Consider the following 55,134-nt stretch of genomic DNA (forward strand, 5'->3'; position numbering starts at 1 on the left):
CCGACTTCGTGGCGAAGCGGCCGGAGTACACGATGGACCAGGTGAGCCAGTACCTCACCAACATGTACACCAAGAAGGCCGACTTCGTGTTCACCGTGCCGCGCGAGTTCGTGAAGGCCTGCAAGACCCCGATCCTCGTCGCGCCCGACGACAGCCCGCCGCATCCCTACAAGGTGGCGATGGAAGTGGCGATGCTCTCACCCAATTCGCAGGTCACGCTCTATCCGTGGAAGGACACGCCGGAGCGTGTTCCGCTGGCGGTGCGCCACATCCGGATGTTCCTGGAAGCGCACCGGCCATAAGCACCGCGTCCGTGGCCCATCCTTCGAGACGCACGCCTGCGGCGTGCTCCTCAGGATGAGGTAAAATCAATCGAGCGAACCATCAAAGCCTCACCCTGAGGAGCGCCTCACAGAGGCGCGTCTCGAAGGGTGGGCACGCGCACCGCGTTTGCTAAGCCGTCTTCTGCGCCTTGAGCCCCAGCTTCTCGATCGTCTGTTCGCGCATCACGAACTTCTGGATCTTGCCGGTGATGGTCATCGGGAATTCGGGCACGAACTCGATGTAGCGCGGGATCTTGTAGTGGGCGATCTGGCCCTGGCAGAAGGCACGGATCTCCTCGTCGGTCGCGGTCTGGCCGGCATGCAGCTTGATCCAGGCGCAGACCGCCTCGCCGTAGCGCAGGTCGGGCACGCCGATCACCTGCACGTCCTGCACCTTCGGGTGACGATAGAGGAACTCCTCGATCTCGCGCGGATAGACGTTCTCGCCGCCGCGGATGATCATGTCCTTGAGGCGGCCGACGATGTTGACATAGCCCTGCTCGTCCATGGTCGCGAGATCGCCGGTGTGCATCCAGCCCGCCTCGTCGACGGCCTCCTTCGTCTTGGCCTCGTCGTTCCAGTAGCCCTTCATCACCGAATAGCCGCGGGTGCAGAACTCGCCGGTCTCGCCGCGCGGCACGGTGCGGCCCTCGGTGTCGACGATCTTGATCTCGATGTGCGGCAGCACCTGGCCGACGGTCGAGACGCGGCGCTCCACCGGATCGTCGGTGGCGCACTGGGTCGACACCGGCGAGGTCTCGGTCATGCCGTAGGCGATGGTGACCTCGCCCATGTGCATGTGGCTCTGCACCTTCTTCATCACCTCGATGGGACAGGGCGCCCCGGCCATGATGCCGGTGCGCAGGCTCTTGAGGTCGAACTTCGCGAAATCGGGATGGTCGAGCTGGGCGATGAACATGGTGGGCACGCCGTAGAGCGCCGTGCAGCGTTCCTCGGCCACGGCCTGCAGGGTCGCCAGCGGATCGAACGCCTCGGACGGATAGACCATGGTCGAGCCGTGCGTCAGGCAGCCCAGGTTGCCCATCACCATGCCGAAGCAGTGATAGAGCGGCACGGGGATGCAGAGCCGGTCCTCGGGCGTGAGCTTCAGCCCCTCGCCCACGAAGTAGCCGTTGTTCAGGATGTTGTGGTGGCTGAGCGTGGCGCCCTTGGGGAACCCGGTCGTCCCTGAGGTGAACTGGATGTTGATCGCGTCGTCGAACTGCAGCAGCGGCGCCAGTTCGGCGATACGCGCCTTCTCGGCATTGCCGCCGGCCGTTGCGACATCGTCGAAGTTGAGCATGCCCGGCGTCTTCTCCTTGCCGAGCCGGATGACATGCTTCAGGTGCGGCAGCTTGCCGTCCTTCACCAGGTCCTCGACGATCTCGAGATAGTTCGAGGTCTTGAGGGCGGGCGCCAGGATCAGCGCGCGGCACTCGACCTTGTTCATCGCATATTCGAGCTCGGCGCGGCGGTACGCCGGGTTCACGTTCACCAGCACCAGTCCCGCTTTCGCAGTTGCGAACTGCGCGAGCGTCCATTCCGAGGTGTTGGGCGACCAGATACCGACCCTGTCGCCACGCTCGAGCCCCAGGGTCAGCAAGCCGGCGGCCAGCTCGTCGACCCGCCGCCCCAACTCGCCCCAGCTCCAGCGCACGTTCTGGTGGCGGACCACCAGCGCCTCGCGGTCGCGATGGGCCTCGACGGTCCGGTCGAAGAAAGCGCCGATCGTTTCGCCGATCAGCTTCTTCTCCGAGACGCCATGATCGTAAGAGATTTTAGGGGCAGCCTGAGCTTTGGTCATGAATGAAGATTAGCGCGCCATGCGAGATTTGGAATCATGAAACTCGATTTCGTCACCGTGGACGTGTTCACGGACCGCCAGTTCGGGGGCAACCCCCTCGCCGTCATCACCAATGCACAGGGCCTGTCGGGCGAGCGCATGCAGGCCATCGCCGCCGAATTCAACCTGGCCGAGACGACCTTCGTCCTGCCGCCGAAAGATCCGGCCCACACGGCCGAGGTCCGCATCTTCACGCCCAAGGCCGAGATGCCCTTCGCCGGCCATCCCAATGTCGGCACCGCCTTCGTGCTGGCCCGGGCCGGCACCAGCTACGGCCGGCCGGTGACCGGCGACCGGCTGGTCTTCGAGGAGAAGGCCGGCCTCGTCGCCATGGACATCGAGCGCGAGGCCGGCGCCGTCGTGGCGACGCGCCTGGCCGCGCCCGTGCCGCTCAGCTTCGGCGAGGAGATCGATCCCGCCCTCGTCGCCCAGGCCTGCTCCCTGAAGCCTGAGGACCTGAAGCTCGACGTCCATCCGCCGCGGGTCGCGTCCTGCGGTGCACCGCTCCTCTTCGTCGAACTGAAATCGCGCGAGGCCCTCAAGCGAGCGGCGCCCCGCGCCGAGATCTTCGCGCGCGACCTGCCGCGCGACCGCATCGTCGGCATCCATCTCTACGTGCAGGCGCAGGAGGGCGACATCGACGTGCAGACCCGCATGTTCGCCCCCGAGCACGGCATCCTCGAGGATCCCGCCACGGGCGCCGCCAACGTGGCGCTGATCGGCGTGCTGACGCACCACCGGCCCGAGACCGACATCACCTTGGACAAAACCATCGGCCAGGGCTTCGATATGGGCCGGCCCAGCGTGCTGCGCGCCTCTGCCGAGAAGAAGGACGGCAAGGTCGTCGCCACCTACATCGGCGGCCGCTGCAAGCCGATGATGAGCGGCGTAATCGAGCTCGATTGAACCGAACCTTAAAGGTCCCTCGCTGCGCTCGGGATGACAGCGCTTTTCGAATCGACGCACGGCGCCAATCCCGCCACCATTGTCATCCCGAGCGCAGCGAGGGGCCTTTCACTTTTGCCTGGTTAGCGGCAGCGCCGCACCCTGCTTCACCGGGCGTAGCGCAAACGAGCTGCGGATCTGAGCGATGCCCTGGATCTTGGTGAAGTCCATCACGAAGCGCTCGTACGCCTCGAGGTCGGGAACGACCACCCGCAGCAGATAGTCGCTGTCGCCGGTCATCAGGTAGCATTCCATCACCTCGGGCCGCTCGGCCGCCGCCCGCTCGAAATCCTTCAGGGCCTTCTCAGTCTGGGTCGTGAGCGACACGCTGACGAAGACGTTGACCGACAGGCCGACCGACTTGGCGTCGACCTGGGCGGCATAGCCCTTGATGACCCCCGCCTCCTCCAGCGCCTTGACCCGCCGCCAGCAGGGCGACGAGGAAAGCCCGACCTGCTCGGCGAGGTCGGCATTGCTCAGGCGGCCATCGTGCTGCAGCCGTTCGAGAATGCGCCGGTCGATCGCATCGAGGGATATCATTGCTCTATTTTCTCATTCAGGGGTAGATTCTACCCTATACAGCCCGTTCCGCGACCCGAACGCAAGGACCTTCCAGCCCGTCGGGAGTATCCGTTGGCCATGACCACCCTCGCCCCCATCCAGCGTCTTCGCCTCCTCCGTGAACTGGAACGCAAGGTGCTGTGGCTCAGCGCCTGGACGATCCATCACGCCAACCACATCCGTCCCAACCGCGACGGGCTGAAGGTCGGCGGGCACCAAGCCTCCTGCGCCTCGCTGGCGACGGTCATGTCCGCGCTCTATTTCTCGGTGCTGCGCCCGGAGGATCGCGTCGCGGTGAAACCGCACGCCTCGCCGGTGTTCCACGCCATCCAGTACCTGTTCGGCCACCAGACCCGCGAGAAGCTCGAACGCTTCCGCGCGCTGGGCGGGGCGCAGTCCTATCCGTCGCGCACCAAGGACGTGGACGACGTCGACTTCTCGACGGGCTCGGTCGGCCTCGGCGTCGCCATGACCCTGTTCTCGTCGATCGTGCAGGACTATGTGCGGCTGAAGAACCTGGGTGACGGCAAGCGCCCCACGGGACGCATGGTGGCGCTGGTCGGCGACGCCGAACTCGACGAGGGCAACATCTTCGAGGCGCTGCTCGAAGGCTGGAAGCACGACGTCCGGAATCTGTGGTGGGTGATCGACTACAACCGCCAGAGCCTCGACGGCGTGGTGAACGACCGGCTGTTCGGCCGCGTCGCCGAAATGTTCGAGCTGGTCGGCTGGCGCGTCGTCACGCTGAAGTACGGCAAGTTGCTGGAAACCGCCTTCACCCAGCCCGACGGCGCGCACCTGCGCGACTGGATCGACGCCTGCCCCAACTCGCTCTACTCGGCGCTGGTGTTCAAAGGCGGGGCCGGCTGGCGCGAGGCGCTGACGCGCGACCTCAACCAGTATCCCGGCATCCGCCGCATCCTCGAGCAGCACGACGACGCGTCGCTGCACCGGCTGATGACCAACCTGGCCGGCAATGACATGCAGGCCGTGGTCGACGCCTTCGAGAACGTCACCGACGACACGCCGACCTGCTTCATCGCCTACACGATCAAGGGCCAGGGCCTGCCCTTCGCCGGCCACAAGGACAATCATTCCGGCCTGATGACGCTCGACCAGATGGCGGGTTTCAAGAAGGGCATGGGGATCGCGGACGGCGAGGAGTGGGACAAGTTCGCGGGCCTCACCTCGGCGCCGGCCGACCTGCAGGCCTTCCTCGATGCAGCACCTTTCAACGCCGAGGGCCGCCGCCGCACCGAGGCGCCGATCATCGCGCTTCCGGCGCAGCTCACCAAGCCCAACGACAGGAAGTCGAGCACGCAGGAAGGATTCGGCAAGATCCTGAACGCGATCGCCTCGGAAGACGGCGAACTCGCCCGCCACATCGTCACGACCTCGCCGGACGTCACGGTCTCGACCAATCTCGGCGCCTGGGTGAACCGGCGCGGCCTGTTCGGCCACACCGAAGCCGAGGACGTGTTCCGCGAGCTCAAGGTCGTGTCGGCCCAGCTCTGGCGGCAGACGCCCAAGGGCCAGCACGTGGAACTGGGCATCGCCGAGAACAACCTGTTCATCCAGCTCGCCGCGCTGGGCCTCAGCCATCAGCTGTTCGGCGCGCGCCTGCTGCCGATCGGCACGCTCTACGATCCGTTCATCGCGCGCGGCCTCGATGCTTTGAACTACGCCTGCTACCAGGATTCACGCTTCATGCTGGTGGCGACGCCCTCCGGCGTGACGCTGGCGCCGGAAGGCGGTGCGCATCAGAGTATCCATACGCCGCTGATCGGCATCGGCCAGCCGGGCCTCGTCTCCTATGAGCCCGCCTATGTCGACGAGCTGGCGGTGCTGATGCGCCATGGCTTCGAATACATGCAGCAGCCCGACGGCGGCTCGGTCTATCTGCGCCTGTCGACCCGCAGCCTGGCCCAGCCCGAGCGCACGCTGACGCCGGCGCAGCAGGCCGACATCGTGTCCGGCGGCTACTGGTACGCTCCGCCCGAAGAGGGCTCGGACGTGGCCATCGTCGCCATGGGCGCGGTGACCCCGGAAGCCATCGCCGCTCACGAGAGCGTTGCGCGCGACTTCGCCGGCGCCGGCCTGCTGGTGCTGACCTCGCCCGACCGGCTGCACACCGACTGGCTGGCCGCGCAGCGCAATCGCGGCCGCACGGCGGGAATGGTCGACCGCTCGGCGAGCCCGATCGAGCGGCTGCTGGCGCCCTTGTCGCGCGATGCGCGCATCGTGACGGTGATGGACGGCCATCCGCTGGCGCTGTCGTGGCTGGGTTCGGTGCGCGGCCAGCGGGTCGTGCCGCTCGGCATCGAGAAGTTCGGCCAGTCCGGCGACATACCAGATCTCTATCGCGCCTACGGGCTCGACACGGCGGCGATAATCGACGCGGTGGCGCGCGCCGTCTAAACTGGCGCCGTGAAAGTAGACGGCACACCTTATCGAACCATCTGGCTCGGCGCCGACGGCACGACCGTCCAGGCCATCGACCAGACCCTTCTGCCCCACCGTTTCGTCGTGCGCGATCTGCGCACAATGGAAGACGCCGAGGTGGCGATCCGCACCATGATCGTGCGTGGCGCGCCCCTGATCGGCGCCGCCGCGGCCTACGGTATGGCGCTCGCCATGGCGGCCGATCCGTCCGACGCGATGCTGGAGCGTGCCTATCGCCTCCTCCTGGACTCGCGGCCCACGGCGGTGAACCTGCGCTGGGCGCTCGACGATCTGCGCGCGCTGCTGGCGCCCTTGCCGCCCGCCCGGCGGCGCGAGGCGGCCTACCGGCGCGCCGCCGAGATCTGCGACGAAGACGCGGAGATCTGCCGCCGAATCGGCGAGAACGGGCTCGGCCTGATCCGCAGGCTGACGCCGCGCGACAAGGGCGGCCGACTCAATGCGCTCACCCATTGCAACGCCGGCTGGCTCGCCACCGTCGACTGGGGCACGGCGCTGGCTCCGATCTACCAGGCGCACAATGCCGGCATTCCGATCCATGTCTGGGTCGACGAGACGCGGCCGCGCAACCAGGGCGCCAGCCTGACGGCTTGGGAATTGAGCAAGCACGGTGTGCCGCACACGGTCATCGCCGACAATGCCGGCGGCCACCTGATGCAGCACGACCAGGTCGATTTCGTCATAACCGGCACCGACCGCACGACACGCGGCGGCGACGTCTGCAACAAGATCGGCACCTACCTGAAGGCGCTGGCCGCCCACGACAATGGCGTGCCCTTCTATGTGGGCCTGCCCTACCCGACCATCGACTGGACGATCGTCGACGGCGTGCGCGAGATCCCCATCGAGGAGCGCAGTGCCCGCGAAGTGTCGCACATGACGGGGCGTACCGAGGATGGCGAACTGGCGACGGTCCACGTGCTGCCCGAGGGGAGCAACGCCGCCAATCCGGGCTTCGACGTGACGCCCGCACGCCTGGTGACGGCGCTGATCACCGAGCGCGGCGTCTGCGATGCCAGTGAGGCCGGCCTGCTGTCGCTCTATCCCGAGCAGTCGCGGGCGGCGTGAAGATCACGGCGGCGACGAAGGCCACCATCGGGCTCTGCCTCACCCAGATCGTCGGCTGGGGCACGACCTTCCTGATGCCCTCGGTCCTGGGCCGCCACTTCCAGCGCGACCTCGACCTGCCGAGCGAAGTCGTCTACGGCGGCATCACGGTGATGTTCGGGGTCGGCGCCCTGTTCGCCCCACGTGTCGGCCGGCTGCTCGACCGTACCGGCGCCCGCTCCGTGATGGCCGTCGGCTCGGTCATCTATGCCCTGTCGCTCGCCGCGCTCGCCTTCTCGCAGGGTCTGGTGACCTACCTTCTCTGCTGGGCCGCCATGGGCATCGCCTCGACGCTGGCGCTGAACACGCCCGCCAGCATCGCGCTGGCGCAGATCGCGGGCAGCCGCGCGCGCCAGGCCATCGCCATCCTTGCGATCATCGGCGGCTTCGCCTCGACGGTGTTCTGGCCGGTCTCGGAGGCGCTGGAAGTCATCATGAGCTGGCGCGGCGTGCTGCTGGTCTATGCGGCGATCCATCTGCTGGTCTGTGCGCCCGTCCATCTCCTCGTATTGCCGGGCCGGCCGAGCGTCGCGGCGCAGACGGCCGTGGGCACGAGCGCCTCGGGGCTGCCGTCGGACCGTACCGATCGTCTCTTCGTCCTGCTGGCGATCGCCTTCTCCTGCGGCGCCTTCATTTTCACGGGCTTCATCGTGCACGCGATCGGCGTACTGCGCGGCCTGGGCCACGATCCCGCGTCCGCGCTGCTGCTGGCCTCCCTGATCGGCCCCGCACAGGTCGGCGTGCGGGTGATCGAACTGCTGTTCGGGCACCGTTACGCCATCAGCAGCTCGACCCTGTTCGCCGCCGCCGTCCTGCCGCTCGGCCTCGGCCTCGCGCTGCTGGCGGGCGGCAACTTCGCAATCGCCCTGCTCTGCCTCGTCGCCTTCGGAATCGCCAACGGCCTGAAGGCGGTGCTGCGCGCCACGCTGCCGCTCGCCCTGTTCGGACGCGCCCAGTTCGGCACCTATCTCGGCCGCCTCGCGCTCCCCCAGGGTATCGTCTCGGCCGCGGCCCCGCCGGTGCTGGCCGCGGTGATGGCCAAGTACGGTGCCGAGGGCGTGCTGGCGATGACCTTCGTGATCGCCACCATCGCCTTCGTTGCGACCGTCCTGCTGGTGCGGACCAGCGGCACGATTCGCTGAGTCGGGCCGCTGAGTCGGGCCGCTGATCCGGGCGGGCGATCAGCCGCCGGCGCAAGCGCCGGGCATCCGCCGACGCCAGTCGAAGTGCCTTTCCCAGGCCGCGCAGAACTGCAGCACTTGCTCGTCCGCGAAACGCCGCCCGATCACCTGCAGTCCGACCGGCAGGCCCGACGGCGACCAGCCGCAGGGCACCGATGCCGCAGGCTGGCCGGTGATGTTGAACGGATAGGAAAAAGGCGTCCAACGCGCCCAGGGCACCGGCTTGTCCATGTCCATGTCGGGAGGCCCGTCCGCCTCGGCCGCAAAGGGTTCGATCGGCACCATCGGCATCACGAGAAGGTCGAAGGTCTCGAACGCCTCCGCGACCGCGCGATTGAAGGCCGCCCGCGCCTGCAGCGTGCGGAAATGGTCCTCCAGCCTGATCGACGCCGACCGCGCCACCATGCGTGCGAAGCCCGGGTCGATCCGCGCCATGTCTTCGGGCTTCAGGCCGCCATAGAGCGCGCCGCGCGCGACCCAGAGCGCATCGAAGATGTCGATGGGATCGGGCCAGTCGAGCTTCGCGTCGACGATCTCGACCGGCAGGCGCGCCGCGATCTCGCCGAAGGCGCCGGCGATCACCGCCGCAACGGCGGGGTCGACGGAGACGCCGAACAGGGTCGGCGCGAGTACGCAGCGCAGTTTCGGCAGATCGCCCAGGGTCTCGCGATAGGAGAGGCCGGCCGCCGGCAGCGACTGCGGATCGCGCGCATCCGGTCCCTGCACGACGTCGAGCGCGAGAGCATAGTCCTCGACGCTGTTCGTCATGGGTCCCGCATGCGACAGATGCTCGGTCGGGCTCAGCGGATAGGTCGGCACGCGCGCGAGCGTGGGTTTCAGCGAGAAGATGCCGCAGAACGAGGCCGGCACCCGCATGGAGCCGCCGCCGTCCGAACCCAGAGTCAGCGGCACCGTGCGGTCGGCGACGGCAACGGCTGAACCCGCACTCGAACCGCCCGCGGTCTTCGAGACGTCCCAGGGGTTTCGCGTCACGCCATAGAGCGGCGAGTTGGATGCGGCTTTCCACCCCAGTTCGGGCGTCGTGGTCTTGCCGACCATGATCGCACCCGCGCCCAGCAGGCGCTCGACCGACGGCGCGGTCTCCGTTGCGACCGAATCGACGTAGAGCCGGGAGCCGCGCTGCGTCCGGTAGCCGTCGACCAGGAACAGGTCCTTGATGCCGACCGGCACGCCGTGAAATGGTCCGCGGAACGACTTGGCCCGGGCCTCCGTCTCCAGTTGCGCCGCCCGCTTCCGTGCATCGTCGTGGAAGATGGCGCTGTAGGCATTCACCGCGGGCTCGGTCTGCTCGATCGCATCGAGCGAGGCCTCGACCAGCTCCACGGGCGAGACCTCGCCTGTCCGCACCAGCCTCGCCATCTCGACCGCGCTCAAGGCTGCGTAGTCACGCAGTTCCATCGTCTTCCTCCCGATCCGGTTTTCCTAGAGGCGTCGGCCCGATGCGGCGTCGAACAGGTGCAGGTCCTTCGCCCGCACCTTCACGCCATGTTCCGTGGCCTCGCCCAGTTCGGTGTCCGGCGGCGCCGCCACCACGAACCCGTCGCGCCCGTCGTCGAGATGGACCAGCTTCACGCTGCCCAGATCCTCGACCAGTTCGACACGCCCGCCGAGGCCGCCCGCCGTCGATGGCGCCAGCGCGAGCGCATCGGGCCGCACGCCCACCACGACCTCGCGATCCGGCGGACCGATCTGCGCACCCTCTCCCGCCAATGCAGCGCCGCCGTCCAGGCTGAGGGATCTGCCGTCGTCAGCCACCTTGCCCTTGAAGAAATTCATCGGCAGCGAGCCGATGAAGCCCGCCACGAACAGGGTCGCCGGCCGCGCATAGACTTCGCCCGGCGTCCCGACCTGCTCGACCCGTCCGGCGTTCATCACGATCAGGCGGTTGGCGAGCGACATCGCCTCGACCTGGTCGTGCGTCACCAGGATCGAGGTGGCGTCGAGGCGCAGATGCAGCCGCTTCAGCTCGGTTCGCATCTGGTGGCGCAGCTTGGCGTCGAGGTTCGACAGCGGTTCGTCGAACAGGAAGACCTTGGGCTCGCGGATGATGGCGCGGCCCATCGCGACCCGCTGGCGCTGGCCGCCGCTCAGCTGCGTGGGCTTGCGGGCGAGGAAGTCGCCGATGCCCAGGATGCCCGCGACGCCCGCCACCTTGTCACGGATCGTCTGCTTCGGCGCATGCGCGATCCTGAGCGAATAGGACATGTTCTCGGCCACGCTCATGTGCGGGTAGAGCGCGTAGTTCTGGAACACCATGGCGATGTCGCGCTCGCGCGGCTCGAGCCGGTTGACCACGCGCCCGTCGATCGCGATCTCACCGCCGGTGATCTCCTCCAGTCCGGCGATCATGCGCAGCAGGGTGGACTTGCCGCAGCCGCTCGGCCCCAGGATGACGGCGAACTCGCCGTGCCGGATCTCGAGATCGACGCCGTGCAGGACCTTCGCGGGCCCGTAGGACTTCTCGACTTTGCGTATGTCGACGGTGGCCAAGGGAATGCTCCGCTATTTTTCCGAGTCGACGAGGCCTTTGACGAACCAGCGCTGCAACGCCACGACCACCATCACCGGCGGCAGCGTGATCAGCAGCGCCCCGGCCATCAGCGTGTTCCACTTCGGCACCGCCTCCGGCGCGGCGGAGATCTGCTTGGAGAGCCCGATCACCGCTGTCGTCATGCTGGCCTCGGTCGTGATCAGCAGCGGCCAGAGATACTGGTTCCAGCCGAACACGAAGAGGATCACCGTGAGCGCCACGACGTTGGTCCGGGACATCGGCCACAGCACGTCGATCAGGAAACGCATGGGCGAGGCACCATCGATCTTTGCCGCCTCCAGCAGTTCCTCGGGGATCGTGAGGAAGAGCTGGCGGAACAGGAAGGTCGCGGTGGCCGAAGCCATCAGCGGCAGGATGAGGCCGGCGTAGGAATCGAGCAGGCTCCACTTCACGACCGCCTCGACGTTCCAGCCGGTCAGGCTCTCCAGCGGTCCTCGCAGGCCCGTCTGGTCGAGCAGCCAGCCCAGCCCCTGCAGCGGATGTGCCGCCACCGCGTAGGTCGGCACGATGCGCACCTCGATCGGCAGCATCAGCGTGGCGAAGATCAGCCAGAAGGCCGTCATTCGGAAGGGAAAGCGGAAATAGGTGATGGCGAAGGCCGAGAGGATCGACAACGCGATCTTGCCCACCGTCACTCCCACCGAGACGATCAGCGAATTGACCAGCTGCCGCCCGAGATCGCCGCGTGCCATCGCCGTCTTGAGGTTCGTCCAGAGTTCGTTGCCCGGCGTCAGCGGCATAGGCACCTGCAGAACGTCGGGCAGGGTATGGGTCGCGGCGATCAGCGCGTAGTAGAGCGGCAGGCAGACGGCCACCACGCCCGCGATCAGCAGGATGTGGCAAACCAGGTCCAGCCAGGGGGTCCGCTCGATCATTGGGCGTACTTCACGCGTCGCTCGAGGAAGCGGAACTGCACGGCCGTCAGCCCGATCACCAGGATCATCAGGATGACCGACTGCGCCGAGGACAGGCCGAGGTCGAGGCCGAGGAAGCCGTCGGCATAGACCTTGTACACCAGGATGTCGGTCGCCCCGCCCGGGCCGCCCTGGGTCAAGGCATGGATGATGCCAAACGTGTCGAAGAAAGCGTAGACGACATTGATGACCAGCAGGAAGAAGGTGGTCGGCGAAATCAGAGGAAAGACGATGCTGACGAAGCGCCGGACCGGTCCCGCCCCGTCGATGGCGGCGGCCTCGATCAGCGAGCGCGGAATCGCCTGCAGGGCGGCGAGAAAGAACACGAAATTGTAGCTCACCTGCTTCCAGGCGGCCGCGACGATCACCAGCAGCATGGCATCGTTGCCGTCGAGCAGCGGGTTCCAGGCGACGCCGAAGCCCTGCTTCAGCATCAGCGCGATCGCGCCGTAGATCGGATGGAACAGGAACAGCCAGAGCACGCCGGCCAGGACAGGCGCCACGGCATAGGGCCAGATGACCAGCAGCCGGTAGACCGATTTGCCGCGCACCACCCGGTCGACCAGCACCGCGAAGGCCAGCCCGGCCAGCACCGCCGAGGCGGTCGTGCCGGAACTGAAGATGGCTGTCCGGTAGATCGAGTTGAAGTATTCCGGACTGGTCAGCACGTCGCGGAAATTGTCGAACCAGACGAAGGTCGAGCGCTGACCGAAGGGATCGCTGACGGTAAAGGCCTGGTAGAGCGCCTGTGCCGCGGGCCAGAAGACGAAGATGGCCAGCACGAGCATCTGCGGTGCGAGCAGGAGGAACGCCAGCGGCTTGTGCCGCTGGAAGTTCACGCGCTTGATCACGACGTGGATCCGTTCCCCGGGCGCGGCACCTCAGTTGCCGCGCTGGCGTTCGAAACGGCGCAGGATCTCGTTGCCCCGGCGCACGGCGTCGTCCATCGCCTGCTGTGCCGTCTTCTTGTTGGACCAGACGGCCTCCATTTCCTCTTCGAGGGCGGCGACGTACTGGTTGGCGTTGCCCAGGCGCACCGTCATGGTGTTGAGCGTCGGCGTGCCGCGCTGGACCTGCGTGATGGCCACTTCCTGCTGCGGGTACTTGTCGTAATAGCCCTCGGCCTTGACCTTCTCGTACGCCGCCTTGGTGATCGGCATGTAGCCAGTGTCCTTGTGCCACTTGGCCTGCTGGTCCGGATTGGTCAGATGCGCGAGGAACGCGGCCACGCCCTTGTATTCCTCGGGCTTGTGGCCCTTCAGCACCCAGAGCGCGCCGCCGCCGATCAGGCTGTTGTGCGGCGTCGTACCGGCCTCGTAGGGCAGCGGCGCGGCCTCGAAGGCGAACTTCGCGCTGGCCTGCAGCGAGGAGAACACCGCCGACGAATGGGTCATCATCGCGCAGCGGCCGGAGGCGAAGGCCGGCGTGGCACTGCTGCCCTGCCGGCCGGAATAGACGTAGCGGCCGTCGGCCACCCAGGACTGCAGGCGCGCGATGTTCTTCACCACCGCCGTCTTGTTGTAGGTGAAGGTCGCGTCGAGCCCGTCGAGGCCGTTATGCTGCGTGGCGATCGGCAGGTCGTGGATCGTCGAATAGTTGTCGACATGAACCCACTGCTGCCAGCCCGACGTGTAGCCGCATTCGAAGCCGGCGGCGCGCAGCTTGGTCAGGTACTCGCCCATCTCGTCCCAGGTCACCGGCGGGCGGGTGAGGCCCGCCTTTGCGAAGCCGTCCTTGTTGTACCAGAGGATCGGCGTCGAGGCGCTGAACGGCAGCGACAGGAGCTTCTTGTCCTTGGTGCGGTAGTAGTTCAGCACCGGCTGGATGTAGTTGTCCCAGTCGACCTTGTAGCCTTCGGCTGCCAGCAGGTCCTGGACGGGATAGACCGCACCCGAAAGCAGCATGCTCTGCGTTCCCTGGCCGATCACGACCAGAAGCTGCGGATGCTTGTTCGCACGAAAGCCGGCGATGGCGGCGTTGAAGGTCTCGTCGTAGGTGCCGCGGCCGCTGGCCACGACCTTGTAGGCGGTCTGGGAATTGTTGAAGCTGTCGATCTGCTGCTTCAGCGCATCGTCGATTGGGCCGAGCGTGGGATGCCAGAACTGGATCTCGATCGGCGCGGCGGCGGCCACCGAGGCGCCGAAGGCGGCGATCATGCCTGCGAAGGCGCCGAGCAATCTTCTCCTCATGACGAATTCCTTCTGCTGCATCAGGGGCGGACGTGAAGACCCTTGGACGAAACGTGCATGCCGGTGAGCTCGCGGCCGCTGGAAACGATGCGCCACGACAGCATTTTCTGTGCGTAGGCGAGCATCGCCGGCGCCGCGGCCGGATCGCGAGACAGGTCGTTGAGACAGTGCGGATCAGCCGCGAGGTCGAAGAACAGCGGCGGCAGGGCCGCGAAGTGGACGTACTTGAAGCGCTCGTCGCGGATGACGGCCAGCGAGCAGGAATCCATAGGCAGGCCGAGCGCGACCTCCGAATCGGCGGCGCCCAAGCCGCGGAAGTCGAACTCCCAATGCACTTCCCGGCGCCAGTCGGCAGGCGCCATGCCGTGCAGCAGCGGCAGCAGGGACCGGCCGTCGCACTGCCGCGGAATGTCGAGGCCGAGCCAGTCGAGGACCGTCGGCATCACGTCCACCGCCTCGGTGAAACGCTCGATCTTCGTGCCGCGGGCGCCATCCGCCGCAGCGCGCGGGTCACGCACGATCAGCGGCACGTTGTAGGCTTCGTCGAAATAGCCCTGCTTGCCCAGCATCCAGTGGTCGCCGAGCAGTTCGCCATGATCGGACGTCACGACGATCAGCGTGTCGTCGTAGAGTCCCCATTCCTTCAGCCTGTCGAGCAGGCGTCCGACCTGGTCGTCGACCTCCTGCACCATGCCGTAGTAGGTGGCACGCAACTGCGCGAGATCGGCGTCGCTGAGATCGGCAACCAGCCCCTGCCCGGTAACGAAGTAGCTCGCGAGATTCTGCGACCGGAGATAGCTCGCCAGCAGCGGATGCTGCGCGCCTTCGCGCTCCGCAGTGGCGGCGCGACGCGGCGGCGCCATGTCGGCCGGATCGTACAGCGCGTTATAGGGCTCTGGGGCGATGAAGGGCGGGTGCGGGCGGATATAGGCCGCGTGCGCGAACCACGAACCGTTGCGCCGCACCGAAATGAAGTCGAGGAGACGGTCGGTGAGGAAGGCGGTGATGCTGTCCTCGGCCTTGAAGCGCGCCGGCGGGAAGGTGGGGCCGCGATCGCCCGCCGGCGCGGCCGGGCGGTAGATCTCGGTGACGTCGTCGGCGAAGGCGTAGCCCTTGGCTTTGAGATCGGCCATCCACGGATAGGGCAGTTCCGGCAGATGCAGTTCAGGAGCGAAGCCCGTCATCACCGATTCGTAGGTGCGCAGCGCGGGATCGTCCGGCGGCAGTCCGGTCGGATCGGCCGTCGTGTCCGTGTAGCCGAACAGGGCCGGGTCGTATCCGGCCTTGCGGCATTCCAGGGCGATATTCGTGAAGCGGCGTGCAAGCGGCGTGCCGTTCCGCATTACGCCGTTGTTGTGCTGATAGGTGCCGGTCAGCAGCGCCGCCCGCGACGGGCCGCAGGGAGCGGCCTGCACGAAATGGCGGCGGCACAGCACGCCGTCGGCCGCCAGCCGGTCGAGGTTCGGGGTCTTCAGCACGGGGTTGCCGGCACAGCCAAGCGCGTCGGCCCGCCACTGATCGATGACGATGAAGAGGATGTTCCTCCGCGCGACCATCCGATGCTCCCCTTCCCCTTCGGGCGATCATCGGGCGCGCGGTTTGTTAGGACAATTTAATATTTGTTCTGTAACTGAAAGATTATTTATACTGCTCTTATGCTCCACACGCAGATCCGCGCCTTCGACGCCGTCGCCCAGGAGGGCAGTTTCTCGCGAGCGGCGGAGGCGCTCGGCCTCACGCAACCAGCCGTGACCATCCAGGTCAAGGCGCTGGAGGAACGCTACGGGGTGAAGCTGTTCGAGCGGTCCCGCCGCGCGGTGAAGCTGACCGAGATGGGCGAGCGGCTGTTCCGCATGTCGCGCCGCTATTCGAGCCTCGAGGAGCAGATGCGCGAGATCCTGACCGAATCATCGGAACTGGAGAGCGGGCAACTCAGCCTCACCGCCGACGGTCCGCACATCGCGATGGGCGTGTTTGCTCGCTTCCTCGCGCGACACCCCAACATCGAACTGTCCGTCGCCATGGGCAATACACGCTTCGTGCGCGAACAGCTGCTGGAGCGGCGCACCGACCTGGCCATCCTGCCCGGCGTCGAGCGCCATCCGCAGATCCATGCCATGCCACTGTGGAAGCACACGGCGGTTCTGATCGTCGCCAACGATCATCCCTGGGCCAGCCGGGAGAGCGTGCGACTGGCCGAGCTGAACGACCAGCCGATGGTCTCGCGCGAGGAAGGCTCCAACACCCGGCGGGTCGCGGCAGCGGCGATGGCGAAGGCCGGTGTCAGGCCACGCACCGTGCTGGAGCTGGGCAGTCGCGAGGCCGTCTGCGAGGCGGTCGGCGCGGGTCTCGGCTTCAGCATCGTCTGGGAACTGGAGGCCAGCGCCTCGACGCGCTTCCGCACCCTCCATTTCCGTGACGCGAAGATCACCAGCAGCGACTATGTCGCCTGCCTGAAGAGCGAACGACTGCGGCGCAGCATCAAGGCCTTCTACGCGGTGGCCGCCAGCCTCTCGAACCAGCGTGAGGCCGCGCGACGCAGCCTGCCCTAGGCCGCGCGGGAAACCGGACGAGGCGGCCGCCTGCTTGCTAGTATGCGATCCGGCAACAGCGGGCTCCGCCCGAGAAGGTCCATGTTCGAACCCCATTCGCTCATCCTCGGCTTCGTCGTCGCCCTCGGCGTCGGCCTGCTGATCGGCATCGACCGCGAGCGCAAGAAGGGCGAAGGGCCCGGACGCGGCGCCGCGGGGCTCCGCACCTTCACCCTCGCATCGCTCGCCGGCGCGACCGCAGCGGCGGCCGGTGGCGATTTCCTTCTGGCCGCGACGGTGCTGGGCGTGGCGGCCTTCGCCGGGCTTTCCTACTGGCATGCGCGTGACAGCGACCCCGGCCTCACGACGGAGACGGCGCTGGTCGCCACCACCCTGCTGGGCGGGCTGGCCGTCCGGGAGCCGGGCTTCGCGGCCGGCGTCGGCGTGATGGTCGCCGTGCTGTTGAACGCGCGGGTCGCCCTGCATCGCTTCGTGCGCTCGATGCTGACCGACGGCGAGATGCACGACCTGCTGATCTTCGCCGCCGCGACGCTGATCGTCCTGCCGCTGCTGCCCGACCATCCGATCGGTCCCTACGGTGCGCTGAACCTGCGCACGATCTGGCTGGTCGTGATCCTGGTGATGGGCGTCGGTGCCCTGGGCTACATCGCAGTCCGCATCGTGGGGCCCCGGTTCGGCCTGCCGCTGGCCGGCCTCGCCTCAGGCTTCATCTCCAGCTCGGCCACCATCGGCGCGATGGGTGCGCGGGCCGCCCGGGAACCGCAGCTGCTGAAGCCCGCGGCCGCCGGCGCCGCACTGTCCTCCGTCGCGACCGTGGTGCAGCTCGGCCTGCTGATCGGTGCCACCGATCTCGAGGCCCTGAAAGCTCTCGCCCTGCCCCTTCTCTTTGCCGGTGCGACGGCGGTCGTCTATGGCGGCGCCTTCATCCTGTGGGCGTTGCGCCAGGACCGCGGCCGGGTCGAGGAAACGGCGGGCAGCGCCTTCAGCCTCAGGACGGCGCTGGTGTTCGCCGCGATCCTGGCCGCCGTGCTTCTGCTGGCGGCCGCGTTGCAGGACTGGATGGGCGAGGCCGGGGTCATCCTGGCAGCCGGCGCGGCCGGCTTTGCCGACACGCATGCGCCGGCGATATCAGTCGCGTCCCTCGTCGCCGAGGGCCGTCTCGCGCCGCCCGCCGCCGTGATTCCCGTTCTCGCCGCCTTCTCGACCAATACAATCACCAAGATGGTGTTCGCCTTCAGCGCGGGCGGTCCGCGTTTCGCCCTCTACGTCGTGCCGGGCCAGCTGCTGATGCTGGCCGCGGCGTGGGCCGCTCTGCTGATCGCGTGATTGCACGAGAGGAAGGAGAGATGGGAAGATCGCCGCCGATGCGTTCCCTCGTCCTGCTTCCCGGCTTCATGTGCGACGCCGATCTGTGGACCGATATGGTCCCCGATATCGAAGCGCTCGGATCCCTTCTCTTCGGCAACGTCTACGAGGACGATTCGCTGGAAGGCATGGCCCGGCGCGTGCTGGCCGAAGCGCCCGAGCGCTTCGTGCTGGTCGGCTTCTCGATGGGCGGCTTCGTAGCGCGCGTGCTCACGCTGATGGCGCCGGAGCGCGTGACGGGCGTGGCCTTCGTCGCCTCCTCCGCGCGCGGCTACTCCGACGAGGAGCGCGCGCGTCGCCAGTCGGGCTACCGGCCGGGCGACCGGCCGCCGCGCGCGGCCGGCGCCGCCTCCAACGCGCTCGGCCTGCATCCCGACCGAGACACCGATCCCGTCCTGCTCGACCGCCTGCGCGGCATGCAACGCCGGCTCGGCCCGGAGGTTCGCAAGCGCCAGGCCGCCCTCGTCCGGCGAGACGGCTATGCCGACCTCGAACGGATCGACTGTCCCTCGCTGGTCGTCGCCTGCCGCCAGGACAGGCTGCGCACCTTCGCCGAGACCGAACGCATGGCGCAGGCTCTGCCCAACTCGAGCTTCAGCATCCTCGAAGACTGCGGCCACATGGCGCCGCTCGAGAAGCCGCGGGAACTGTCGGGATTGCTCGGCGCCTGGATCGAGCGCACGGGCCTCTGATCCGCGTCGCCCGGCTCAGGAGGGCAGCCGCCTGTTCCGGCTCCGACGCGACAGGTGCACGGCGCCGCCGAACAGCAGCGACACCGCGAAGGCGACGGCCGCGGGCAGCCAGAGATCGATGAATGAGAGGATGCGGGCGCGGCCCGGCTGGCGGCGGTCGTAGACGACGTTCACGATATCGCCCGCAGCGAACGAACTGCCGCTGCCGCCGCGGCCATGGAACTCGACCTCGCGGCCCTCCGGCGTCGTGAAGCGCACCACCGGGGCGTAGGATATTCTTTCGACATCGCGACGCACCTCGCGACCGGCAGGCGTCGTCACCTCCTCCGTCACGATCGAGCGGCTTTCGCGTATTTCCAGCACCTTGCCTCGGGCGCGGCCTCCGCTGGCATAGAGATCGACCGCACTCCAAAGCGCAAAGATGCCGATCAGCAGGGCCGACACCGAGATCACGGTGAAGGCGCGCTCACCCACGGCCGCAAGATCGGCACCGTTGGACAACGCCCACGCAATCGCGCCGAACATCAGCCAGAAGCCGCCGAAGCCTGCGAGCAGCAGCGGCACGAGCCAGAGCCGGTCGAACGTCTGGAGGCGAAAGTCCGCGGGCGTCTCGGGCCGGTAGAGGACGGTGACGGCATCGCCCACGGCAAAGTCCGGTGCGCCGCTGGCGAGATCGCGCACCTCGATCGACTCGCCCAGCGGTAGCCGAAACCGAACGACCGGCGCATACATGTCTCCGTCGCGTACGATCTCGGTGACAATGCCGTCGGCGCGCTCGCCGTAGAGGACGTGGCGCAGATTGCCGACACCGATGGCCACGCCGGCGGCCGCAATGAGCCCGCCGATCCCGAGGACCAGCCAGGCGATCCAGCGCCAGTTCGCGTCGGCGGCCACTTGTCCTGCGACCGGTCAGGCGCTGCGTCGCCGCAGCCTGTCGATCAACTCCGACAGCCGGCTGCCCTGGGGCGTCGCCGGATCGAGCAGCCGTTCGTGCGGCGTGTCGCGCGCCAGCCGGCTGATCTCCATCAGCGCGCGGATGTGCTGGCGCCGGGTCAGGCGATATTCGGACGAGCGGTGATGGAAGAAGAGGCGCCGCAGCTGGCCATCGCCCACCAACGCATTCAGTTCGCTGGCGGTCACGTAGAGCAGGAAGGAAACGAAGATCCAGATCTGCACGGCCACGAAGCGATGCCAGCTGAAATCGAGGATGGCCGCCTGGGCCGCGGCATCGAAGCCGCGCGCATCGAAGGCGAAGTGCAGGATCCTCTCCAGAAATCGAACGATCGTGACGACGATGCCGTAGAACACCGTCTTGTAGAGGATGGGCTGGATGAGCGGTGCGCCCCGGAACTTGTCGATGATGCGGACCTTGTCGACGATCAGCACCACCTTTCCGACGACCAGCGCGGTGGTGCTGGCCAGCATGAAGCCGGTGAGGTTGAACCAGTAGTCGTGCGTCAGCAGGTTTGTCGTGAAGACGACGAGGTTGAAGGCGACGAAGAAGTAGAGTGTGGGCGGCAGCATGTGCCGGACCACGTGCATCCAACCATGCAGGAAGCGGCGCGGCAGCGAGGCGATGCCAGTCGCGGTCAAATGCGGCCTCCGTCGATCACGAAGTTCTGCGCCGTGACCAGCCGGCTGTCATCGGCGGCGAGCCACAGCACCATGCGCGCGATGTCGGGCGCGTGGAGAAGCTCCTTGAGGCATTGGGCGTTGAGCTGCGCCGCCCGGGCCTCGGGCGTGACCCAGAGGTCGAGCTGGCGCTGGGTCATGATCCAGCCGGGCGTTACCGCATTGAGGCGGATGTTGTCGCCGCCGAGATCGCGCGCGAGACCGCGCGTCATCCCGATCACTGCCGCCTTGGCCGCCTGGTAGACGGAAAGGTTGGGCGTCATCGTATGGTAGCTCACCGAGCTGAAGTTCACGATCGAGCCACCGCCCGCCCTCTTCATGGACGGTGCCACCGTCTGGATCGCGAAATAGGCGTGGCGCAGGTTGACCGCGATGCGCTCATCCCAGAAGTCCGGCGTCACCTGGTCGAGCGTATGGCGATCGTCGCGCGCGGCGTTATTCACCAGCACCGTGATGGTCCCGAGCTTCGCCGCCACGCCCTCGATGGCCCGCTGATAGGCCGCGACATCGCGGATGTCGCACGGCACGAACAGCGGCACGGTGAGGCGCCGCGCCTCGATCCTGTCGACCAGCGCCCGCGAGGCCGCCTCGTCGATGTCGACGAAGCCGACCCTGGCACCCTGCTCGGCGAAATGCTCGACGATCGAGGCGCCGATGCCGGAGCCGCCGCCCGATACGAAGACGGTCCGCCCCGAGAGGCTGGGATAGGAGGCGAATGAGGACATGACGTTCCTTCTAGATCCTGCTCAGGCGAAACGAGACTTCGCCAGCCAACGTGGCGCCGGCGGCCAGCGGATTCTGACCGACCGCGCCGTTGGCATGACTGACCGGCTCGACACAGAAATATCGTTGGCCGTCGGGAACATAGATCACCAGATGACGAAACGCCTCCGTCGCGGACAGGAAGAGGCGGATGCCCTGACGCGGCCAGGTGATCGACGCCTTCCCGTCCCAGCCGCCGAAGCAGTGGTCGAGCCCCAGTCCCTCGATCCGGCGCGAGTTCGAGAAGTCCCATCCGGACGGCAGTGGCACGTGCCGGATCGGCAGCACCTCGGCGTCGGTCTCCCACACGCCCGACAGGCGGCAAGCGAGTGCTGTATCGGCATCCCGCACGAAGAAAGGATGCAGGCCCAGCCCCATCGGCACGGAGCGGTCTTCCAGATTTTCGACCGACAGGCCGACCATCAGGCCGTCTTCGTTCAGGGTGAAGGTCTGGCGTGCACGATAACGGAAGGGCCAGCCGGTACCTCCCGCGCAGGGTTCGTGGAGATGGAGGAGCTCGGCCCGATCAAGCTCTTGCCGGACAACCTGCCAAGCCGCCGCCCAGCCTTCGCCGTGCATCGGATGAGGCACACCGGGCCAGTTGTTCCGGATTCGGAGGACTTCATCACCGAAAGCAAGGCGACCGTTCGCGATGCGATTGGAAAACGGGACCAGGGGATAGCAGGCCGTGTCCTTGCCCGTGCCGGACGCAAGTGCCCCATCCGTAGCCGGCCGCAACAGGTCGCCGACGCCCTCGAGGGCGAAGCGGGCGATCGAGCCGCCGGCCTGCGGTGCCAAATCGACGGCCATCCCGCCGGCCCGCAGCGACAAAAGCGTCACGCAATCCCCCGTCGCTGTGTAAACTCGCGCGTTTTCAAATTTCGAGGAAACGTATCGATGTCGAACATGCTGAAGAAGCGGCTGCAGGCCGGCAAGGCCTGCGTCAATGGCTGGCTGGCGATCCCCGACGGCTTCGCCGCCGAGACCATGGCGCAGTGCGGCTGGGACAGCGTCACCGTCGACATGCAGCATGGCGTGCAGGACTACCTCTCGATGGTCCGTTGCTTTCAGGCGATGGACAAGTACCCGATCACCCCGCTGGTGCGTGTGCCGTGGAACGAGCCCGGTATCGTCGGCAAGGTGCTGGACGGCGGCGCCTGGGGCGTCATCTGCCCGATGGTGAACACGCCGGCCGAAGCGAAGGCGCTGGTCTCCTATGCGCTCTATCCGCCCAAGGGCAAGCGTTCCAACGGCCCGATCCGCGCCGGCGCCTATGGCGAGGCGACACCCTACCAGGCGATGGCCAACGACGAGGTGCTGATCATCCCGATGATCGAGACGCAGGAGGCGATCGACAACATCGACGCCATTCTCGACGTGCCGGGCGTCAGTGGCATCTATATCGGACCGTCCGACCTCGGCCTGTCGCTCGGCCTGAAGCCGATGCTCGACCGCGAGGAGCCGCAGATCCTGGCGATCTACGACAAGCTGCTCGCCGCCACGAAGAAGCGCGGCCAGTTCGCCGGCCTGCACAACGGCACCGGCAGCTACGCCGCCAAGATGGTCCACAAGGGCTTCCAGCTCGTCACGATCGCCAACGATGCCGGCCTGATGGCAAAGGCCGCGCGCGAGGCCGTTGCGCAGACGCGCAAGGAAGGCGGCCCGACGGCGGCCGCGTAGGGCGGGCCGAGGCGTGCGTTTCAGCAACGCCACGCTGCCCGACAGCAGCCGGCACGATATCGAGGTCGAGGGCGGGCGGATCGCCGCCCTCCTCCCCGTCTCGGGCACGGCGCGCGCGGCCGATCCGGATAGCATCGACCTCGGCGGCAGGCTCGTTCTGCCGCCGCTGGTCGACGGTCACATCCATCTCGACAAGACGCTGCTCGGGCTGCCCTGGGTGCCCAACCAGTCGGCGGGCAACAAGGTCTCCGACCGCATCGAAGCCGAGCGCCGGGTTCGCGCCGCGCGCACCGTGCCGGAGTTCGAGACGGGTTCGAACCTGGTGCGACAGGTCGTGGCCAGCGGCACGCTGCACATGCGCAGCCATGTCGACATCGACAACCAGCTGGGGCTCCGGAACCTCCATGAGGTGCTGAAGATCCGCGAGCACTTCCGCGATCTCGTCACCATCGAGATCGTGGCCTTCCCGCAAAGCGGCATCCTGCGCTCGCCCGGCACGGCGGAATTGCTCGACGAGGCGATCGCTGAGGGCGCGGACCTCGTGGGCGGCCTCGATCCGATCGGCATCGACGGCGATCTCGACGCCCATCTCGATGCGGTGTTCGCGATCGCCCAGCGCCGCGGCGCAGGCATCGACATCCATCTGCACGATGGCGGAGAGGCCGGGCTGGCCCAGATTCTGGCCATCGCCGCGCGCACCGAAGCGCTCGGCCTGCAGGGCAAGGTCGCCGTCAGCCACGCCTTTGCGCTGGGCTCGGTGCCGACCGACAGCGCCACGCGGGCCGCCGACACGCTGGCCCGCTCGGGCGTCGCCATCATGAGTCACGGCCCCGGCGGCGCCACGATCCCACCCCTCAAGCTCCTGCGTGAGCATGGCGTCGAAGTGTTCGGTGGCTCCGACAATATCCGCGATGCCTGGTCGCCCTTCGGCAACGGCGACATGCTGGAACGCGCCATGCTGATTGGCTATCGCGCCAACTTCCGCCACGACGAGGAACTGGCACTGGCCTTCGACATGGTGACGGCGGCGGCCGCGCGCGTGCTCGGCCTCGACGACTACGGTCTGAAGGTCGGCGGCCCGGCCGACTTCGTGACGGTCGAGGCCACGACGCTCGCCGAAGCCGTTGCCAACCGCAGACGCCGCAGCCTCGTCGTCAAAGCGGGCCGCGTCGTCGCGCGGGATGGGGTGCTGATTTGAAAGCCAAAGGTCCCTCGCTACGCTCGGGATGACAAATGTTGTTGGGTTGGCGCGGTACGCCGATCGCGAAACCGGTGTCATCCCGAGCGTAGCGAGGGACCTTTGCTCCTATGCTGCCTTCGCCGCCTTCACCGGTCCCCACGACTTCACCACCGGCAGCACCTCCTTCGCGAACAGCTTCAGCCCGCGCTCGCTCACCTCGTAGGGCGTGCCGCCGAAGCGGAAGGCGACGTTCATCTCGAAGTCGCCCAGCAGTTCGCGGCGCGCCTCGAGGCCACGCAGGATCTTGTCCGGCGTGCCCCAGGACGCCGCCTGCATGAAGCCCGTGATGGCGCCGTCCAGGCCACCCTTGCGCGCGATCTCGGCCTTCTGCTGGTAGGAGTCGTAGCCCTTCACGGTCTTGAAGTGCTCGCCGAGAAATTCGTAGTGGTGGAAGTTGCTCTCGACGAACTTGCCCTGATAGCGGCGTGCTTCGTCCTCGATGGTCGCGGCATTGGGCCCGCAGACGCAGAACTCGGTCAGCATGACCGTCGGCGGCTCGGTGCCGTGATACTGCCGGTGGAGATGGCGCCCCTTCTCGATCATCGGTGCCCGCATCTCCCAGGGCCGGTCGGCGAACATCACCATGTGGGCGCCGAGCTTCGCCGCCGAATCGATCGAATCCTCGCTCGAGGCCACGGCGTAGATGCGGCCGTCGAAAGAATGCTGCGGCCGCGGCCGGATCTCGACGCGCGGCTGCTTGTAGTATTTGCCGTCGCCTTCGATGAAGCCGGTCCGAAGCGCCTCGACGATCATGGGCGCCGCCTCGTCGAAGCGGCCGCGCGATTCGTCCATACTTAGCCGAAAGGCGTTGAACTCGCGCCGCGCCAGGCCACGCCCCATGCCGAGTCGCAGCCGCCCCTTGCTCAGGAGGTCGAGTACGGCGGCGTTCTCGGCGACACGCAGCGGGTCGTGCCACGGCAGGATGACGGCCGCTGTACCGACGTCGATGTTCGGGCAGAGCGCCGTCAGGTGCGTCATCAGCGCAAGATTGTCGGGAACGAACGAGTAGTCGGCGAAGTGATGTTCGGCCGACCACAGGCAGTCGAATCCCGAGTCCGCCGCGATCCGGGCCAACCGGATCTCCTCGTCCCACACGCGCTGGTCGGAGCAATCGTCCCAGCCGTAGTTGGTGAAGACCATCATCATGCCGACGTCCATCGGGCTTCCTCCATGTTCTCGTTTGCGGGAATGCTTTCACGCGACCGCGCGCCCGGCAAGCCTGCGGGAGCCATTCCCTCTCGCCCGGGCCGCAGAGCAGTGGTAAAGCCGCCGTCGCTTTCGCGTCAGGACAGACCATGGCGTCGCGTCAGGCCGTGCTCGGCATGGAGCAGGCTTCCTTCTTCTACGGCTCGGGCCGCGTGTTCGAGAACGTGTCGTTCCTGCTGGACGATGCGCGAACGGCGCTGGTCGGCGAGAACGGCGCGGGCAAGTCGACCCTGCTCAAATGCCTGACGGGCGCGCTCGAACTCAATGCCGGCCAGGTGATCCGCTCGCGCGGCCTGCGCATCGGCCAGGTGCCGCAGCATGTGCCAGAGGGCCTGGCCGCCCAGCCGGTGCGCGAGGTATTGGCGCAGTCGCTGGCCAGGGTCGGTCAGGAGGGCGAGGACTGGCGCATCGATGTGCTGGTCGACGAGATCGGCGTCGATCCGGAGATTCTCGACAAGCCTTTCGGCACGCTGTCGGGCGGCTGGCAACGGCTGATGCTGATCGCGGCGGCGGCGCGCCTCGAAGAGCCCGATATCCTGATCCTCGACGAGCCGACCAACCATCTCGATCTCGCCAACATCAACACGCTGGAACGCTGGCTGACGACCGAGTTCGCCGTGCCGATGCTGATCGTGAGCCACGACCGCGAGTTCCTCGACCGGGTGACCGAGCGCACGCTGTTCCTGCGCGCCGATGGCGTGCACGCCTTCAAGACGCGCTTCTCGGTCGCGCGCGAGGAGCTGCTGCGCCGCGACGCCACCGCGGCGGCACGAGCACGCCAGGAAGAACGGGAGATCAAGCGGCTGGAGCAGGCCGCCGCACGCTACAAGGTCTGGGCGGTCAAGAACCCCGACCTCAACAAGCGCAAGAACGCCGTCGAGAGCCGCATCGCCCGCATCGAGAAGGAGCGCACGCAGACCTATGTCGCGCGCGAGCGCCGGCTGGAACTGGCCGACGGCGACATCGACGCCAGGGTGGCGCTGCGCCTCTCGAACCTCGACGTGAAGGTGCCCGGCGGTGACCGCACGCTGATCGGAATCGAGCGGCTGACCATTGCGGCCGGCGAGCGCGTCGCCCTGCTCGGGACCAACGGCACCGGCAAGTCGACGCTGCTGGCCGCGCTGGCCGCTGCGTACGACCCGGGGCGCGAGCATTACGACGGACAGGCCCCGGTACGCTTCAATCCAGCCTGCCGTCTGGCCTATTTCGACCAGACGATGAGCGACCTGCCGACGACGACGAGAATCCTCGACTACGTGGTCGAGGCCGAGGGCGTCACCGAGAAGGACGCGGTGCGCCAGCTCGCCGGCGCCGGCTTCGCCTTCGTCCGTCTCAAGGAACCGATCGGCGTCCTGAGTTACGGCGAGCGCGCCCGGCTCGTGTTCCTGAAGATGAAGCTGCTGCGGCCGAACTTCTACATCCTCGACGAGCCGACCAACCATCTCGATATCGAGGGCCAGGAAGACCTGGAGGCGCAGCTCGAGAAGAGCGATGTCTCCTGCATTTTCGTCAGCCACGACCGCTTCTTCACGCGCACCGTGGCGACACGGTTCCTGGAGATCCGCAAGGGTCGGCTGGTCGAGACCGACGACGCCGACGCCTTCTTCGATTCGCAGGTCTGATTCCGTCGCCGGGGCCCCGGTCGAGACGACGGAAGCAGATGGATCACCCCAACCGCCCTGCCATCTGTGCGAGGCCCAGCGCCACGGACAGGAGGTCGGAAGCGCCGGCGATGCGCGCGGAAGGCGCTGCTTGCGCGACGGCGGCGCGCACGGCCGGGACGCGGCTCGAGCCGCCGGTGAGGAAGATCGTCTCGATCTCGTCGGGTCTCAGGCCGGCGGCGGCGATGCAGGCGCCGGCCGCCTGCCGGAGCCGCTCGGTCTCAGCACCGATCGCACGGTCGAAACTGCGGCGCGTGGCCAGCGCCGAGAGGCCGGCCTCGAGAAAGGCCAGCGGGATGGCGGCGCGGTCTTCCGCACTCAGGATGATCTTGGCTTCCTCGACGGCGAAGGCCACGCGATGGCCGAGGCCCTCGTGCACCAGCTTCAGCAGGCGCGCGACCTTCTCCGGTTCGGCCGCCAGCGCCTGAAGCTCCGCGATCTCGCGTTCGTTGCGATAGGTGTAGGCGAAGTTGATCGTCGCCCAGGTCGCGAGCTGGTGATAGAGCGCGTTGGGCATCGGCAGGTTCTTCTCGACGAGCTGCGTGCCGAGGCCGAGCAGCGGCATCACCGAGGCGAGGCTGAGCGCGGCGTCGAGGTCGGTGCCGCCCACCCGCACGCCCGTCGTCGCCAGCACGTCGCCGCTGCGGTCGGCGAGATCGCGGCGCTCCGGGCCGACACGCACGATGGAGAAGTCGCTCGTGCCGCCGCCGATGTCGGCGATCAGCACCAGCTCCTCGCGCCGAACGGTCCGCTCGTAGTGATGTGCGGCCGCGATCGGCTCGTAGGCGAAGGCAATGTCGCGGAAGCCGGCCTCGCGCGCCACGCGCTCCAGCACCTCCTGCGCGCGGGCATCGGCACGGTCGTCGTCGTCGACAAAGCGGACCGGGCGGCCCATCACGACGGACGTGATCTCCGCGCCGGCGAACGCCTCGGCCCGCTCCTTGAGATGCCTCACGAAGATCTCGACGACCTTGGTCAGCGGCACCTTGCGTCCGCCGAGACTCGTCTCCTCGTCGATCAGGGACGAGCCCAGGATCGACTTGAGCGCCCGCATCAGGCGGCCCTCCGTGTGATCGACATAGGCGGCGATCGCCGCCTCGCCCAGCAGCACCCTGCCCCTGGTCTCGCTATCGAAGAAGACCGCGCTCGGCAGCAGCGTGTTGCCGCCCTCGACGGGCGCCAGCACGGCCGCACCGCCGCGCACCACGCCGATCGCCGAGTTCGACGTGCCGAAATCCAGTCCGCAGGCGGTCATCACAGTCCCCTTGGATCGCAAATTGGGTCGCGAAGGGGATGTCATCTATTACGATGCACCACGCGTTGCCAGACTGTTTCTTTTCGCCTACCGTATGCGCGATAGAGGGCCGCCGAAAAGACGGGCGGCCCTTTTTCATGTTCCCATCCCCTGCCAAAGGGAGAGGGTTCGGAAAAACTAGGCGACGATCTCGCCGCGGAAGGCCCAGCGGGTCATGCGCTTCTCGACCATCGCGCAGACCGCGTACATCGCCACGCCCATGATGGCGATGGCGAACAGGCCCGCGAAGGTCGTGGGCGCGTCGTTGCGGGCGCTCGCCGACAACATCAGGAAGCCGATGCCGTTGTTGCCGCCCACCGTCTCGGAGATCACCGAGCCGATGAAAGCAAGCGTGATCGCGACCTTGAGGCTCGCAAACAGGTAGGGCATCGCCCGGGGAATGCCGACCTTGGTCAGGATCTCCAGCCGGGAGGCGCCGAGGCTGCGCAGCACGTCGCGCATCTCGGGTTCGATGGTGGCGAGGCCAGTCGCGACGTTCACCACGATGGGGAAGAAGCTGATCACGAAGGCGGTGATGACCGCGGGGAGCGAGCCGACGCCGACCCAGATCATCAGGATCGGCACGATCGCCACCTTCGGGATGGCGTTGAAGGCGATCAGCAGCGGATAGAGACCGGAGTAAACGAAAGGCGAGGCGCCGATCGCAAGACCAAGCAGCAGGCCGAAAGCAATCGCCAGAAGAAAGCCGACCGTCGTGGTCCACAGCGTGTCCCAGCAATAGGCCATCAGGATGTCGAACCGCTGGAAGAAGACGGCGAAGATCTTGGTCGGCTTCGGCAGGATGATCTCCGGCACCTGGAAGACGATGCAGCTGACTTCCCAGACGATCAGCAGGCCCGCCAGGAACAGCCACGGCATCGCATGCTTCAGCGCCTCGCGCCGCAGGTCGGTCATGGCGCGTGCTCCTGGTGGATGCGGTCGCGCAGCTCGTGGACGATGTCGACGAAATGCGGCTCGAAGGTCGTCGCCAGGGTACGCGGCCGGGGAATGTCGATCTTCTTGGCGAGCACGATGCGCCCTGGGCGGCGGCTCATCACATAGACGGTGTCGGCAAGGTAGACGGCCTCGCGCAGGTCGTGCGTCACCAACACGCCGGTGAAGCGCTTCTCCAGCCACAGCGCCTGCATGACGCCCCAAAGCTCCTCGCGCGTGAAGGCGTCGAGAGCACCGAACGGTTCGTCCAGCATCAGGAGTTCGGGCTCGTGGATCAGCGCGCGGCAGAGATTGGAGCGCTGCTGCATGCCGCCCGAGAGCTGCCAGGGATACTTGTCGGCGAAATCCGTGAGGCCCACCGTCTTCAGCAGCTTCATGGCGCGCTCGACATATTCGGCGCGGTGGCTGCGGAAGCGGCGCTTGTGCGGCTCGACCACCTCCATCGGCAGGAGGATGTTGTTCATGGTCGTGCGCCATGGCATCAGGGTCGGGTTCTGGAACGCCATGCCGACGCCCTTGATCGGCCCCTTCACCTTCTTGCCGTCGACCATGACTTCACCGCCCGAGGGCGGCAGCAGGCCGGTGACCAGCTTCATGATGGTGGACTTGCCGCAACCCGAGGGCCCGACGACCGCAATGAACTCGCCCTTCTCGATGCCGAAAGTGGCATCGGCGAGCGCCAGAGTGGTGTCCTTGCCCAGCCGATAGGTGAGACTGACGCCCTTCAGATCGACGAAGGCCATTTAGATCCTCCCCTCCCCCGTCCGACGGGGGAGGGCCAGGGAGGGGGAAGGCAACGCCATGACCGGCTCGACCGCGAAATTCATGGTGTTGCTCTCCCCCTCCGCCCTTCGGGCACCTCCCCCGTGTGACGGGGGAGGAAGTCTCACTCTACTTGGAAACCATCCGATCAGCCTTGGGCGGCAGGTAGGCGTTGCTGAACACCTTGTCCGGCGCGGGCGCGTTCGGCAGGCCGAACGCCTCGGACACGTCCTTCACCGCGCGGGCGAAGCGAGCCGGGTCGACGTCGCCCATGCCGTTGGCCTTCACGTACGGCGTCAGGATGTTGGTTTCGAGCGAGATCTTGAGGCGCTCCATCTCGAGCTTCTCGTCGATCAGCGGATCGCGCTTCTTGGCGGCGGCGATGCCGAGCTGCGGGTTGGCGATGACGTCCTTCCAGCCCTTCATCGTGGCCGCGAGGAAGCCCTTCACGGCCTTCTCGTTCTTGGCCATTTCGCCGGAGATCACGACGCCGTTGCCGTAGACGTCCATGCCGAAGTCGACCAAGCGCATCGCCACGATGTCCTCGAAAGCCACGCCGCGCGCCTTGAGGTCGAGCATCGAGGAGAAGTAGTGGCCCGAGATGAAGTCGACGGTGCCCTGCACCAGGCTCTGCTCGCGCAGCTGTGGCGTCAGGTTGACGTGCTCCCACTTGGAGATGCCGTTCTTCTTGGCGAAGGCCGGGAACAGCCGGAAGCTCGCGTCGAACACCGGCGCGCCCAGCTTCTTGCCCTCCAGGTCCTTCGGCGTCTTGATGCCGCTCTTCTTCAGCGCATAGACCCCGAACGGGGCGAAGTCGTAGACCATGAACACGCAGAGCACTTCCTTGCCCGGGTTCTTGGCGTTGTATTCGATGGTCGAGTTCACGTCGGCGAAGCCGATCTGGTAGGCGCCGGTCGCCACGCGCTGGACCGCGCCGGCCGAGCCCTGGCCGGGGTCCATGGTGACGTCGAGACCCTCGGCCTTGTAGTAGCCCTTCTCCAGCGCGACCAGGAACGGCGAGGTGGGGCCCTGGAACACCCAGTCGAGGGTGAACTTGATCGCGGTCTGGGCATTGGCCGGCAGGCTGCCCAGTGCCAGCGCAACAGCCGCTGCGCCGCCCAGCATCTTGGCGAATTTGCTCATTTTCTCGACCCCCGTGAGTTCCCTGTCGCCGACTCTTAGGCGGACATTTCACGCCCGCCAAGGGGATATCAGGCAGATTCTATGCCAGCCTGCTGCGTCGCCACGAGGCGCGCGAACGCCCCGCCCCGGGCGATCAGCTCCTTGTAGGCGCCGTGCTCGACGACCCGGCCATGCTCGAAGACCACGACCTGGTCGGCCTCGCGGATAGTCGACAGCCGGTGGGCGATGACGAAGGTCGTGCGACCCTGCATCAGCACCTTCAGCGCCTTCTGGATGCGCGCCTCGGTGACCGAATCGAGCGCGCTGGTCGCCTCGTCGAGGATCAGGATGGGCGGGTTCTTGAGCAGGGCCCGCGCGATGGCGAGCCGCTGCCGCTCGCCGCCCGACAGGGTGGTGCCGCGCTCGCCGACCAGCGTCTCGTAGCCCTGCGGCTGGCGCATGATGAAGTCGTGCGCCTCGGCGAGCTTGGCCGCCTCCTCCAGCTCCGCCTGCGTCGCGTTGGGCTTGCCGATACGCAGATTGTCGGCGATCGAGCGGTAGAACATCGTGCTGTCCTGAAACACGACCCCGATGTTCGCCCGCAGCGATTCGAGTCTGATGTCGCGATGGTCGACGCCGTCGATCCGGACCACGCCCGATTGGGCGTCCCACATGCGATGCAGCAGCGACAGCGCCGTGCTCTTGCCGGCGCCGGTCGGGCCGACGAAGGCGACTGTCGATCCGGCCGGCACCTTCAGCGAGAAATGCACCAACGCCGGACGCTTGCCGTCGTAGGAGAAGTTGATGTCGTCGAACTCGACCTCGCCCCGGGCGCGGCCGATATCGACGCCGTTGGGCTTGTCCGGCACCGTCGACTGCGAATCCAGCACACGGAAGAAATCCCCCAGTGAGGGCATCTGGAAGAAGATGCGGCTGACGAAGCCCGACGCCTGGTCCATGCGGCCGATCAGCATGGTGGCGAAGCCCATGAAACTCACGATCTCGCCGACCGTCGCCTCGCCCCGCGTGTAGAGCCAGGTGCCCAGAACGAAGATCAGGATGACGGTGATGGTCGAGGCGGCGCGCGTCAGCACCGACAGGAACGCCCACCAGTTCAACACCGGGAATTGCGCCTGGAGCGTCTGGCCGATGATGCGGTGCATCTCGCGCGTCTCGGCGCCCAGCCGCACGAAGCTCTGGATCAGATGGATGTTGCCCAGCGCGTCGCCGGCCCGGCCGGCAAGTTCGCTGTGCAGGTCCTCGACCTTCTTCTGCAGACGGTCGGTCTTGCTCACCACCCAGACATTGGTGACGGCAAAGAACAGGATCAGCACAAGCAGCAGCAGGCCCAGCCGCCAGTTCATGAACATGCTGAGCGGCAACATGACGAACAGCGCCACCAGGGTCGCGAGGTTCTCGCGGAAGAAGGACAGCCAGATACCGAACAGGTTGTCGACGCCGGTCAGCATGATCTTGATCAGCCGGCCCGAGTGCTGCGCATTGTGGAACGAGAAGGGCAGCCTCAGCAGATGCTGGAAGTAGGTGGCCATGGCGCCGAGGCGGCGGCGATGGGCCATCCGGTCGGCCTGCAGGGACACCACCATGTTGGCCACGATGCCGCCGATGCCGACCAGCGCCCACAGGCCGAGGATGTCCCGCGCCTCGCGCCACAGCAGGTCGACCGGCTTGTCGCGCGCGCTGCTCAGCAGGTCGATCACCTTGCCGAAAAGGACGGGTTCGTAGAACTGCAGCGCGGCCACCGCGACATTGGCGAGGGCCAGCGTGATCGCGAGCCCCTTCTCGGCCCGCAACAGGCCGATCACCCGGCCGTAGACGCGGAAGAATTCCATGGGTTCGTCCGCGTCCGTTCTTTCCCTAAGCGGCCTTCGGGTCGAGGAACCGCTCGACGGTGCGCACGAAGAAGCTCACACCGAAAGGGATCGCCATGTCGTTGAAGTCGTAACGGGAATTGTGGAGGCTGACCGCTTCCGGGCCGCCGCCATTGCCCAGCCACACCATTGCGCCCGGCACCTTCTCGAGCATGTAGGAGAAGTCCTCGGCGCCCATGCTGGGGCGGGTATTGTCGGTGACGGCGTGTTCGCCGCAGACGCCGGCCGCCACGTCGATGGCAAAGCGGGCCTGCTCGACGTCGTTCACCGTCGGCGGATAGCCGGGCTTGTGCTCGACCTCGATCTTCACCCCGTGCATCTTCGCGGCGCCCTCGCAGATTTCGTCGATGCGGCGCCGCACCATCTCACGATTCTCGGGCGTGGTGGTGCGTGTCGTGCCGCCGATATGGGCATCGCCCGGGATGACGTTGTAGGCCGAACCGGCATGGAAGAAGCCGACGGTCACGACCGAGGAATCGATCGGGTCGACGTTGCGAGAAACGATGGTCTGCAACGCCATGACGATGTTGGCGCCGACCACCATGGGATCGAGGGTCTTGTGGGGATGGGCGGCATGGCCGCCGCGACCGGTGATGCGGATGTCCCAGCGGTCCGCAGCCGCCAGCAGCGGGCCGCCCTTGGTGACGATGTGGCCGACCGGAACGCCGGGCTTGTTGTGGATCGCGAAGACCGCGTCGCAGGGGAATTTCTCGAACAGCCCGTCCTCGATCATCACCTTCGCCCCGCCGCCACCCTCCTCGGCCGGCTGGAAGATAAAGTGGACAGCCCCTTCGAAGTTCCGCGTTTCGCTGAGCATTTTTGCCGCTCCCAGCAGCATGGCGGTGTGGCCGTCATGGCCGCAGGCGTGCATCCGGCCGGGACTCGTCGAGCGGTGCGCGAACTCGTTGGCTTCGTCCATCGGCAGGCAGTCCATGTCGGCGCGCAGGCCGATGGACTTCAGCGAATTGCCCTTGCGCAGCGTGCCGACCAGCCCGGTTTTGCCCAGCCCGCGCGTCACTTCCAGGCCCCACTCCTGCAGTTTGGCGGCCACGACGTCGGAGGTGCGGTTTTCCTCGAAGGCGAGTTCGGGATGAGCATGGATATCGCGACGGATCGCGGAAATCTCGCCCTGGATCTCGAGCGCACGCGGCAACACTGGCATGAGGTACTCCGGTTGGAACCGGAGTCATCTTAGCCCAAACTGGCCCCATGTTGTCCCTCGACGAAATCGAGTCCTCCGCCCGCCTGGTGCACACGGCAATGCCGCCGACGGCGCAGTATGCCTGGCCGCTGCTCGCACGGCGCGCCGGCTGCGAGGTCTGGGTGAAGCACGAGAACCATACGCCGACCGGCGCCTTCAAGGTGCGCGGCGGCGTGGTCTACATGGATCGCCTCAAGCGCAACCGGCCCGAAACGCGTGGGGTGGTAAGCGCGACCCGCGGCAATCACGGCCAGAGCATTGCCCTCGCGGCCGCGCGCAACGGCCTTTCCGCCACCATCGTCGTGCCGCACGGCAATTCGGTGGAGAAGAACGCCGCGATGAGGGCGTTCGGAGCCGAACTGATCGAGGCGGGCCACGATTTCGACGCCGCCCGGGAGGTGGCCATGCGCCTCGCCGGCGAGGGCGGCCTCTCGATGGTTCCCTCCTTCCATCGCGACCTGGTCGCCGGCGTCGCCTCCTATGCGCTCGAACTGTTCCACGGCGCGGCTGCGCTCGACACCGTGTATGTGCCGATCGGGCTCGGTTCGGGCATCTGCGGCACCATCGCCGTGCGCGATGCGCTGGGCCTTGCCACCCGGATCGTCGGTGTCGTGTCAACCGAGGCGCCGGCCTACGCGCTCTCTTTCGCGGCCGGCAAGGTGGTGGCCACCAACAGCGCCGACACGATGGCCGACGGCATGGCCGTGCGCGGTCCCGATGCCGAGGCGCTCGACGTGATCCTGAAGGGCGCCGAGCGCATCGTGCAGGTGAGCGACGCCGAGATCGGCGCCGCCATGCGCGCCTATTACGAGGACACGCACCAGCTCGCTGAAGGCGCGGGCGCCGCCGCGCTGGCGGCGCTGCTGCAGGAACGCGACCGCTTCAGAGGCAAGCGCGTTGGCCTGATCCTGAGCGGCGGCAACGTCGACCGGCCCGTCTACCGGCGCATTCTCGAAGAGACCTGAGGGGGCTGTGCCTGGGGCGCCCAGGCAAGATCGCTCTTCACCGCCTGCATGATGAAGGACGAGCGCGTGCCACGGACACCCGGCATGCGCAGCAGCGCCTTCATCGCGAACGCGCTGAACTGCGCCAGATCGGGCACCAGCACGTGCAGCAGGAAATCCATGTCGCCGGTCATGGCATAACAGGCCACGACTTCAGGCCGCGCGCGGATCGCCGCCTCGAAGGCCTCGACCGTCTTCTCCGAATGATCCTCCAGCGTGACCTGCACCATCGCCTGCAAGGCAAGGCCCAGCGCCGGCGGCGAGACCAGGGCGGCATAGCGGTCGATCACGCCCTCTTCCTCCAGCCGCTTGACGCGGCGCTGGCAAGGGGTCGGCGACAGGCCGACCCGATCCGCCAGATCGACCATCGCCAAGCGGCCCTCGGCCTGCAGGGCAGCAACAATGCGCTTATCGATGTCATCAAGCTCGATCATGGAGACTTTCTCTCTTCAGTCGCTCTCAATGAGAGAATACCGCCAAAACTAACCCTCCCCAAAGCCAACTTCGCCGGGATTCACCAGCCTCGTTCGCCCATATTCAGTGGATGAACACCATGGGCGCACCCCTCGAGAATTTGCGTGGCGACTACGCCGGCATGGCGTCCGACTGGACGGTGCCGCAGCATTGCGACCTCTATTCCGACGAGGATCAGGCCGTGTGGCGGCTGCTCGTGCAGCGCCAGCATGCCCTCGCCGAGCGCTATGCCTGCGACGAGTTCCTCGCGGGGTTGGAAGCAATCGAACTCGGAAACACGATCCCGGACTTCGCGGCGGTCAACACGCGGCTGGAGCCACTGACGGGCTGGCGCATCGTCGGGGTGCCCGGCCTCATCCCGGACGCCGCCTTCTACGACCATCTCGCCCACCGCCGCTTCCCGGTGACGGTGTGGATCCGCACGCGCGAGGAGATCGACTATCTGGTCGAGCCCGACCTTTTCCACGACTTCTTCGGCCACGTGCCGCTGCTCACCAATCCCGTGTTCGCCGACTACATGCAGGAGTACGGCCGGCGCGGCGTCGAGGCCGGCCCCGACGTCCATCTGCTCGCGCGTCTCTACTGGTTCACCGTCGAGTTCGGCCTGATCCGCACGGAAAAGGGCCTGAAGGCCTACGGCGCCGGCATTCTCTCGTCGGCCGCCGAGGTGAAGCACGCGATCGAAAGCGATGGTGTCGAGCGTGTCCCGTTCGACGCGACGACGGCAATGAACCGTCCCTACGAGATCAACCGGCTGCAGAACACCTACTTCGTCCTCGACGATTTCCGCCAGCTCATGGACCGGCCGGCGATGGCGAAGCACTAGAAGAGACTGCGTCCTGCCACGTCGTGGCCCGTTGGCGTGCGCATCCGACCACGCACGTCCTTCCGTGCGTCAACCCAACACCACCAAACCGTCGACCGCTACGACGCCTTCGCCGTCGCGCTTCACCAGCAGCGGATTGATCTCCGCTTCCAACACAGCGCCGAACTGCTTGTGTGCCAGCGTCGAGAAGGCCGCAATCGTCTTCGCCAGCGCCGCCACGTCGCCCTTCGGCAGATTGCGATAGCCACGTATGGTCGCAAGGCCTCTCACTTCGCCGATCATCTCCGATGCCTCGCGTTCGTCGACCGGCGCGAGACGCGTGGAGGCGTCCTTGTAGATTTCGGCCAGCACACCGCCCAGGCCAACGGTGACCGTGGGCCCGACGAGCGGATCGCGGCGATAGCCGAGGATCACCTCGACGAGGCCGCGCTCCATCTTCTGGATGAGGAACCCCTGCAGGCGCGCCCCAGGAGCGTAGGCCTTCACCCGCTTCTCGATCTCGCGCGCGGCCACGGCGGCCGTCTGCCCATCCGGAATGCCGAGCGCCACGCCACCCGCCTCGGTCTTGTGCGGAATGTCCACCGACAGGATCTTCAGGACGACCGGCGCGCCCACTTCGCCGACGGCGGCGGCAACCCGCCGGGCGTCCGGCACCGTCGCCGACCGGGCCATCGGAACGCCCAGCGTGGCGAAGAAGCCGGCGGCGCGGCGTTCGTCGAAACCCGAAACACGGCCTGCTTCCAGTGCCGAGAGCGCCTCGATCGAAGGCTCCGCGACGCGCGGCGCCGCTTGCGGCGGCGTACGCAGCAGGCACAACGCCATCGCCTCGGCGCAGGATTCGGGATGGCGGAACGCAGGCACGCCCGCCGCCGTCAGCAACGCCAGCGACTTCTCGGCCGAGGGTGTCAGCGCCACGGCGAAAGGCTTGCCCGATCCGGCAAACCGCAACAGGGGCTCGACGGCGAGCTCTGGATTGAACTGCGCGGACGAGCCGACCACGAAGATCACCGCATCGTTGCCGTCGTCGGCCAGCAGGCGCTCGATCGTACCCGCCACGATCTCGGGCTTGGCCCCGGCCAGCGTGAGATCGACCAGCTTGCCATCGCCGGCCGCGATGCCGAACGGCTTCAGCCACTCCACGAGGTTGCCGGGCGGGCCTGCAATGTCGAGGCCGGCGACCGCCATGCTATCGACCACCATGGCGGCGCCACCGCCAGTCGTCGTGGCAACGGCGACGCGATGGCCGCCACGCCTCGACGCGGGCCGGTCGACCAGCAGCGCCGGCACGTCGATCAGCGATTCGAACATCGACACACGCGCGATGCCGTGCCGGCGGCAGAAGGCATCGAAGGTCGCATCCGATCCCGCGATGGCGCCGGTGTGCGAACGCGCCAGTTCCTGGCCGATCTCGGAGCGTCCGAGCTTGTAGGCGATGACCGGCTTGCCCGCCTCGTGGGCGTGCCGGGCCGCGCGCGCCAGCCGCTCGCCGTCGCGCAGCGTCTCCATGAACAGCAGGATGGCCTTCGTCTTCGGATCGTCCACCAGCAGGTCGGCGATCTCGCCCACCGCGAGGTCGACCTCGTTGCCGACCGAGATCAGCCGCGAGAAGCCGATGCCGCGCGCATCGGCGCGCGACAGGAGCGCGCCGATCAGGCTGCCGCTCTGGCTGACCACGCCCCAGTTGCCGGCGCGCAGCTTTTCGGCGGCGAAAGCGGCATTGGCCGTCAACGCGACGGCGGGTTCGGTGCTGACCGTGCCGATGCTGTTGGGACCGACCAGCCGGATGCCCGTCTCGCGCACGACCTTCGACAATTCATCCTGCAGCGAGGCGCCGGCTGCGCCGGCATCGGCGAAGCCGCCGGCCAGGATCGACGCCACCTTGACGCCGCGGCGGCCACAGTCCGCCAGCGCACGCACCGCCGCCGCGCCATTCAGGAGGATGTAGGCATGGTCGATCTCGCCCGGGATCGCATCGAGGTCCTTGTACGCGGTCTCGCCCAGGATTTCGCTGCGCGACGGATTCACCGGCAGGATTTCCCCCGTGAAGCCATGCTGGCGCAGAAACCGCTGCGGCCGCGACGTCGTCCTGCTTATGTCGGACGACGCACCGATCAACGCGACGCGTCGCGGTTCGAACAGGGCGGAGAAGAGGACCTTGGGATCGTTCATGCGCGGAGTATACTCCGCGCATGCTCAACCGCCGATCCTTCCTCGCCGCGACGCTCGCCGTCGCCTCCGCCCCGGCCGCCGCCCAGACTTCGGGGCAGGCTGCGCCGTGGCCTTCCAAGCCCATCAAACTCGTGGTGCCCTATGCGCCCGGCGGCACCACCGACGTGGTCGCCCGCATGGTCGCCGAATATCTCGGCCAGAAGCTCGGCCAGAACATCATCGTCGACAACAAGCCCGGCAAGGGCGCGATGGTCGGCACGGCGCTCGTCGCCAAGGCGGCCCCCGATGGCTACACGCTGCTGATGTCGGTCATATCCGGCCTGTCCATCTCGCCCACGCTCTATGGCGGCGCCGACTTCGATCCGATGGGCGACTTCATCCATGTCTCCATCGCCTCGACCAATCCCAGCGTCCTGGTCGCCAACACGAACTTCGGGCCCAAGACCTTCAAGGAGTTCGTCGAGTACGCGAAGGCCAACCGCGGCAAGGTCTCCTATGCGACGTCGGGCGCGGGTTCGAGCAACCACCTGCTCGGCGCACGCCTCGAGCAGGTGATCAGCGCCGGCCTGGTCCATGTGCCCTATCGCGGCGCCGGGCCCGCGATGATCGATACGATCGCCGGAAACGTGCCGGTGATGTTCGACTCGCTGCCGTCGGCCGCGCCGCACATCAAGGCGGGCAAGGTGAATGCGCTGGCGGTGAGCGGCGAGACCCGCAGCCCCGCCTTCCCCGACGTGCCGACCATGAAGGAGCTGGGGTATCCCGACCTGATCTCCTATTCCTGGTTCGGCATCTCGGTGCCGGCCAAGACCCCCCAGCCGATCGTCGATCGCATCGCGACCGAAATGCAGGCCGTGCTCAAGGAGCCCGCCGTCATCAAGCGCTGGGAGGAGATCGGCGCCGAGGGCAGCACCATGACGCCGGCCGAGGTGACGCGCTTCATCCAGTCCGAGATCGACAAGTGGACGCCGGTCGTGAAAGCTTCGGGCGCCACGCCCGGCTGAGGCCGCACCAGACAAGGGGAAACGCCATGACCATCCGCCGCGTCATCTCGCCCGACGTCGCCGAACCGCCGGCCGAGCGCTGGTCGAACTGCCTCGTGGTCGATGGCATCGCCTATGTCTCGGGCATGACCGCGCGCAGCGCCGATCCCAAGGAACTGGCGGGCATGGACGAATACGCCCAGGCCAAGGTGATCTTCGGCAAGATCAAGTCGCTGGTCGAAGCCGCCGGCGGCGCCATGTCCGACGTGGTGAAGATCACGATCTTCCTCACCGAGATCGCCAATAACACCAAGGTCTGGCAGGCCCGTCGCGAATTCTTCGCCGGCGACTTTCCCGCCTCGACCTTGGTCGAAGTGAGCGCACTGGCGGCCCCGGAGATCCTTGTCGAGATCGAGGCCGTCGCCCACATCGGCAAAGGCCGGCGCTAGCTCCTGCGCGTTCCCTCTCGCAGGGGGAGCAGAGGGTCAAAGCTCGATATCGTAGCGAATGAACCCGCGATTGACCGCCATCCTGTCGTAGAGGAGCCGCGCCGTCGCGTTGCTCGCCTGCGTCTGCCAGTAGAGACGTGGGCAGCCCCGTGCCTTCGCCCAGTCGGCGACCGCCTGGATCAGCGCGCGGGCCACGCCCTTGCCGCGGACGTCGGCCTCGGTGAACAGATCCTGCAGGTAGCAGACATCGTCCGACGATGTGTTGGCGTGGATCAGGAAATGCACAATGCCCACCAGGCGTCCGTCCAGCCAGGCGCCAAGCGCATGCATGCGTGAGTCCTTGGCGAACTCATCCCATGCCCGGTCGTACATCGCCTGGGGCAGCGTGCGCTCGTAGAAATCCATATAGCCGCGGAACAAGGTTTCCCACGGTGCGCGGTCAGACGGTTGGAGCTTGCCGATCGTGATCATCCTGCCCGGACCATACCGCCATATGGCGGCGAACGGCACAGCCGTTGCTAAGCAGAAGATGGGTGCGCGTGGCCTGTCCCGGTCATGCAATGCATCCTGGCGAGATGCAGGCGAGGATTCGATGTCCGTCGTGCTTCGAAAACTTGATCGGCGACGAGAGGATCGGGTATTGCCAACACCCCATCTGAATACGTCAGTTCGAGAAGAAGTAAGCCCCTTGCGACTACACAGAGCTCCTGAAGCCACTTCTCCGAGATCGAAGCCCAAGCCCCCATGCGAGTACGACAGCGGCACGCTTCTGTCCGAGATCGAGCGCGGAGCAGCCGGTAGCAGAACGGCGGCCGGCCGAAGCGGCACGCGCGCCGAGGGGACGCCAACGCGCGCCAGGCGCGTTACCTCGCCCCTCACCGTGCGGCCCTATCGGGTCACGGCGATTCCCGGCCGGGGCCTCGGGCTCACGGCCATTTCCCCCATCGAGCCGCGCACCAAGATCGACGACTGCTTCACCTGGGAACTGCCCAAGCGCGACATCAAGCACGTCACCGAGACCGTCCTGAACGGGAATTACTTCGATCACCCCATCAATTCCCGGCGCGGCCTGGTCGCGATCGGCCACATCTCCCTGATCAACCACGATCCGGAGCCGAACTGTGAATGGCGGATGATCCAGGTCCACGATCGGTGGATGATCGAGGCATGGTCCATTCGCCGTCTCGCACGAGGCGAGGAACTGACCTTCGACTACGGCTACGACCCGACGGCGAAGGACTGATCCCTCGCCTGGCCTGTCGACGCCCGGCTGCGGGCTCTTCAGGATGAGGCAGATGCCTGCTCCTCCTGCATCGGAGAGGCCCTAGGCGTGCGAGAACATCGTCTTGCCGGCGACCGGCATTGTCGCCTTCAGGATGGTGCCGGCGGCGATCTTCTCGCTGCGGCGGGAAACCACCACATAGAGATCGGCACCTGAGAACGCGACGTTGGTGCAGAATATGTCGTCGCCGCAGTCGACGTGGTGCGTCGGCCGGCCCAGAGCATCGAAACGCCATGCCGTCGTGCTGGGATGGGCGATCACCAGCCCGCCCTCCTCGTCCAGCGCCATGCCGTCAGGCCCGGCATGGCCGCCGCTCATCTGGATGAACAGGCCGACCTTGCTGGCCGTGCCGTCTTCCATCAGGGGCAGCCGCCAGACGGCGTTGCCGCGCGTGACTCCGACGTAGAGCACCGTCTCGGCCTTGTTCAAGACCAGCCCGTTGGGGCTGGGCACCGTGTTCACCAGCATGGTGAGCCTGCCGGCGGTGTCGTAGCGATAGACGCGGCACGTCGGGTCGTGCAGCCCGGTCTGGCCCTGGTCGGTGAAATAGAGATCGCCGTTGGCCGCGAAGAACAGATCGTTGACGCCCTTGAAGCTCTCCGAGCCGCGTGTCTCGAGCAGCGGCGTCACCTTGCCCGTGTCGGGATCGACCAGCACGATGCCGCGCTTGTAATCGGTGACGAAGATGCGGCCGTCCTTGTGGATCTTCAGCCCGTTCGGCCAGCCGTCATATTCCGTCACCAGCGTCCACTCGCCGGCCGGGCTGATGCGGAAGATGCGGCCGAACGGGATGTCGGTGACGTAGAGGTTTCCGGCCCGGTCGAAGCTCGGCCCTTCGAGGAAGGAATCGAGCAGCTGGCCCACGGCATTCGTGTCGCCCCATGCCGTGCGCGACGGCTTGCGAAACTTCTCCGGCAGCCGCGTGAACTCGGTCGCGCGAACGGGCTTGGTCATTCCGTACATGGTCGTTTCTTTCCCGAAAAGCTTTTCTTGTCGTTTGCTCTCCCCCTCCCTGCCCCCCGTCAGACGGGGGAGGTGGCCGAAGGCGCCTGTGAAGGCGCCGCGCCGGAGGGGGAAAGCCGCAGACGCGATTACGCCGCCTTCACTTCCCGCTCGGCCTTGAGCGCGCGGACGGTCTGGCGGAGCGCATGGACCGTCTTCTCGATCTCGGCGCCGCCATGGGTGGCCGAGACGAAACCGCCGGGCGAGCCCATGACGTCGACGCCGTGCGTCATCAGGCCCATGCGGATCTTGCCGGTCAGCGGACCGGCGGCGCGCGCGCCCTTGAGCTTCTCGATCGGCACCTTCAGCGGATCGAACGTCGCGGGGTCGATCGCATCGCCGAACGGGTTCGGATAGATCAGGAAGGTCGAGCTCTGGCCGTAGATGCCCCACGGCACGCCTTCCTGCACCAGCACCTCGGTCAGCGCCGCGCGCAGTTCAGCCGCCGTCTTGTTGGCCTTCTCCGCGAGATCCTCGTCGCGCACCAGCGACAGGGCGGTGACAGCCGCAGCCGCCGAAAGCGGATTGGCGTTGAAGGTGCCGGGATGGAGGATGCGCTCGATCTTGCGGGCGGCGGTCGCGGCATGGTCGATGCGGTCCATGATCTCGCGCCTGCCCGAGACCGCGCCACCCGGCAGACCGCCGGCCACGATCTTGGCCTGGATGCAGAGGTCGGGGATGACCCCGAACGCCTTCTGCGCCCCGCCCGAGGACCAGCGATAGCCGGTGATGACCTCGTCCATCAGCATGACGACGCCCTTCTTCGCCGTGGCGTCACGCACAGCCTGGATGAAGCCCGGCGGCAGCGGCACCTGGCCCCAGGACGCGCCCGACGGCTCAAACATGACGGCCGCGATGTCGTCGCGTTCCTCGATCACCTTCACCACCGCGGCGACATCGCTGCTGGGCATCACGATCGAAAGCGAGCTCACCTCCTGCGGCACGCCCGGCGTCGTGCCGCCGTCATAGGTTGCGCCAGCACCGGCCGTCACATGGTCGTGCCAGCCGTGGAAATGGCCGAGGAAGCGCAGGATCTTGTCCTTGCCGGTGTGGGCGCGCGCGAGCCGGATGGCCATGTGCGAGGCTTCGGTGCCCGAGGCCGTGAAGCGCACCCTGTCGGCGCAGGGCGTCAGCTCGCACACCAGCTCGGCCCAGCGCACCTCGAGTTCGTGGCTGGAGCCGTAGTGCGTGCCCAGCTCGATCTGGCGCTTCACCGCCTCGACCACCGCCGGATGCGAATGGCCGAGCAGCATGGCGCCGTGACCGCCAAAATAATCGACATACTCGTTGCCGTCGACGTCCCACTTGCGTGGACCGACCGCCCGCGAGACGTGGATTGAGTAGGGATCGAGGTATCGCGCATCGTGGGTGATGCCGCTCGGCAGCACCTTGTGGGCGCGTTCGAACAGCGCCGCCGACTTGCCGGTCCTGGCCTTGTAGTCGGCCACGACGGCCGAGTTCGTCTGCGATGAATCTTTCTCTTGCGCGGTCATACTTGCCCTCAATCCAGCTAATGGCTGAGCATCGCTTGTCTCGCTTGTTTCGCCAAGGGCCCCGCGCCACAGTCCGCCGTCTCAAGGTGGAGGAACGCCGTGAACGCCAAGCCCCGTGGCCGCCAATTCTTCAACAATCCCGGCCCGACCAACATTCCCGACCGCGTCCTGCGCTCGATGGACCGGCCCGTAATCGATTTCATGTCGGAAGAATTCGTCGCCATCCACCACGCCTGCCACAACGGCGTGAAGCGCGTCCTGAAGACCGACCAGAACCTCTTCATGTATTCCTCGACCGGCCACGGCGCCTGGGAAGCGGCGCTGGCCAACCTGTTCTCGCCGGGCGAGACCGTATTGATGGTCGAGACCGGCTACTTCTCCGAGAGCTGGACCGAGATGGCTCACCATCTCGACATCAAGGTCGAGCTGATTCCCGCCGACCAGCGCAAGGGCGCCGACATCTCGAAGATCGCCGAGCGGCTCGCCGCCGACAAGGAACACAAGATCAAGGCGGTGCTGACCGTCCATAACGAGACCGCGACGGGCATGGTCCTGCCGCTCGATCAGGTGCGCCGCGCCATCGACGAGGCCAAGCATCCTGCCCTGCTGCTCAGCGACACGATCTCCTCGCTCGCCAGCATGGAATACAAGATGGACGCCTGGGGCATCGACCTCACGGTCGGCGGCAGCCAGAAGGGCCTGATGCTGCCCACCGGCATGTCGATGACCGGCGTTAGCAACAAGGCGCTGGAAGTGTCGCGAAAGTCCAAGACGCCGCGGCACTACTGGAGCTGGGAGATGATGACCGGCCGCGCGCCGCAGAAGTTCGTCGGCACCGCTCCGGTTCACATGTTCTTCGGCCTCCAGGAGTCGCTGAAGATGCTGGAGGAGGAAGGCCTCGACGCCGTCTTCGCCCGCCATGCTCGTCTGGCCGAAGCGACTCGTGCCGCCGTGCGCGTCTGGGGCTCCGACGGCAAGGGCCCGCAGCTCTTCTGCCAGAACGAGGATCGCCTCTCGAACTCGGTGACGGCGGTGGTCATGCCCGACGGCGTGAGTTCAGACCCGCTGCGCAAGACCGCCCTCGACCGCTACAACCTGTCGCTGGGCGGCGGGCTCGGCAAGATGATGGGCAAGATGTTCCGCATCGGCCACATGGGCGATCTCAACGAGCCGATGCTGCTGGGCTGCCTTGCCACGACAGAACTCGCCATGAAGACGGCGGGCGTGCCCTTCGTTTCGGGCGGCGTCGAGGCGGCGATCAAGTCGCTGTCGGCTTAGGTGTTTCTCCCACCTCCCCGGTCAGACGGGGGAGGCAAGAATAGTTATCAGAACGCCGGCATTTTGCCGGCAAGCGCCGCCGCGAAGGCTTCCGGTGTGAGAGCCGAAAGCGCCGTACGAGCGGTGATGGCCACGTCGAGCTTGACGCCGACCACGGCGGTGAACTTCAAGGTCTCGGGATTGAACGCATAGAGCTGGCCGACCGTCAGGTTGAACCACCAGGCATGCAGCGTCAGCGTGCCGGCCTTCACCCGCTCCTCGATCCAGCGATAGCCCATCAGGTTGTTGACGCTGTTCACCACCGCGGCCTGCTCGACGGCGCGCGTGACCTCTTCGCGCGGCCGGCCCTTCAGCTCCTCGACGACGAGGTCGCGCGTATCCTGGGCGATGCTGGTCCAGGTCGAGAGATAGTCGTAGTGCGCGTAGGCACCGCCGCGACCGTCGACCAGTGCGCCGATGCCGCCGCACAAGGCGTGGCCCAGTACGACGATATGCTCGACCCCCAGCCCGCGGACGGCGAACTCGATGGCCGCCGAGGTGCCGTGATGGCGCTCGTCGGGTGGAAACTGAACCGGTGGCACCATCGCCGCGACGTTTCGAACGGTAAAGATGTCGCCGGGCTTGGTCTGGGTCAGGATGCCCGGATCGACCCGGGCATCCGAGCAACCGATGATCAGGATCTTCGGCGACTGGCCTTCAGTCGCCAGCTTCTCGAAGAGATCGAGATGCTCCTGGTAGTACCCCACGCGGAAATCCGCGAAGCCCTTGAGGAGCCGTTCCAATGCCATGATGCGCTTACCTATGCCCGTTTGCGGCCGGTGGCGACATAGACGATGATGCCGCGACGCACAAATGACACAGACTGGATGACATGACCGACGAACTGCTTTTCGAGAAGCGCGGCGAGATCGGCTGGGTGACGTTCAACCGACCCAAGGCGAGGAACGCCCTTACTTTCGCGATGTATGAAGGTTTGGCGGAAATCTGCGCCCGTATCGGCAAGACGGGAGAAGTTCGCGCCCTGGTCGTGACCGGCGGCGGCGACAAGGCCTTCGCAGCGGGCACCGACATTGCCCAGTTCCAGAGCTTCGAGAGCGGCGAGGACGGCATCGCCTACGAACGCAAGATGGACCGCATCCTGGGGGAGATCGAGCGCTGCACCGTTCCGACCATCGCCGCGGTCCACGGCTTCTGCACCGGCGGCGGCGCGGCCATCGCGGCGGTCTGCGACATCCGGATCGGCTCGGCCAGCGCGCAGTTCGGCTTCCCGATCGCGCGCACGCTCGGCAACTGCCTGTCGATGGCCAACTATGCCCGCCTGGCGGCCCTGATCGGCCCGCAGCGGGTCAAGGAAATGGTGCTGCTGGCCAAGCTGATGGATGCCCCGTCGGCGCTGGGCTGCGGCCTGATCAGCGAGTTGCTCCCCGACCAGGCGACCCTGCTGGCCCGGGCCGAGGAGATGGCCAGCCTCGTGGCAGGGCACGCCCCGATCACCATGCAGGTCACCAAGGAGGCGCTGCGCCGCCTGCAGGCACGACTGGGCGACGAGAACATCGACGATCTCATCAGACTGGCTTACGGTAGCGCCGATTTCCGCGAGGGCATGGCGGCCTTCCTGGGGAAGCGGGCACCCAAATGGTCAGGCGCCTGACAGACGATCGTTACGGAGGAATTTGATGAAGCGGATTGCCACACTCTCTCTGGTTCTTGGGATGGGCGCTGCCGTCGCCGCCTGCCAGAACCCGCAGCAGGTGATCGCGAACAAGGAAGACATGATGGTGGCGGCGGGCTTCAAGTTCGTGCCCGCGAACACGCCGCAGCGCCAGCAGGCGTTCCGCACCCTGCCGCCGCACAAGTTCTCGCGCGAGATCAAGAACGGCCAGGTGTTCTACGTCTATCCCGACCCGACCGTGTGCGTTTGCATCTACGTCGGCAATGCAGCGGCCTACGGCACCTATCGCAACAACGTCTTCCAGAAGAACCTGGCGGACGAGCAGCAGATGACGGCCGACATGAACGCGATGAACGACTGGGATTGGGGCCCCTGGGGCGGCTACCCGTATCCCGGCTGGTACTACTAGCCTCTAGGACTTTCTTCCCGCGAGGAAGAGTGCGATCGCGGCCGCCTGGATCAGGGCGGCCGCGACGAACACCGCGGATCCTTCCGCCGGTGACAGCGTCCGCAGCCATCCGAACACGGCCGGCGCGAACGCATAGGTTCCCTGCCCGACGGCCACGATCAACGGCACGACGCGCTGGGCGTCGGCCTTGCTGAATTCGACCTGGGCGATCAGCGGCGGCAGCGACGTGGTGTTGCCGATGCCCGCGCCGAACAGCAGCACGCCCGCGACCAGAAGCACCGTGTCGGCGCCCCCCGCGAACAGCAGCGCCAGCGATCCCGCGATCTGCACGAGGTGGCTCGCGCAGGCGACCAGCCGCCGGTCGGTTCCGGCCGGCATCAGCCAGCCCACGAGCGTGCGGCCCGCGATCGCCGCCGCCGTCGCCAGCCCCATCAGCAGGCCGGCCGCCGCTCCGCCGAAAACCGGTACCAGCAGCGAGAAGAGATGGGCGATCAGCCCGATCTGCGCGAACAGGCCCAGTGCCATCGCCGCGGCCAGCGTCAGGAAACGGCGATCGCGCCACAGAAGTCGGCCCGCCAGCACCGGAGGTCCGGCCTCCGCCGTCGCCCCTGCGGCGGACGACGGGATCCCGCCATCCTGCTTCTGGCCGAGCGACTGTGGCGTGTGCCTGAAGACATGGTCGGCAAGGAACCAGATCGTGGCCACCATGACCGCCCCGATCGCGGCGGCGGCGAGCGGAAAGCCCAGCGCCGCGATGGCCGCGACCCAGAGCGGCGAGAAGACGACACCGCCGATGCTGGCGCCGTTGTAGGCCATCGACAGCGCTGCCGGCCGGCGCACCGCGTACCACGGCGCCACGATGGCATTCACCGCCGCCGCACCCATCGCCACCCAGCCGGCGCCGCTCAGGACCGTCGCGAGCAGCAACTGCCACGGCGACTGCGCGACTGCCCACCCCAGGATCCCGACCGCCAGCGACACCGCGCCCGTCTTGGTGACCGTGGGCAGGCCGAAGCGGCCATAGAGCGCCGGCAGGTTGGCGACGACGACGGCACCCACCAGGAAGTGCAGCGTCACCGCCGAGGAGACCAGCACCACCGACCAGTCCCGCGCCTCGCGCACCGACTGGAGATAGACCGGCGGCCCGTAGAAGCCGATCCCCCATCCGAAGACGGCGAGCACGAAGGCGGCCGCGACGACGCGGCGGCCGAAGAAGGGAGCGGAAGAAGCAACGCTTGTCATGCCGCGGACAGTGCCGCCGCGCGACATGACCGTTGTTACGGCGGGGGCCGAAGCGTCGCCACGTGCCGTCCTGAGCTCAAGCGAAGGACCTCGCGGATCAACCGGCGCACCTCCTGGCGAACGCGAGATCCTTCGCTTCGCTCAGGATGACACAGGATCAGAAACGCGCCTCGACCGCTCCCAGCCCGACGAACTCGCCGCGCGCGTGCGAACCCGCCGGGAAATAGAGGAGACCTGTCCATGAGCCCGTGGTGATCGCCTGGCCGGCGCGAAGGCCGCCGCGGTGTCGCACCGCGTGGTCGATCATCCAGGCGAGCGGGCGTACCGGATCGACGGCGCCGAGGCCACCCTGCTGCTCGACGATCGTCTTGCCGTCGACCACGAGCTTCACGCGCAGCGCCGGCCAGTCCAGCGTCCTCCAGTTGGAAATCGCATCACCGACCACGAGCGCATGGTTCATCTGGTTGTCCGCCAGCAGCCATTCCGGATCGGCATTCTTGAAGTCGGCAAGCCGCGTATCGACGATCTCCATACCGACGAAGGCATCGCCCACCGCCGCAAGCGCTTCCTCGCGCTCGACCGGCGCGGAGCGCGCGGCGATGTCGCGCACGATGTGGAAGGAGATCTCCACCTCGACGCCGATCATGTGCATCGCCCTCCCGTCGAAACGCGCCGGCGACGGCACGAGCGCGCCCTTGAGCAAGGGTGCGGGATTGGGTTCGGCCGTCGGCGTGCGCGCGCCCACTTTCCAGCCGGCGACCGGTCCGGTGGCCGCGGCCACGCCATCCTGGATGGCAAAGACCGCAGCGCGATCCGTCAGGGCGAAGGGCGGCGCCACCTGACGACCGCTGCGGCGCGCTTCGAGAAGGGCCTGCACGGCATGGGAAATGTCTGGGCTCATGATAAGCTCGCGCGAAACGGACAAGAAAACTCGAGAGGAAACATGCCCTACGCCAGCGGCCGCGTCATTCACGACGCCGATGCGCACATCATGGAAGTGCCCGGTTTTCTGGAAGACCATCTGGAGGCGAGGCATCGCGCGGCGGTCACCGACCAGGTCCTGTTTCCCCGCCACGAGGGCTTCCACAGCACGCGGCTGAAGGCTGATCCCGCCGCCCCCTTCGACGAGACGCAGATCATGCTGCGCAAGAACTGGGAGGCGCTGGGGGCATCGAGCAACCTGGACCGCCCGCGCTCGATCGACCTGCTGGGCTTCGCCAGCCAGCTCATGTTCACCACGGCGCTGCTCAACTATTCCTCGGTCCTGGAAGGCGGACGCGACGTCGAGCTGACCTACGCCGTGGCGCGTGCCCATACGCGGCACATGGTCGAGTTCTGCTCGGTCGACCGCCGCCTGCTGCCGACCGGCTATGTGCCGCTGGTCGACTTCGAGCGCACCGCCCGAGCGGCCCGCGAAGCGATCGAACTCGGTGCCAAGGCGCTGATGATCCCGTCGCGCTGCCCCGACGCTCATTCGCCGAGCCACATCGGCTTCGATCCGCTATGGGCCATCGCCCAGGAGGCCGGCCTGCCGATCGTCTTCCATGTCGGCGGCGGCGGCAAACTTCTCGAGGACGCCTACTTCAACAATGGCCTGCCGCCCGTCCCTGACTTCCATGGCGGCGACGACAATTTCAAGTCGATCGACTACATGGCGATCGCCTATCCGCCGATGAAGGCGCTGACGGCGCTGGTGGTCGATCGCGTGCTCGATCGTTTCCCGGCGCTGAAGTTCGGCGTGATCGAGCAGGGCGCGTCATGGGTGCCGGGCTGGATGCGCAACATGGACAGCGCGCACAACGCCTTCTATCGCAACGAGGAGCGGCTGCAGAAGATGTCGCTGAAGCCCAGCGAGTTCGTGCAGCGCCAGGTCCGGGTCACCCCCTACCCTCACGAGGATGCGGGCTGGATCATCGCCAACACCGGCGACGACGTATGCCTCTTCTCCTCCGACTATCCGCACGTCGAGGGCGGCCGCCATCCCATCAAGCGCTTCGAGGCGTCGATGGAGAAGGCCGGCACGACCGAGTCGCAGAAGCAGCGTTTCTATTGCGACAACTACATCGATCTGATGGGCGCCGGTCTCGCGCCCGAACTCCGCTATCCCGCACAGGCTGCCGCATGACCTACTCGACGCTCCTGATCGACCGCACCGGGCCGGTGCTCAAGATCACGACCAATCGGCCAGATGTGCTGAATGCGCAGAGCCGCATCCTGCTGGAGGAACTCGACGACGCCTTTGCCGCTGCGGTCAAGGACAGCGAGGTGCGGGTCATCATCCTGGCCGGCGCCGGCAAGCACTTTTCCGCCGGGCACGATCTCGGCAGCCCGCAGGAGATGGAGGACCAGAAGAGGACGCCGCTGGAGCCCGGCTTCAAGGGCGAGTATCGCCGGCTGTGGGAGCGCTTCTTCGAGAACACGATGCGCTGGCGCGACCTGCCCAAGCCCACCATCGCGCAGGTCCAGGGCTACTGCATCATGGGCGGCATGATGATCGCCTCGGCCTGCGACATCATCATCGCCAGCGAGGATGCGCAGTTCGCCGACCGCGCCGTGAAGTGGGGCGGCAGCCACGTGCAGTATTTTTCGATGCCGTGGGACTTCGGCCCGCGCAAGACCAAGGAATATCTCTTCACCGGCGACTTCATCAGCGCCGCCGAAGCGGAGAAGGCAGGCCTCGTGAACCGCGTCGTCCCGCGCGACAGGCTCGAGGCCGAGACGATGGCGCTCGCGCAGAGAATCGCCGAGCGCGACCCCTATGCGCTGAAACTCGCGAAGGCGTCGGTCAACGAGACGCAGGACGCGCAGGGCTGGCGGCAGGCGATGGAGAACGCCTTCAAGAACTACATGCTCACCATCCCGCACCGCATCGAGATGGGAACCTACGGGCCCGCGGCACGGGAGAAGGCGCCCAAGGACCGCTTCGGTGTCCTCAACAAGAACCCGGGGTGATCGCTCAGCGCTTCGGCGTCACCACCGGCGGACGCGGCGGCGCCACGAGGCCCTCCGCCACCTTGAAGGTCAGCATCGTGACGAAACGCATCCCGTCATAGGGCTGGCTACCGTGCGTGCCGGGCGTGCCGTCGGCCACCGCCACCTCGATCGCGTAGGTGCCTTTCCACGGCAGCGCGACTTCGATGCCGCCCGCATCGTCGGTCTTGAGTTCCCGGGTCCAGCCGAACTCGGTCACCACCTCCACCTTGGCTTTGGGTAGCGGCTTGCCGTCGTAGAAGACCTTGAAGCGGCCGGGTGTGCCGGTCGGCACGATGTCGAGGGGGATGATCGGCTTGCGCTCGCCGAAGTCGGCGACGTAGCGCGCCGAGTAGCGACCAAGCGTGCGCACGACCTTGTCGTTCTGCTTGCGCTCGGTGACCCGCGCCTGATCGGCCACGACGCTGGTGGTGCCGTCGGCTGCGCCGGTGAACAGGAACGACGTCGGCTTCTTCTCCGCCTTCAGCGGGGTGTCGCCCGCGCCGCCGAACGCCTTGGCGGCCGGCACGGGTTCGAACCGGTCGAGCAGGCCGGGCGATCCCTCGCGCAGGTTCTCGCCGAACTCCCCGAAATAGAGCTGGTAGCCCTCTCCGTCCGGCTCGAGCCAGAGCGCGTGCGCCGATGCGGCGCCGGCGAACGAGAGCCACAACAGGGCGGCGATGACGATGCGCATGGTCGATATCCTCCAGTCGGCAATATCTACCATGACCGCAATTAATTACTACTCGCAATCCATGATTGGACGCCAGCGCACTGAGACGAGGTGCCCCGAGGCGGGAGGGACATGCCATGAGTCTGGTCTCGCCTGATCCACACCCTTTGGGTGACTTTCCCCCTACCCACCCGCCCCGCCCCCGTATGAGGGGGTGGGACCTGAGGTTCGAGCGAAGGAAGCCGTCGTCACGCCGCGCGGCGCTTGCGCTCCTCCATTTCCACGCCCATCGCCTGCACGACCGAAGGCCGCTGCAGATGCCGCCGATGATAGGCCGTCAGGGCCGGCCATTTCGCGAGGTCGGCCTTCAGGAAGACCGCCCAGTTGAGCAGCGTCACGAGATAGGCGTCGGCCACGGTGAAGCGGTCGCCGACCAGGGTTTCGCGGTCGCCGAGGCGCCGGGCGATCGCGGCGAGCGTCGGCTCGAGATCGGCCTTCGCGGCCTCCTTCGCCTCGGCCGGCACCGCACTCGAGAAGATGTTGTAGAAGACCCGCTTGTGCACCTCGGTCCCGAGATAGTGCAGCGTGTCGATGAGCTGGTAGCGCTCGTCGCTGCCCCAGGCAGGGGCCAGGCCTGCTTCGGGCCTGCGGTCGGCGAGATACTGCAGCACCGACGCGCCCTCGTTCAGGATCCGGCCATCGTCGAGCCGCAGCGCCGGTACGTAGCCGTACGGCGACACGGCGAAGAAGTCGCCGCCATCGTCGGTCTTCTTGTTTTCTACGAAGCGGATGGTCACCGGCAGGCCGGCTTCGATCACGGCGATATGCGAGGCCAGCGAGCAGGCCAGCGGCGAGGCAAACAGTTCCATTTCAGTCTCCTTGGGGTTGTGGACCGGGTCGGTCGAGGTTCAGTGCGGCGAGCGGAGCCGGCGCCAGAACGGCTGGCGCGCCTCGAAGGCGGCCTGGGCCGGGGCGATGCCGGCGTCGCGCAGGGCGCGCTCGTCGACTTCGGCGAGCGTGTTTCTCGTTCGCGCCCGTTCCCGCCAAAGGCGCAGCTTCGCGAGGATGCGCCGGTGCAGCGGCAGGCGCGGCAGCCCCACGGACGTCAGGGTCGGGTCTTCGCAGAAGGGATCGACCGGAAACAGGTCGCGGCGTAAATGGCTCATGGTGGACTGCCCTCTTATTTATATGCGAAGCAGTACACAAATATGAAAGACAGGGTCCGTCAAGGATAATTATGCGGAACGGTACAAAAATAGAGAAAGAAGCGCGCCCGCGCGGCCGTCCGCGCGGTTTCATTACCAGCGAGGTATTGGAGCGCGTGCGCGACGTGTTCCTGACCAAGGGATTCGCCGCCGCCTCGCTCGACGAACTCTCCGCGGCGGCCGGCCTCAACCGGCCGAGCCTCTACGCCGCCTTCGGCGACAAGGAACAGCTCTACATCAGCACGCTCAAGCACATCGGGCAGAAGAGCGTCGAGGCGATGGACGCGATCCTGTCGGGCCCGGAGCCGATCGAGCAGCGGCTTGGCCGTCTCTACAAGGGGGCGATCGACATCTACACCAAGCCGCCGAACCGGCCGGGCTGCATCATCGTCGCCACCGCAACCGTCGAATCGCCCTCCCATCCCCGGATCGGCGCGGCGGCCAACGAGATCCTGGCGAGCTTCGAGAAGGCCTTCGAGCGCGGCTTCGCGAGCAGCGACCTGAAGCCCGCGCCCTCGCCCGCCGAACGCGCCAGCATGGCGGGCGCCATCCTCTACGCCATCGGTATCCGCGCCCGGCTGGGCGTGCCAGCGGCGGAATTGAGGACCTTCACCAAATCGATGATCCCCGTGATCTGCCGCTAGGCGTACCGCGCGCGCAGGATCCGGGCGGCCTCGGCTTCGGCCTTCAGCTTGAGATAGACCTCGTCGGTGTCGACGCGCGCGGCCGAGCCCGGCGCGAAGCCGCAATCGGGATTGAGGGTGATGCGCGTCTTGTCGATGCGCGTGAGCGCGCGCTCCACCCGCGACACGATCAGCGCCGCCGCTTCCGGTGCACCGGGCGTCACGTCGACGACGCCGAGGCCCAGTTCGAAATCCTCGCGCAGGCGCGACAGGCTCTCGAGATCGTCGGCGCCGGCGGCGGTGAACTCCATCGTGAGATGCTGCACCTTCAGTTTGTTGAGCTGGTTCAGGATCGGCCCGTAGGTGCCGGCATGGTGCTTCTCGCCGCGTACGCGGGCGCCGGCGCGACGGCAGAGATGGACCGCGAACTTGATGCCGTCGAAGCCCCTGACCGTCTCGTTGATCATCTCGACGGCGAAATCGGCCGCGCGATCGGGATCGTCGTAGCTCTTGCGCACGTCGGGATCGACGAAAAGGCAGAGGTGCGGATCGTCGATCTGCACCATCTCCACGCCCATGTCCCGCAGCAGCGCGATTTCGGCGCGCAGCGGCGCCACGCAATCGCGCACGAAGTCTTCGCGCGTCGGATAGGCCTTGCCCGAGCGATCCTTGTCCCACAGCCGCTCGCCCAGCAGGGCCGGCGCCGGCAGCGTGATCTTGGTCGCCACGCGTGCGACCTCCTTCACGAATCTCGCCTCGGCGGCGATGAACCCCGCAGGCTTGGGCGTCAGCTTCTCCGTGACGACGGTCCAGGGACGCCCGTCGACCGGATTGACCTCAAGGGTGAAACCGTGCGCCAGCTCGGCGATCACGCCGATATAGGAACGGCGGCGCCACTCGCCGTCGTTCACGACATCGAGGCCGGCCTTCTCCTGCAATGCGACGACGAAGCGGACGGCCGCATCCATCGTGTGACGGTCGGCTTCGTTCCATTCCGGCTTTTCGATCAGTTCGCGCACGACGAGCGGGCGCGGGATCGAACCGACAATCGAGGCGGGAAACAGCGGCAGCTTTGTCATGCTCGTCTCACGGCTTCCACAGGGTCTGGGCGAGGTTCATGTCTTCCTGCGTATCGATCTCGCGATACTTGCCCGGCGTGTCGGCATGGCCGAACGACATGCCCTGCTCGATCATGTCCTGGAACATGTGGATCAGGTATGCCTTCTGGAAGATCGCCGCCTCGCGATAGGGCCTGTCCCAGAACTCCGCCTTG

The 55,134-nt window shown here is 66.9% G+C and carries 54 protein-coding genes (2 of these 54 only partly in view); 22 read left to right on the top strand and 32 right to left on the bottom strand.

The genetic code is table 11. The features are described 5' to 3' along the window. A protein-coding gene (locus LJ725_RS13590; protein WP_230551203.1) for an alpha/beta fold hydrolase crosses the window boundary here: on the top strand, positions 1–302 show its end. 445 nt of this gene lie to the left of the window's left edge; 302 of the gene's 747 nt are visible here — the last part of the coding sequence; the start codon falls outside the window, past its left edge; it ends in the stop codon at positions 300–302. A 151-nt stretch (positions 303–453) separates the two neighbouring features. Here LJ725_RS13590 and LJ725_RS13595 read toward each other — a convergent pair whose 3' ends face one another. Next, on the bottom strand, positions 454–2,127 hold the full coding sequence (locus LJ725_RS13595) for an AMP-binding protein (RefSeq protein WP_230551204.1): 1,674 nt from the start codon (positions 2,125–2,127) through the stop codon (positions 454–456). A gap of 36 nt (positions 2,128–2,163) precedes the next feature. Here LJ725_RS13595 and LJ725_RS13600 point away from each other — a divergent pair, with 36 nt between their 5' ends. Then, positions 2,164–3,072 (top strand): PhzF family phenazine biosynthesis protein, encoded by a 909-nt coding sequence (locus tag LJ725_RS13600; protein ID WP_230551205.1) that lies wholly within the window; start codon positions 2,164–2,166, stop codon positions 3,070–3,072. Positions 3,073–3,180: 108 nt separating this feature from the next. Here the strand turns inward: LJ725_RS13600 and LJ725_RS13605 are convergent, their stop codons facing one another. Next, positions 3,181–3,651: an Lrp/AsnC family transcriptional regulator gene (locus tag LJ725_RS13605; protein WP_230551206.1), complete on the bottom strand. Its 471-nt coding sequence runs from the start codon at positions 3,649–3,651 to the stop codon at positions 3,181–3,183. A gap of 99 nt (positions 3,652–3,750) precedes the next feature. Between LJ725_RS13605 and LJ725_RS13610 the strand changes: the two genes are divergently transcribed. From LJ725_RS13610 to LJ725_RS13620, 3 genes are read left to right on the top strand one after another with little or no spacing between them, the layout of a single operon-like run. Further along, positions 3,751–6,090: a transketolase gene (locus tag LJ725_RS13610; RefSeq protein WP_230551207.1), complete on the top strand. Its 2,340-nt coding sequence runs from the start codon at positions 3,751–3,753 to the stop codon at positions 6,088–6,090. A 9-nt stretch (positions 6,091–6,099) separates the two neighbouring features. Then, a complete protein-coding gene (mtnA, locus tag LJ725_RS13615) occupies positions 6,100–7,200 on the top strand; it encodes an S-methyl-5-thioribose-1-phosphate isomerase (RefSeq protein WP_230551208.1) in 1,101 nt (366 codons plus the stop codon). Then, positions 7,197–8,381 (top strand): MFS transporter, encoded by a 1,185-nt coding sequence (locus LJ725_RS13620; RefSeq protein ID WP_230551209.1) that lies wholly within the window; start codon positions 7,197–7,199, stop codon positions 8,379–8,381. Before mtnA ends, LJ725_RS13620 begins: the two co-directional genes overlap by 4 nt. Before the next feature lie 39 nt (positions 8,382–8,420). Here the strand turns inward: LJ725_RS13620 and LJ725_RS13625 are convergent, their stop codons facing one another. From LJ725_RS13625 to LJ725_RS13650, 6 genes are read right to left on the bottom strand one after another with little or no spacing between them, the layout of a single operon-like run. Beyond that, positions 8,421–9,839: an amidase family protein gene (locus LJ725_RS13625; protein ID WP_230551210.1), complete on the bottom strand. Its 1,419-nt coding sequence runs from the start codon at positions 9,837–9,839 to the stop codon at positions 8,421–8,423. A gap of 24 nt (positions 9,840–9,863) precedes the next feature. Further along, complete coding sequence (locus LJ725_RS13630; RefSeq protein WP_268990642.1) at positions 9,864–10,931, bottom strand: ABC transporter ATP-binding protein; 1,068 nt, start codon at positions 10,929–10,931, stop codon at positions 9,864–9,866. A gap of 12 nt (positions 10,932–10,943) precedes the next feature. After that, positions 10,944–11,867, bottom strand: coding sequence for an ABC transporter permease subunit (locus tag LJ725_RS13635; protein WP_230551211.1), 924 nt, complete (start codon positions 11,865–11,867; stop codon positions 10,944–10,946). Beyond that, the gene (gene ugpA / locus LJ725_RS13640) at positions 11,864–12,754 is read right to left on the bottom strand and encodes a sn-glycerol-3-phosphate ABC transporter permease UgpA (RefSeq protein WP_230551346.1); all 891 of its coding nucleotides are present in this window, start codon (positions 12,752–12,754) and stop codon (positions 11,864–11,866) included. Before ugpA ends, LJ725_RS13635 begins: the two co-directional genes overlap by 4 nt. 33 nt (positions 12,755–12,787) lie before the next feature. Next, entirely contained in the window at positions 12,788–14,095 is a 1,308-nt protein-coding gene (gene ugpB / locus LJ725_RS13645) for a sn-glycerol-3-phosphate ABC transporter substrate-binding protein UgpB (protein ID WP_230551212.1), read from the bottom strand. 20 nt (positions 14,096–14,115) lie between these two features. Continuing rightward, the gene (locus LJ725_RS13650; protein WP_230551213.1) at positions 14,116–15,651 is read right to left on the bottom strand and encodes an alkaline phosphatase family protein; all 1,536 of its coding nucleotides are present in this window, start codon (positions 15,649–15,651) and stop codon (positions 14,116–14,118) included. Between the two features lie 99 nt (positions 15,652–15,750). Between LJ725_RS13650 and LJ725_RS13655 the strand changes: the two genes are divergently transcribed. From LJ725_RS13655 to LJ725_RS13665, 3 genes are all read left to right on the top strand, one after another. After that, positions 15,751–16,647: a LysR substrate-binding domain-containing protein gene (locus LJ725_RS13655; RefSeq protein ID WP_230551214.1), complete on the top strand. Its 897-nt coding sequence runs from the start codon at positions 15,751–15,753 to the stop codon at positions 16,645–16,647. Positions 16,648–16,728: 81 nt separating this feature from the next. After that, a complete protein-coding gene (locus tag LJ725_RS13660) occupies positions 16,729–17,973 on the top strand; it encodes an MgtC/SapB family protein (RefSeq protein ID WP_230551215.1) in 1,245 nt (414 codons plus the stop codon). A 38-nt stretch (positions 17,974–18,011) separates the two neighbouring features. Continuing rightward, positions 18,012–18,704, top strand: a complete 693-nt coding sequence (locus LJ725_RS13665; protein ID WP_230551216.1) for an alpha/beta fold hydrolase — start codon at positions 18,012–18,014, stop codon at positions 18,702–18,704. Between the two features lie 15 nt (positions 18,705–18,719). On the opposite strand, the gene LJ725_RS13670 is transcribed toward LJ725_RS13665, so the two are convergent. Genes LJ725_RS13670 through LJ725_RS13685 form a run of 4 tightly spaced genes read right to left on the bottom strand, consistent with a single transcriptional unit; the run spans position 18,720 to position 21,938 of the window. Continuing rightward, entirely contained in the window at positions 18,720–19,598 is an 879-nt protein-coding gene (locus LJ725_RS13670; protein WP_230551217.1) for a DUF3592 domain-containing protein, read from the bottom strand. A 15-nt stretch (positions 19,599–19,613) separates the two neighbouring features. Continuing rightward, entirely contained in the window at positions 19,614–20,297 is a 684-nt protein-coding gene (locus tag LJ725_RS13675; RefSeq protein WP_230551218.1) for a hypothetical protein, read from the bottom strand. Further along, on the bottom strand, positions 20,294–21,061 hold the full coding sequence (locus LJ725_RS13680; RefSeq protein WP_230551219.1) for an SDR family NAD(P)-dependent oxidoreductase: 768 nt from the start codon (positions 21,059–21,061) through the stop codon (positions 20,294–20,296). Before LJ725_RS13680 ends, LJ725_RS13675 begins: the two co-directional genes overlap by 4 nt. 10 nt (positions 21,062–21,071) lie before the next feature. Next, on the bottom strand, positions 21,072–21,938 hold the full coding sequence (locus LJ725_RS13685) for an aldose 1-epimerase (protein WP_230551220.1): 867 nt from the start codon (positions 21,936–21,938) through the stop codon (positions 21,072–21,074). A gap of 57 nt (positions 21,939–21,995) precedes the next feature. Here LJ725_RS13685 and LJ725_RS13690 point away from each other — a divergent pair, with 57 nt between their 5' ends. Continuing rightward, complete coding sequence (locus LJ725_RS13690; RefSeq protein WP_230551221.1) at positions 21,996–22,778, top strand: HpcH/HpaI aldolase family protein; 783 nt, start codon at positions 21,996–21,998, stop codon at positions 22,776–22,778. A 13-nt stretch (positions 22,779–22,791) separates the two neighbouring features. Continuing rightward, positions 22,792–23,976: an amidohydrolase family protein gene (locus LJ725_RS13695; protein WP_230551222.1), complete on the top strand. Its 1,185-nt coding sequence runs from the start codon at positions 22,792–22,794 to the stop codon at positions 23,974–23,976. A 108-nt stretch (positions 23,977–24,084) separates the two neighbouring features. Here the strand turns inward: LJ725_RS13695 and LJ725_RS13700 are convergent, their stop codons facing one another. Further along, complete coding sequence (locus LJ725_RS13700) at positions 24,085–25,176, bottom strand: LLM class flavin-dependent oxidoreductase (protein ID WP_230551223.1); 1,092 nt, start codon at positions 25,174–25,176, stop codon at positions 24,085–24,087. 137 nt (positions 25,177–25,313) lie between these two features. Here LJ725_RS13700 and LJ725_RS13705 point away from each other — a divergent pair, with 137 nt between their 5' ends. After that, positions 25,314–26,846: an ABC-F family ATP-binding cassette domain-containing protein gene (locus tag LJ725_RS13705; protein WP_230551224.1), complete on the top strand. Its 1,533-nt coding sequence runs from the start codon at positions 25,314–25,316 to the stop codon at positions 26,844–26,846. Positions 26,847–26,889: 43 nt separating this feature from the next. On the opposite strand, the gene LJ725_RS13710 is transcribed toward LJ725_RS13705, so the two are convergent. From LJ725_RS13710 to LJ725_RS13735, 6 genes are all read right to left on the bottom strand, one after another. Continuing rightward, complete coding sequence (locus tag LJ725_RS13710; RefSeq protein WP_230551225.1) at positions 26,890–28,140, bottom strand: Hsp70 family protein; 1,251 nt, start codon at positions 28,138–28,140, stop codon at positions 26,890–26,892. A gap of 177 nt (positions 28,141–28,317) precedes the next feature. Next, positions 28,318–29,094: an ABC transporter permease gene (locus LJ725_RS13715; protein WP_230551226.1), complete on the bottom strand. Its 777-nt coding sequence runs from the start codon at positions 29,092–29,094 to the stop codon at positions 28,318–28,320. Then, positions 29,091–29,876 (bottom strand): ABC transporter ATP-binding protein, encoded by a 786-nt coding sequence (locus LJ725_RS13720; protein WP_230551227.1) that lies wholly within the window; start codon positions 29,874–29,876, stop codon positions 29,091–29,093. Before LJ725_RS13720 ends, LJ725_RS13715 begins: the two co-directional genes overlap by 4 nt. Positions 29,877–30,024: 148 nt before the next feature. Then, positions 30,025–31,038 (bottom strand): ABC transporter substrate-binding protein, encoded by a 1,014-nt coding sequence (locus tag LJ725_RS13725; protein WP_230551228.1) that lies wholly within the window; start codon positions 31,036–31,038, stop codon positions 30,025–30,027. A gap of 68 nt (positions 31,039–31,106) precedes the next feature. Then, positions 31,107–32,867 (bottom strand): glucan ABC transporter ATP-binding protein/ permease, encoded by a 1,761-nt coding sequence (locus tag LJ725_RS13730; RefSeq protein ID WP_230551229.1) that lies wholly within the window; start codon positions 32,865–32,867, stop codon positions 31,107–31,109. A gap of 25 nt (positions 32,868–32,892) precedes the next feature. Beyond that, on the bottom strand, positions 32,893–34,068 hold the full coding sequence (locus tag LJ725_RS13735; protein WP_230551230.1) for a M20 aminoacylase family protein: 1,176 nt from the start codon (positions 34,066–34,068) through the stop codon (positions 32,893–32,895). A 47-nt stretch (positions 34,069–34,115) separates the two neighbouring features. On the opposite strand from LJ725_RS13735, the gene LJ725_RS13740 reads away from it, so the two are divergent. After that, a complete protein-coding gene (locus LJ725_RS13740; RefSeq protein ID WP_230551231.1) occupies positions 34,116–35,072 on the top strand; it encodes a threonine dehydratase in 957 nt (318 codons plus the stop codon). Here the strand turns inward: LJ725_RS13740 and LJ725_RS13745 are convergent. Next, entirely contained in the window at positions 35,045–35,545 is a 501-nt protein-coding gene (locus tag LJ725_RS13745; protein WP_230551232.1) for an Lrp/AsnC family transcriptional regulator, read from the bottom strand. The genes LJ725_RS13740 and LJ725_RS13745 overlap by 28 nt on opposite strands. Positions 35,546–35,664: 119 nt before the next feature. Here LJ725_RS13745 and phhA point away from each other — a divergent pair, with 119 nt between their 5' ends. After that, entirely contained in the window at positions 35,665–36,411 is a 747-nt protein-coding gene (gene phhA / locus LJ725_RS13750; protein ID WP_230551233.1) for a phenylalanine 4-monooxygenase, read from the top strand. A gap of 69 nt (positions 36,412–36,480) precedes the next feature. Here the strand turns inward: phhA and LJ725_RS13755 are convergent, their stop codons facing one another. Continuing rightward, the gene (locus LJ725_RS13755; RefSeq protein WP_230551234.1) at positions 36,481–38,580 is read right to left on the bottom strand and encodes an acetate--CoA ligase family protein; all 2,100 of its coding nucleotides are present in this window, start codon (positions 38,578–38,580) and stop codon (positions 36,481–36,483) included. Between the two features lie 20 nt (positions 38,581–38,600). Here LJ725_RS13755 and LJ725_RS13760 point away from each other — a divergent pair, with 20 nt between their 5' ends. After that, positions 38,601–39,584: a Bug family tripartite tricarboxylate transporter substrate binding protein gene (locus LJ725_RS13760; RefSeq protein ID WP_230551235.1), complete on the top strand. Its 984-nt coding sequence runs from the start codon at positions 38,601–38,603 to the stop codon at positions 39,582–39,584. A gap of 26 nt (positions 39,585–39,610) precedes the next feature. Next, a complete protein-coding gene (locus LJ725_RS13765; protein ID WP_230551236.1) occupies positions 39,611–40,012 on the top strand; it encodes a RidA family protein in 402 nt (133 codons plus the stop codon). Between the two features lie 36 nt (positions 40,013–40,048). Here the strand turns inward: LJ725_RS13765 and LJ725_RS13770 are convergent, their stop codons facing one another. Further along, positions 40,049–40,483, bottom strand: a complete 435-nt coding sequence (locus LJ725_RS13770) for a GNAT family N-acetyltransferase (RefSeq protein WP_230551237.1) — start codon at positions 40,481–40,483, stop codon at positions 40,049–40,051. Here LJ725_RS13770 and LJ725_RS13775 point away from each other — a divergent pair. Beyond that, on the top strand, positions 40,476–41,255 hold the full coding sequence (locus tag LJ725_RS13775; RefSeq protein WP_230551238.1) for an SET domain-containing protein-lysine N-methyltransferase: 780 nt from the start codon (positions 40,476–40,478) through the stop codon (positions 41,253–41,255). The two genes, LJ725_RS13770 and LJ725_RS13775, sit on opposite strands and share 8 nt — an antisense overlap. 81 nt (positions 41,256–41,336) lie before the next feature. Here the strand turns inward: LJ725_RS13775 and LJ725_RS13780 are convergent, their stop codons facing one another. Beyond that, positions 41,337–42,257, bottom strand: coding sequence for an SMP-30/gluconolactonase/LRE family protein (locus tag LJ725_RS13780; protein WP_230551239.1), 921 nt, complete (start codon positions 42,255–42,257; stop codon positions 41,337–41,339). 128 nt (positions 42,258–42,385) lie between these two features. Then, entirely contained in the window at positions 42,386–43,789 is a 1,404-nt protein-coding gene (locus tag LJ725_RS13785) for an aspartate aminotransferase family protein (RefSeq protein ID WP_230551240.1), read from the bottom strand. Between the two features lie 99 nt (positions 43,790–43,888). Between LJ725_RS13785 and LJ725_RS13790 the strand changes: the two genes are divergently transcribed. Beyond that, positions 43,889–45,067 (top strand): pyridoxal-phosphate-dependent aminotransferase family protein, encoded by a 1,179-nt coding sequence (locus tag LJ725_RS13790; RefSeq protein ID WP_230551241.1) that lies wholly within the window; start codon positions 43,889–43,891, stop codon positions 45,065–45,067. Between the two features lie 47 nt (positions 45,068–45,114). On the opposite strand, the gene LJ725_RS13795 is transcribed toward LJ725_RS13790, so the two are convergent. Next, on the bottom strand, positions 45,115–45,855 hold the full coding sequence (locus tag LJ725_RS13795; protein ID WP_230551242.1) for a carbonic anhydrase: 741 nt from the start codon (positions 45,853–45,855) through the stop codon (positions 45,115–45,117). 83 nt (positions 45,856–45,938) lie between these two features. Between LJ725_RS13795 and LJ725_RS13800 the strand changes: the two genes are divergently transcribed. Both LJ725_RS13800 and LJ725_RS13805 read left to right on the top strand, forming a co-directional pair. Continuing rightward, entirely contained in the window at positions 45,939–46,718 is a 780-nt protein-coding gene (locus LJ725_RS13800; RefSeq protein WP_230551243.1) for an enoyl-CoA hydratase/isomerase family protein, read from the top strand. A gap of 25 nt (positions 46,719–46,743) precedes the next feature. Continuing rightward, positions 46,744–47,148, top strand: a complete 405-nt coding sequence (locus LJ725_RS13805) for a hypothetical protein (RefSeq protein WP_230551244.1) — start codon at positions 46,744–46,746, stop codon at positions 47,146–47,148. Positions 47,149–47,151: 3 nt separating this feature from the next. On the opposite strand, the gene LJ725_RS13810 is transcribed toward LJ725_RS13805, so the two are convergent. After that, on the bottom strand, positions 47,152–48,390 hold the full coding sequence (locus LJ725_RS13810; protein WP_230551245.1) for an MFS transporter: 1,239 nt from the start codon (positions 48,388–48,390) through the stop codon (positions 47,152–47,154). 157 nt (positions 48,391–48,547) lie between these two features. Further along, positions 48,548–49,291 (bottom strand): 2-keto-4-pentenoate hydratase, encoded by a 744-nt coding sequence (locus LJ725_RS13815; protein WP_230551246.1) that lies wholly within the window; start codon positions 49,289–49,291, stop codon positions 48,548–48,550. A gap of 42 nt (positions 49,292–49,333) precedes the next feature. On the opposite strand from LJ725_RS13815, the gene LJ725_RS13820 reads away from it, so the two are divergent. Next, entirely contained in the window at positions 49,334–50,515 is a 1,182-nt protein-coding gene (locus LJ725_RS13820) for an amidohydrolase family protein (protein ID WP_230551247.1), read from the top strand. After that, complete coding sequence (locus tag LJ725_RS13825; RefSeq protein ID WP_230551248.1) at positions 50,512–51,342, top strand: enoyl-CoA hydratase; 831 nt, start codon at positions 50,512–50,514, stop codon at positions 51,340–51,342. Before LJ725_RS13820 ends, LJ725_RS13825 begins: the two co-directional genes overlap by 4 nt. 4 nt (positions 51,343–51,346) lie before the next feature. Here the strand turns inward: LJ725_RS13825 and LJ725_RS13830 are convergent, their stop codons facing one another. The 3 genes from LJ725_RS13830 to LJ725_RS13840 form a co-directional block, all read right to left on the bottom strand. Then, a complete protein-coding gene (locus LJ725_RS13830) occupies positions 51,347–52,054 on the bottom strand; it encodes a DUF4198 domain-containing protein (protein WP_230551249.1) in 708 nt (235 codons plus the stop codon). Between the two features lie 227 nt (positions 52,055–52,281). Beyond that, positions 52,282–52,902, bottom strand: coding sequence for a glutathione binding-like protein (locus tag LJ725_RS13835; RefSeq protein WP_230551250.1), 621 nt, complete (start codon positions 52,900–52,902; stop codon positions 52,282–52,284). A 39-nt stretch (positions 52,903–52,941) separates the two neighbouring features. Next, entirely contained in the window at positions 52,942–53,199 is a 258-nt protein-coding gene (locus tag LJ725_RS13840; protein WP_230551251.1) for a DUF1127 domain-containing protein, read from the bottom strand. Between the two features lie 155 nt (positions 53,200–53,354). On the opposite strand from LJ725_RS13840, the gene LJ725_RS13845 reads away from it, so the two are divergent. Beyond that, entirely contained in the window at positions 53,355–53,882 is a 528-nt protein-coding gene (locus LJ725_RS13845) for a TetR/AcrR family transcriptional regulator (RefSeq protein ID WP_230551252.1), read from the top strand. On the opposite strand, the gene LJ725_RS13850 is transcribed toward LJ725_RS13845, so the two are convergent. Together LJ725_RS13850 and LJ725_RS13855 are read right to left on the bottom strand one after the other, a co-directional pair. Further along, entirely contained in the window at positions 53,879–54,940 is a 1,062-nt protein-coding gene (locus LJ725_RS13850; protein WP_230551253.1) for a hypothetical protein, read from the bottom strand. The two genes, LJ725_RS13845 and LJ725_RS13850, sit on opposite strands and share 4 nt — an antisense overlap. A gap of 7 nt (positions 54,941–54,947) precedes the next feature. Next, positions 54,948–55,134 carry the end of a phosphocholine cytidylyltransferase family protein gene (locus LJ725_RS13855; protein ID WP_268990644.1) on the bottom strand. The gene runs 566 nt beyond the window's last position, so 187 of the gene's 753 nt are visible here — the last part of the coding sequence; the start codon falls outside the window, past its right edge; the stop codon is at positions 54,948–54,950.

The organism is Reyranella aquatilis (genome assembly GCF_020880995.1).
GTDB classification, from domain to species: domain Bacteria; phylum Pseudomonadota; class Alphaproteobacteria; order Reyranellales; family Reyranellaceae; genus Reyranella; species Reyranella aquatilis.

Excerpts from the sequence above, each read along its gene's own strand:
- LJ725_RS13595 (WP_230551204.1), bottom strand. The coding sequence starts at position 2,127 with ATGACCAAAGCTCAGGCTGCCCCTAAAATCTCTTACGATCATGGCGTC.
- LJ725_RS13600 (WP_230551205.1), top strand. The coding sequence starts at position 2,164 with ATGAAACTCGATTTCGTCACCGTGGACGTGTTCACGGACCGCCAGTTC.
- LJ725_RS13605 (WP_230551206.1), bottom strand. The coding sequence starts at position 3,651 with ATGATATCCCTCGATGCGATCGACCGGCGCATTCTCGAACGGCTGCAG.
- LJ725_RS13610 (WP_230551207.1), top strand. The coding sequence starts at position 3,751 with ATGACCACCCTCGCCCCCATCCAGCGTCTTCGCCTCCTCCGTGAACTG.
- LJ725_RS13625 (WP_230551210.1), bottom strand. The coding sequence starts at position 9,839 with ATGGAACTGCGTGACTACGCAGCCTTGAGCGCGGTCGAGATGGCGAGG.
- LJ725_RS13635 (WP_230551211.1), bottom strand. The coding sequence starts at position 11,867 with ATGATCGAGCGGACCCCCTGGCTGGACCTGGTTTGCCACATCCTGCTG.
- ugpB (WP_230551212.1), bottom strand. The coding sequence starts at position 14,095 with ATGAGGAGAAGATTGCTCGGCGCCTTCGCAGGCATGATCGCCGCCTTC.
- LJ725_RS13650 (WP_230551213.1), bottom strand. The coding sequence starts at position 15,651 with ATGGTCGCGCGGAGGAACATCCTCTTCATCGTCATCGATCAGTGGCGG.
- LJ725_RS13655 (WP_230551214.1), top strand. The coding sequence starts at position 15,751 with ATGCTCCACACGCAGATCCGCGCCTTCGACGCCGTCGCCCAGGAGGGC.
- LJ725_RS13660 (WP_230551215.1), top strand. The coding sequence starts at position 16,729 with ATGTTCGAACCCCATTCGCTCATCCTCGGCTTCGTCGTCGCCCTCGGC.
- LJ725_RS13665 (WP_230551216.1), top strand. The coding sequence starts at position 18,012 with ATGCGTTCCCTCGTCCTGCTTCCCGGCTTCATGTGCGACGCCGATCTG.
- LJ725_RS13680 (WP_230551219.1), bottom strand. The coding sequence starts at position 21,061 with ATGTCCTCATTCGCCTCCTATCCCAGCCTCTCGGGGCGGACCGTCTTC.
- LJ725_RS13690 (WP_230551221.1), top strand. The coding sequence starts at position 21,996 with ATGTCGAACATGCTGAAGAAGCGGCTGCAGGCCGGCAAGGCCTGCGTC.
- LJ725_RS13700 (WP_230551223.1), bottom strand. The coding sequence starts at position 25,176 with ATGGACGTCGGCATGATGATGGTCTTCACCAACTACGGCTGGGACGAT.
- LJ725_RS13705 (WP_230551224.1), top strand. The coding sequence starts at position 25,314 with ATGGCGTCGCGTCAGGCCGTGCTCGGCATGGAGCAGGCTTCCTTCTTC.
- LJ725_RS13710 (WP_230551225.1), bottom strand. The coding sequence starts at position 28,140 with ATGACCGCCTGCGGACTGGATTTCGGCACGTCGAACTCGGCGATCGGC.
- LJ725_RS13715 (WP_230551226.1), bottom strand. The coding sequence starts at position 29,094 with ATGACCGACCTGCGGCGCGAGGCGCTGAAGCATGCGATGCCGTGGCTG.
- LJ725_RS13720 (WP_230551227.1), bottom strand. The coding sequence starts at position 29,876 with ATGGCCTTCGTCGATCTGAAGGGCGTCAGTCTCACCTATCGGCTGGGC.
- LJ725_RS13725 (WP_230551228.1), bottom strand. The coding sequence starts at position 31,038 with ATGAGCAAATTCGCCAAGATGCTGGGCGGCGCAGCGGCTGTTGCGCTG.
- LJ725_RS13730 (WP_230551229.1), bottom strand. The coding sequence starts at position 32,867 with ATGGAATTCTTCCGCGTCTACGGCCGGGTGATCGGCCTGTTGCGGGCC.
- LJ725_RS13735 (WP_230551230.1), bottom strand. The coding sequence starts at position 34,068 with ATGCCAGTGTTGCCGCGTGCGCTCGAGATCCAGGGCGAGATTTCCGCG.
- LJ725_RS13740 (WP_230551231.1), top strand. The coding sequence starts at position 34,116 with ATGTTGTCCCTCGACGAAATCGAGTCCTCCGCCCGCCTGGTGCACACG.
- LJ725_RS13745 (WP_230551232.1), bottom strand. The coding sequence starts at position 35,545 with ATGATCGAGCTTGATGACATCGATAAGCGCATTGTTGCTGCCCTGCAG.
- phhA (WP_230551233.1), top strand. The coding sequence starts at position 35,665 with ATGGGCGCACCCCTCGAGAATTTGCGTGGCGACTACGCCGGCATGGCG.
- LJ725_RS13755 (WP_230551234.1), bottom strand. The coding sequence starts at position 38,580 with ATGAACGATCCCAAGGTCCTCTTCTCCGCCCTGTTCGAACCGCGACGC.
- LJ725_RS13760 (WP_230551235.1), top strand. The coding sequence starts at position 38,601 with ATGCTCAACCGCCGATCCTTCCTCGCCGCGACGCTCGCCGTCGCCTCC.
- LJ725_RS13765 (WP_230551236.1), top strand. The coding sequence starts at position 39,611 with ATGACCATCCGCCGCGTCATCTCGCCCGACGTCGCCGAACCGCCGGCC.
- LJ725_RS13770 (WP_230551237.1), bottom strand. The coding sequence starts at position 40,483 with ATGATCACGATCGGCAAGCTCCAACCGTCTGACCGCGCACCGTGGGAA.
- LJ725_RS13780 (WP_230551239.1), bottom strand. The coding sequence starts at position 42,257 with ATGTACGGAATGACCAAGCCCGTTCGCGCGACCGAGTTCACGCGGCTG.
- LJ725_RS13785 (WP_230551240.1), bottom strand. The coding sequence starts at position 43,789 with ATGACCGCGCAAGAGAAAGATTCATCGCAGACGAACTCGGCCGTCGTG.
- LJ725_RS13795 (WP_230551242.1), bottom strand. The coding sequence starts at position 45,855 with ATGGCATTGGAACGGCTCCTCAAGGGCTTCGCGGATTTCCGCGTGGGG.
- LJ725_RS13800 (WP_230551243.1), top strand. The coding sequence starts at position 45,939 with ATGACCGACGAACTGCTTTTCGAGAAGCGCGGCGAGATCGGCTGGGTG.
- LJ725_RS13805 (WP_230551244.1), top strand. The coding sequence starts at position 46,744 with ATGAAGCGGATTGCCACACTCTCTCTGGTTCTTGGGATGGGCGCTGCC.
- LJ725_RS13810 (WP_230551245.1), bottom strand. The coding sequence starts at position 48,390 with ATGACAAGCGTTGCTTCTTCCGCTCCCTTCTTCGGCCGCCGCGTCGTC.
- LJ725_RS13815 (WP_230551246.1), bottom strand. The coding sequence starts at position 49,291 with ATGAGCCCAGACATTTCCCATGCCGTGCAGGCCCTTCTCGAAGCGCGC.
- LJ725_RS13820 (WP_230551247.1), top strand. The coding sequence starts at position 49,334 with ATGCCCTACGCCAGCGGCCGCGTCATTCACGACGCCGATGCGCACATC.
- LJ725_RS13825 (WP_230551248.1), top strand. The coding sequence starts at position 50,512 with ATGACCTACTCGACGCTCCTGATCGACCGCACCGGGCCGGTGCTCAAG.
- LJ725_RS13830 (WP_230551249.1), bottom strand. The coding sequence starts at position 52,054 with ATGCGCATCGTCATCGCCGCCCTGTTGTGGCTCTCGTTCGCCGGCGCC.
- LJ725_RS13835 (WP_230551250.1), bottom strand. The coding sequence starts at position 52,902 with ATGGAACTGTTTGCCTCGCCGCTGGCCTGCTCGCTGGCCTCGCATATC.
- LJ725_RS13840 (WP_230551251.1), bottom strand. The coding sequence starts at position 53,199 with ATGAGCCATTTACGCCGCGACCTGTTTCCGGTCGATCCCTTCTGCGAA.
- LJ725_RS13850 (WP_230551253.1), bottom strand. The coding sequence starts at position 54,940 with ATGACAAAGCTGCCGCTGTTTCCCGCCTCGATTGTCGGTTCGATCCCG.